Below are 53,699 nucleotides of genomic sequence, written 5' to 3'. Positions count from 1 at the left end.
GGAGAAGGATTCGAACCTTCGAAGGCAGAGCCGTCAGATTTACAGTCTGATCCCTTTGGCCGCTCGGGAACCCCTCCCCAAGTGCGAGGCGCATACTATCAGATCTTCGCTCTTTGTGAACCCCTGGTGGCCCTATCTGGCGATAAAAAAGTGCTATTCGGTCATTTTTTGATATTTGTCGCTCATTTTTCACGCTTATCAACGACTTCCCTGTCGCTGTCAGACCGGATCCAGGGCTCATCGCGGGTGTGAAGCGTCACCAGACAAGATGTACCGAGTAGCGTTTTGTACTGAAAAAATCACCTTCTCTTCTAAGTGTGATGGCTGACCGCTTCCTTGATGGACATTGCTGCTGCCGCATTTTACTCTCGCCATGTTATTCAACTGTTAACATGGATTGTGGACTCTCCCTATGCAGGCTCTCGATATCGCCGTGTTGCGCGGCCAGTTTCCCGCTCTCAATCAGCTGGTTGAGGGCAAAGCCCCCATCTTCTTCGACGGCCCCGGTGGCGCTCAGGTGCCACATGCCGTACTCACCGCCATGACCGATTACCTCGGTCACTTCAACGCCAATCTGGGGGGCCCCTTTTTCTCGGCCAGGGTGACCGAGCAGCAGGCGCTGCGGGCCAGGCAGGCGGTGGCTGCGTTGCTGGGGGCTGAGCGGGCAGAGGAGATAGTGTTCGGCGCCAACTTCACCACCCTGACCTTTGCGCTCAGCCGAGCGCTGGCGCGGGAGTGGCAGGCCGGTGACGAGATCATCGTCAGCGCGCTCGATCACTACTCCAACGTTTCCAGCTGGCAGCAAGCGGCGGCGGATCGTGGCGTGGTGGTGCATCAGGCAAGAGTGGATGTGGTCACCGGCGGGTTGGACTATGAGCATCTGTTCAGTCTGCTGGGGCCCAAGACCCGGCTGGTGGCGGTGACCGCGGCCTCCAATACCACCGGCACCCTGGTCGATATCCCTCGCATCGCCGATGCGGTGCACGGGGTCGGGGCCTTGCTCTATGTGGATGCGGTTCACTTTGCGCCCCACGAGCGTATCGATGTGCAAGCCTGGGATTGCGATTTTCTGGGGTGTTCCGCCTACAAGTTCTTCGGCCCGCATCTCGGCATTCTCTACGGCAAGCATCGTCACCTGGCGCATTTCACTCCCTACAAGGTCGAACCGGCCAAGAACGTGGCGCCCTACAAGTGGGAGACAGGTACCCAGAGCTGGGAAGCGCTGGCCGGGGTGGAGGCCACCGTCGCATACCTGGCCTCCTTGTCCGGGTTGGACGGCACCGAGCATGAGCTGGAAGCACGCCTCGATCTGGCGTTTGCCCGTAGCCAGGCCCATGAACGCGAGCTCAGCGAGCACCTGCTGGCCAAACTGGCCGAGCGGCCCTGGTTCACCCTGCACGGCATTCACGGCAGTCAGGGGCGCACCCCGACCTTCGCCCTGACGTCAAACCGTCATACCCCGGCCGAGATAGCCGAGTTTTTGGGGCAGCATCAGGTATGCAGCTGGGCTGGCCACTTCTATGCCTTGGCACTGGTTGAGCAACTGGGTGTGAGTGATGGGGTGCTGCGCATAGGCTGCATGCACTACAATACCTCGGCCGAGATTGACCGCCTGTTTGCCCTGCTCGACGATATGCCGCATTGAGATAAAACAGCCCGGTCATGCCGGGCTGTGTCGTTTCATATCTCTGCCGCCTGCTAGCGGCCCACGATGGCGTGATGGATATCCTGCAGCGGCAAGACATGGCGGGCGGCGCCAAGCTTGATGGCCTCCTTGGGCATGCCGAAGACCACGCAGGAGGCCTCATCCTGAGCGAAGGTATTGGCGCCCGCCTCCAGCATTTCCCGCAAGCCGCGGGCGCCGTCATCCCCCATCCCGGTCATGATGATGCCGGTGGCATTGCCGCCGGCAAACTTGGCCACCGAGCGAAACAGCACGTCCACCGAAGGGCGGTGGCGGTTGATGAGGGGGCCGTCCATCACGTCGACGTGATAGTAGGCGCCGCTGCGTTTGAGCAGCATGTGCTTGCCGCCGGGGGCGATCAGCGCCAGCCCGGGGATCACCCTGTCATTGCTCTTGGCCTCCCGCACTTCTATCTGACACAGGCTGTTGAGCCGCTCGGCAAACGAAGCTGTGAACTTCTCCGGCATGTGCTGCACGATGACAATGCCGGGGCAGACCCGGGGCAGGGTGGTCAACACGGCCTCCAGCGCCTGGGTGCCGCCGGTGGAGGTACCGATCGCCACGATCCGCTCGGTGGTCTGGGCCATGGCATGCTGGCTGGCGGCGGGCATGATGGCGTCGGCGTTGAGCTTGGGGGCGACGCTGGGGGTGGGCACTTTGGCCAGTCGTCTGACATTGGCCTGGGCGGCGGCGCGTACCGCCATGGCCAGCTCTTGCGCCGACTCCTGCAGAAAGCTTTTCAGGCCGACGGTGGGCTTGGTGATGATGTCCACGGCGCCGGCGGCCATGGCTTGCAGTGTGGTCTCTGCTCCCTTCTCGGTCAGGGAGGAGCAGATGACCACGGGAGTTGGATGCTCGGCCATGATCTTGGTGAGGAAGGTAATGCCGTCCATGCGCGGCATCTCCACGTCCAGCACGATCACGTCCGGCCACTCCTTCTTCAGCTTCTCCAGCGCAAACAGCGGATCAGACGCGGTGGCGATGACCTTGATATCCGGCTCCTGCTCGAGAATGGCCTGCAATACCTGCCTGACCACGGCGGAATCATCCACCAGCATGACCTTGATCTGTTTCATTCCCGTCCCCTTAGCGATGTGGCAAGCGGTGATGACGCACCCAGACATTGCCGTTGGCCAGCTCAAAAATCAGGCTTCTGTGTCCCGCATGGCCAAGATGGTGGGCCTTGATGGTGAGGCCCAGGTGCTGGGTCAGTTGCCAGGCAGCCTTGATGTTCCTGATGGCCACATTCATGGTGTTGAGCGTTTGTTGTTCGATAAACATGTTGCCGCCGCCAAACAGCTTGACCTCGTATTCGTGGATGGGAGCGGGATATTTGCTTATCTCATTGATAAATAGCTGAATTGCCTCATCGGCATAGCGGCCGTCCAGACTCATGGTGCTGTGACCGCGGCTGGGCAGCATGTAGTGGCACATGCCGCCTCGCTTCTGTTCTGGGTGCCACATGGTAATGGCCACACAGGAACCAAGATGGGTGCGGATGATGGTGTCATCCTGCCCAAAATAGAATTCTCCGGGTTGCAGCGAGACCTCTCTCATATTGAAACCCTTATGGTTTCAGATAGATGGAAGGCGATACCAGTTGCAGGCCATGGGGCAGACCGTTCAGGCTCTCGGCATGACTGACGATGAGATAGCCCCCTTTGCGCAGGCGCGGCACCAACCGTTGCAGTACCTGGGCCTTGGTCTCCCGGTTGAAATAGATCATCACGTTGCGGATCAGGATGACGTCGAACAGCCCGATGTCGGGCAGCTCCTGATTCAGATTGATGTGATGAAACTGCACCTTCTCGCGCAGCTTGCGATCGATGATGAAGGTGCCTTCCTGAAAACCGACCCCTTTCAGGCAGTACTTCATCAAAAATGGCAGTGGGATGTTGTGGGCCCGCTCGATGGGATATTGCCCCGCTCTGGCCTGCTCCAGCACCCGGGTCGAGATATCCGAGGCGATCACCTCCCAACTGCCATGGTTCAGATTGTCGGCCAGGGTCATGGCCAGGCTGTAGGGCTCTTCACCGGAAGAGCTGGCCGCGCTCCAGATCCGCACCGCCCGTTCTTTTGGCAGTTGTGCCAATACCTTGTTGCCGAGAAATTCAAAGTGTTTGGGTTCGCGGAAAAAATAGGTCTCGTTGGTGGTGAGCAGATCGAGTGCGACCTGCAGCTCTGCCCCCCGGTTATTCATGATCAGGCTGAAATAGTCGCCATAGCTCTCCAGCTCGTAGTGGCAGAGCCGCTTTGACAGGCGACTGGCGACCAGGGCCTTCTTGGCCGGTGACAAGTCGATACCCGCCGTTTGGTGGATCCAGCGTTGAAACTGCGCAAATTCATCATCATGCAACTGGGTCTGATACACGCGCGAACTCCCTGCGGTGAGCGGGATGCGGGTGAGCTTGGCCCACCCGCATCAGGCTAGAAGCGGATAAAGTCGGCGTCATTGTGAGGGCGGGGCGTGGTGCCTACACCTTCCTGGCCGTTGCCCTCGTGCATGAAACGCCCCCGTGGGCCACCGCGGGCGGGTGCCTTCTGGTTGGCGCCGTGCTTGTGCTGTTCCAGCGTGAAGAACTCCATCGCCAGTTGCAGTTGCTCTGCCTGGCTGCTCATCTCCTCGGCGGTGGCGGCCAGCTCCTCACTGCAGGAGGCATTTTGTTGAGTGACCTGGCTCAGCTGATTCATGGCGATGTTGATCTGGCTGACGCCGGTGGACTGTTCGGCGGAGGCGGCGCTGATCTCCTGCACCAGATCCGAGGTCTTGTTGATGGAGGGCACCATCTGATCGAGCAGACGGCCCGCCTTCTCCGCCATGTCGACACTGCTAGAGGCCAGCTCGCCGATCTCCTGGGCCGCGACCTGGCTGCGCTCCGCCAGTTTGCGCACTTCGGCGGCCACCACGGCAAAGCCCTTGCCGTGATCCCCGGCCCGGGCGGCCTCGATGGCGGCATTGAGGGCCAGCAGATTGGTCTGGTAGGCGATGTCGTCGATGATGCCGATCCGCTTGGCGATCTGCTTCATGGCATCGACCGTGAGCTTGACGGCCTCACCGCCTTCTACGGCCTCCTTGGCGGCCTTGCTGGCCATGCCATCGGTGACCTGGGCATTGTCGGTGTTCTGGTTGATGCTGGCGCTCATCTGCTCGATGGAGGCGCTGGTCTCTTCCATGCTGGAAGCCTGCTCGCTGCTGGACTGGCTGATGGACTGGGCGGTGGCGCTGACCTGCTCGGCCGCGCTGGAGAGATTGTCAGATGCGCCTCGTACTTCGGTGACGATATTGGTCAGCGAGACGATGGTCTGGTTGAGGGAGTCCTTGGTGGTGCCGAATACACCGGGGTAGTCGGCCTCGACCTGTTGGGTCAAGTCGCCTCTGGCCAGGGATTGTACCACCCGGATCACGTCGTTGAGGCTGGTGTCGATCACCTCAGCGATGCGATTGATCCCCTCTCCCAGGGTCTGGAAGAAGCCATTCTTGCCGGTCAGATCCATGCGGCGGTGCAGTTCGCCGTTGATCACCGCCTGCACGATCTCCGACATCTCCCGCTCGATGGCGACTTCCTTGGTGCGATCCGACCACTCGACCACGGAGCCGAGCCGTTCGCCATCGTCGCCAAACACCGGGTTGGCGATGAGCGAGAAGGTGCGCCCGCCGAGCAGGATCTGGGTGCGATAGGTGTTGTTCAGCTTGGCCAGCATGCTGCGCTGATGGCCCGGATTTTTGTGGAAGCTGTCGATGTTGGCCCCCATCAGGGTGGCTGAATTGAAGTTGTAGAGTTCTTTGCGAATATCCGCTTCAGCCAGGCTCAGCATCTCTTTGACGGATTCATTCATGTAGATGATGTTGAGATCGGTGTCGGCGATCATCACGTTGGTGCTGGCGCCATCGAGCGCCTTCTTGACGCGCAAACTCTCTGCTGCGGCGATCTTGGCCGCGGCGCTGGCAGCCTTCATCTCGTTCTCGATGGCGATCTCCTTGGTCCGGTCTGCCCACTCGACAACGGAGCCAAGCCGTTCGCCGCCATCGTTGAAGACCGGATTGGCGATCAGCGAGAAGATACGCCCCCCGACGGTTATCTGGGCGCGATAGGTGCTGTTCAGTTTGGCCAGCATGTTGCGCTGATGGGAAGGGTCTTTGTGGAAGGTATCAATGTTCTTGCCCATCAGCTGTCTGACATCAAAATTGGGCAGATCCTTGCGAATGTCCGATTCGGCCTGGCCCAGCATGGCGAGCACGGCTTCATTCATATAGACGATGTCGAGATTGGTGTCGGCGATCATCACATTGGTCGAGGCCCCATCCAGCGCCTTGCGCACTCGCAGGTTTTCGTCATACAGGGTCTGGTTGGCACTGATGGTGGCGAGGGTGTTGCTAAGGCGCTCCCCCAGCAGCGCCAGCACGGTATTGAACTCCTGACAGAGTTCCCGCAGCGGGCCGCTGAGCGAACCCAGCTCAAGCTGGGCTGACTGGTCGCCTTGTCTGATCCCCTGCTGGAGCGATCGGGTTGCGCCAATGAGCTGGAGCAGTTGTTCCTGCAGCAAGGCATGAGCGCTGCCGTTGCCGAACAGATTGCCAAAAAATGATTGAGTCATGAGCCTTATCCTTGTGCGACATGTCATTGCTGTGTGGTGTGGTGAGCGACACTCTTGTTGCTTGCTACGCCTGAATCACGGTGTCTGTGGCTTCTGTTCCAGCAACCGTTCCTGCTGCTGGGTCAGTTCGCTGAGTTGTGCCATTTCGTCGATGGAGAGCACCTTCTCGGTATTGATGAGGATGACGAATTTGCCATTTACCTTGCCCATGCCGCTGATAAAGTCGGCCCGGATGCGCGCCCCGAAGCTCGGTGGCGGCTCTATCTCATTGCAGGGAATGGTCAGCACTTCGGAGACGGAATCCACCACCACGCCGATGTCCTGATTGCCGTGTTCCGGGTCGTCCGGATGCACTCCCTCGATAATGACGATGCAGCTGCGGCGGGTGATGCTGGAAGGGGCATTGCCAAAGCGGGCATTGAGATCCACCACCGAGACCACGGCTCCCCTGAGGTTGATCACGCCGCGGATGAAGCTCGGCATCATGGGGATGGGGGTGATGTTGCCGTATTCGATGATCTCCTTGACCCCGAGAATGTTGATGGCAAACATCTCGCCGTTGATGAGAAAGGTCAGGTACTGGGCATCGCCCTGGTTATCAGGGGCCAGCGTGCCAGGCTGGACGGCCACTTCGGTAGACATGCTCATGGGGCTCTCCGGTTAAAAACGGACAAAATCGGCCTCGTCAACCTGAGGTTGCGCTGCCGTATTGCCGTGCAGTGGGTGCTGGGTCGGCATGACAAATTTGCCTCTGGGGGGCAATCCTTTATGTCCGCTCTCGTGAGTCCTTGCCGGTTTGCTCAGGTTCTCCAGCGAGAAAAAATCCATGGTTTGCTGCAGCTCGTTGGCCTGAGAGCTCATCTCTTCGGCCGTGGCCGCCAGCTCCTCGCTGCTGGCGGCGTTTTGCTGGGTCACCTGATTGAGCTGGCTCATGGCGAGGCTTATCTGGTTGGCGGCGCTGGCCTGCTCACCGGAGGCGGCATTGATCTCCTGCACCAGATCGGAAGTCTTGCGAATGGAGGGCACTATCTTGTCGAGCAGGCTGCCGGCCTTCTCGGCAGTATCGACGCTGCTCGATGAGAGCTCGCCTATCTCCTGCGCCGCTATCTGGCTGCGTTCGGCCAGCTTGCGGACCTCGGCGGCTACCACCGCGAAGCCCTTGCCGTGTTCACCGGCCCGGGCCGCCTCGATGGCGGCGTTGAGTGCCAGCAGATTGGTCTGGTAGGCAATGTCGTCGATGATGCTGACCTTGCGGGCGATCTGCTGCATTGCGGCCACCGTCTGCTGGACCGAGCGGCCACCTTCGGTGGCTTCAAGCACGGCACTGCTGGCCATGTTGTCGGTGACCTTGGCGTTGTCGGTGTTCTGGTTGATGCTGGCGCTCATCTGCTCGATGGAGGCGCTGGTCTCTTCCACGCTGGCGGCCTGTTCGCTGGTGGCCTGGCTCAGGGACTGGGCCGTGGTGCTGACCTGGTTGGAGGCATTGGTCAGGTTGTCGGCGGCGTTGCGCACTTCTTCGATGATGGCGGTCAGCGCCTCTATGGTGCTGTTGAGGCCATCCTTGGTCTGGCCAAAAATACCCGGATAGGGTTGTTCTATCTTCTGGGTCAGATCACCCCGCGACAGGGCGGTGGCGATACGCATCACATCGTTGAGGCTGGTGTCGGTGACGTTGGATAGACGGTTAAGCAGCTCGGACAACCGCTTGATGTAGCCCTGGCGTCCATCCAGTTCGATCTTGTAACTGAAGTTTCCCTGCTCGACGGCGGCAGTCACCAGGGTCTCGATGTCGTTGATGAGTGCGGTCAGCTTGTTGACCATGTTCTGCATGGCCAGCAGCAGTTGTCCAGCTTCGTCGTGGGCTCCGATGTCGATGGTCACGTCGAGGTTGCCTTCGGCAAGGTGGTTGGCTACCTGCAGTGCCTGGTTGATGGGGGAGATGATGTTGCGGATAAGGACGATGCCAAACCAGGCGGCAGCCACCATGCCTGCGGCAACGACCGCCAGCATGGTGAGCAGCATGACGTCGTACCAAGCCTGCGCCTGCTCGTACTCGGATTTGGCGACGTCGAGCTGCAGGCTGACCAGCTCGGTTATCTTGCCGCCGATGGGATCGATGGAGCTGTACAGCTTGCCATCAAATTCGTTGAGCATGCCGGTGACGACACCACGCTGGGTCGAGAGAAACGCTTCCAGTCGGGTAATATCCCGATCCGCTGCGCTGAACAGGCTGTTGGCCTCGGCTGACAGCTTCTGCTCGGCTTCGGTCAGCTTGGTGGCCTGGTAATGCTGCCACTCCAGTTTGATCTGCTGCTGAGCATGCTGGATCTGCTGCCGCGCCTCTTCGGCACTGATGAGGCCCGCATTGGCCTTGTTGACGTTGTCGATGATGGCGACGGCATAATTGTCTGAGATGGTCTTGAGCTGTTTGAGCGGCACCACCCGATCGTTGTAGACCCGCTGCAGACCCTTGTTGCTGCTCTGCATGTTGTAGAGCCCCAAGGCACCCACTCCCAGCAGCAGTGCGCAGAGCAGGCAGAGTAAAATGGTGAGTCGCAGCTTGATGGTGGAGTTTTTGAACATGACAGGCTCCTGGCGTTAATTGACTCTAGGTTGGGTTTGCAGACGTGGAATGGCGTACTGGCTCAGCTGGCCCAGCTCCTGCTCGATGGCGTGCTGAATGAGAGAGGGGATATCCAGAATGAGGGCAACTTCACCGCCTCCCAGAATGGTGGAGCCGCTGATCCCCTGCAGGCGCTGGAACAGCTTGCCGAGCGGCTTGATGACGGTCTGGAATTCACCCAGCAGCTCGTCGACCACCAGGCCGGATTTCTTGCCGCCGTGGCTGACGACCACGATGTTTTCCCGGCGCCCTCTGGCGCCCTCTACGTCGAAATAGTGCTGCAGCCGGACAAAAGGCAGCACTTCACCGCGCAGATTGATGTAGTTGCGCCCCTGGGTATCGGCCAGCGCGCTCTGGGTCAGCTCCACGCATTCGATCACCATGTCGAGAGGGATGACGTAGTGGGTCGTGCTGACGCGCACCAGAAAACCATCGATGATGGCCAGAGTGAGCGGCAGCCGGATCTGGACCCGGGTGCCGAGGCCGGGTTTGCTGTCGAGTTCGACACTGCCGCGCAGGGCCTGGATGTTGCGTTTGACCACATCCATGCCCACCCCGCGGCCGGAGAGATTGGTGATGGCCTCCGCCGTGGAGAAGCCGGGTTCGAAGATGAGCTGGTAGATCTCCTGATCCGTCAGGGTGGCATTGGTGGTTAGCAGGCCGCGTTCTTGCGCCTTTTGCAGGATCCTGGCCTTGTTGAGGCCGGCGCCATCGTCCTGGATTTCGATGACGATGCTGCCTGAGTCGTGATAGGCGTTGAGAGTCAGGGTGCCCCGTGCCGGCTTGCCGGCGGCCACTCTTCTGTCAGCCGATTCGATGCCGTGATCCATGGCGTTGCGTACCAGGTGCATCAAGGGATCGCCGATCTTCTCCACCACCGATTTGTCCAGTTCGGTATCGCCGCCGGTGATGACCAGCGCGATGTCTTTGTCCAGTTCATGGCTGACATCCCGCACTACCCGCTGGAAGCGGTTGAAGGTATCGCCGATGGGCACCATGCGCAGGCGCAGCGCACCATCCCGGATCTCTTCGACCAGCATGTCAATGGTGGAGTTGGCCTCCTGCAGCTGGCTGTCCCGTGAACGCTGGGCCAGCAGGTTGGCTCCCGAGCTGGCGACCACCAGTTCGCCCACCAGATTGATCAGGTCATCCAGCTTGTCAGCATGGACCCGGACATAGCGTCCCTCCTTGTTTTTGCTCTCCTTGTTCTGGCTCTGCTTCTTGAGCGCGGCATCCACCACCACCTCGCTGACGGCACCCTGGGCAATCAGGATCTCTCCTAGTTTGCCGGCGTCGGTCTGCGGCTGTTCATGCTGGGCTTGCAGTCCGAGTACCAGCTCGCTGGCCGTCAGGGCGCCGGTCTTGACCAGCAACTGCCCCAGCATCTCGTTGTCTTCCGGCAGGGCATTGATGAGGTCGATGTACTCGGCCAGCTTGCTGTGGGGCGGGATAATGGTGATGCGGCAGTCATCGCGGACAAATTCGAACACATCGCTCAGGGCATTCTTGTCGGCCTGGGTATCCAGATCGAGTTCGTAGCCCAAGTAGCAGCTCTCCGGATCGAAATGTTCCCAGTCGGGCAGAGCATGGTGAATGGTCTCGATGGCGCAGAGGGTACCCAAGGTGCCGAGGTAGCGCAGAAAAGAGGTGGGATCCATGCCGTTGCGCAGCACATCCGGGCCAAAGCGCAGGGAGATGTGCCACAGAGACGTGGCGCTGACATGACCCTCCTCCTTACTGACCGGGCTGGTCTCGGCTGGTGGGTTGTGTTCCGGCAGGCCAGCTTGGCTGGTGGTTTGATGGCGTGCCAGGTTGCTTCTCAGTTGTTCATCCTGAGCCTGTTCATCCGCACCGAGCACTTCCCCTTGTTCGGCCACCAGGCTGACCAGACGTTCGATGTGATCCCGGCTCTCCAGCAGATCCTTGATGAGTGCTTCACTGATCGCCAGCTGCTGGTTGCGCACCTGATCGAGCAGATCTTCGACGATGTGGGTGAAGCTGACGATGGGTTGCAGGCCAAACAGGCCGGCGGAGCCCTTGATGGTGTGGGCCGCCCGGAAGATGGCGCCGATGAGCTCGCTATTGTCCGGCTCGTTTTCCAGCGTCAGCAGTGCGGACTCCATCTCCTCGAGCAGCTCACGCGCCTCGGCGATGTAGGTTTGCAGGGCCTGATCAAGATTGATGCTCACGAATGACTCCTTGTCCGCGGAACCGGCTAGGCGTGATCGGGGTGGGGGATGAGGGTGGGATCGCCGAAGAAGGTTGCCAGCTGGCACAGCTCAAGGGCATCGAGTACCGCATGGCTGTGCATGACCAGATGCAGCGGATAGCCGCCCTGCAGCGCCGTCTTCTTGGCGGCCAGCAGCAGTTGCAGGCCGGCACTGTCCATTTCGCTGACCAAGGAGAGATCCAGCTCCAGCTCTTGCTGGCGATAGAGCAGGGGAGTGAGCGCCTGTTTGAGCTCGGTTGCGGTATAGATGGTCATCTCTCCCGCAATGGCCACAACTGTCTTCTCTTCGCCCGTTTCGATATGCAGCGGCATGAATGCTCCCGACTCAGGGCATGATGAGCTTGGCGACGGCAGCCAGCATCTGGTCCGGCTGGAACGGCTTGACCACCCAGGCCTTGGCTCCCGCAGCCTGCCCTTCCTGCTTCTTGCTGTCCTGGGACTCGGTGGTCAGCATGATCACCGGGGTGAACTTGTAGCTGGCCAGCTTCTTGGCCTCCTTGACGAAGCTGATGCCGTCCATGTTCGGCATGTTGACGTCGCTGATGATGAGGTTGATCTTCTTGCCGTCGAGTTTCTTGAGGGCGTCCTTGCCGTCACAAGCCTCCATCACCTCGTAACCGGCTCCCTTGAGCGTCATGCCGACGACCTGGCGTATGGTTGCCGAGTCATCCACGATCAGGACTGTTTTAGCCATATCTCTCTCCTAGAAAAAAGTGACATCAGCGTTGCTGGATGGGGTTGCCGTCGGGGTTTTGCGACCGTGATGGATATTGCGCTGCTCATCGGTGGCATATGAGAGTTCCATGTCTGCCAGCCAGCTTTCCGCATCGATCTGGATGGGGCCGGACTGATGCGTTCTGGTGCGCGACGAGATCAGGTGATCGTTGAGGCTGTCCATGTTCTGACGAACATGGCCAAGGATTTGACTGACTCTATCCTGGAACTGTAACGAAACGATGACATCGGAAATCTCACGGTGGATCCCGGTACTCTCGCTCTGCAGCAGGGCTGCCGATTCGGCCAGGCTGGTGGTGGCCATCCGAAAGCGCTCCAGTACCTGTTCGATGGCGTGTTCGGCGTCGCTGACGGCGGCCTGATCCCGCCCCGCCGCACTCTCGGCAATCTGGAAGGCCCGACCGATGCCGGTATTGATGGTATCGACCTTGTCAGTCATCTTCTGGGCGGTCTCGCTGGAGAGGCGCGACAGGGTGCGCACCTCGTCCGCTACCACCGCGAAGCCACGACCCGCTTCACCGGCTCTGGCCGCCTCGATGGCGGCATTGAGGGCCAGCAGGTTGGTCTGGGAGGCTATCTTGGCCACGTCGAGCGCCATGGTATTGAGTTCGATGGTGTAGGCGGTGAGGGTTTTTATCTCTGCCAGCATGGCGTCACGGTTGGCCTGGGTGGAGTGCATGATGGCGACGACCTGATTGAGCTGGGCCTGACTTTCGGCCAGCACGGCGGCCATGCCGGCGGATTTCTCGCCGCCCAGGTCACCGGCGGCGTTGTGGGAGGCGGCGACCGCCTCTTCCAGCTTGGTGGTCAGCCCGGCAAAGCGCTGAGTGAGGTCAATCATGGCCCCTTCGGTTTGCTGGCGAGAGTTTTCAATCTGTTGCGACCAGATGGGCACGGCCTTTTCGCACACCTGCTCGAGCCCGATGATGGAGTGGTTGAGCCCGGCAGCGGACCATGACGGAGTCTGTTCTTGTTCATCGGGCTGGCCGGCAGGTTTGGCGTGGTAGTGGCGGGCACCCCACAGGGCGGCAGCCACGGCCAGCACCAGGTTGGCCAGCAGATACGGCAAGGGGCTGCCCGCAAGTACCAGCAGCAGGGTGCTGAACAGGCCCAGGCCAAGGCCGCAGGCCCAGCTGACAGGCTCCCAGAAAGGGGAGGAGTGTGCCCTTGTGTTGTCTGTCATACGCGAACTTGCCCCTGCATATGGATGGAAGAAGGTGAACCGCCGTCCCCTCAGGTAGGGACCCAAGCGCCAACTTGCTAGTTATCAATAGCTCAGTAAGGTTAGCGCAAAAAAATGGGCTGGTTACAAATTGGTCCTATTCGGAGGGCGCTACTGAGAAAACTGGAATATGGCGACTGTCACAGGGCCATCGTCGGGAGTCACAGCGGTGAGAGGGCCGGAACCTGGGAGGAGGAGAGAAGTGCTGGGCGAGGCAATAAAAAGAGCCTGCATTGGCAGGCTCTTGGTGCTGTATGTGTCGATTTACGCTTCGTCGGCGTGGGCCTTCTGGCACCCTTCCACGGCATGGGCGATAAGCTCGAGCGCGCTCTTGTCGCACGGCGGCAGTTCAGCCTCGCACGTCTTGATGGGAGTCACGCGATCGCCCCACTTGATGATGGCGGCGCCCCAGGTCAGGCCGGCACCGAAGGCGGCGGTCAGCAGATAGCTGTTCGGCTGGACGCGGCCCTGTTCCAGTGCCTCGCACAGGGCGATGGGTACGGTGGCGGCGGAGGTGTTGCCGTAGTGCTCGATGTTGACCATCACCTTCTCCATCGGCGCGTTCATGCGCTTGGCGAGGGTCTCGATGATGCGGATGTTGGCCTGGTGCGGCACGATAAGATCGATCTGCTCCGGAGCGATGCCGGCCTGTGCCAGTACCGTGTTGGTGGCTTCGCCCATGCCGCGTACGGCCCGCTTGAAGATCTCCTGGCCTTCAAAGTTGAAGGTAAAGAGGCCGTCAATGTCGGCAAAGCGCACCCGGTCGGTACCGAAGTTCGGCACGTGCAGGATCTCGCGCGCCTCGCTGTCACAGCCCAGCTTGTTGGCGATCAGGCCGCTCTCCTGCTCGCTCGCCTCGATCACCACGGCGCCAGCACCGTCACCAAACAGCACGGCGGTGTCGCGACGGGCCCAGTCCAGCAGATAGGTGAGGCGCTCGGCGCCGATCACCAGCACCTTTTTCATCATGCCGGTCTGTACCAGCGAGGTGGCGACCGAGAGGGAGTAGACGAAACCGGTGCAGGCGGCGTTGAGGTCGAACACGGCGGCATTGACGGCGCCCAGTTTCTTCTGCACCGCGGAGGCGGCGCTCGGCAGCAGGTTGTCCGGCGTGGCGGTGGCCAGGATGATGCCGTCGAGGTCACTGGCTTCCAGCCCGGCGCAGGCCAGTGCACGACGCCCGGCCAGGGTGGCCAGATCGGAGGTGCTGACGTGGGAGATGCGGCGAGCCTTGATGCCGGTGCGCGGGTAGATCCACTCATCCGACGTATCCATGATGGTGCTGAGGTCGTCGTTGGTCAGCACGGAGGGAGGCAGGCATTTGCCCCAGCCTGTGATATTGGCGTATTTCATCTTGTTACCGCTTCTCAAGTGGATCGCCCGCGGGCGGAAAATCGCGCAATTATGCCGCACGGGGCAACCACTGTCATCTTGTGGTCATGGTTATCTGGCAGCAGGGGCACGCCAGGTGGCGGGAGCCGCCGGGAAATTTCGCTTAAACCACAGGGCTTGCCTGCCCTAAGATAGGGCTTTCGCCACTGGATGGAATCACCCCTTGCACAAAGCCAATCTCAACCTGCTGCCCACCCTCAAGGTGTTGCTGGAGACCCGCAACATCAGCCGGGCGGCGGAGCTGCTGCACCTGAGCCAGCCCTCCATCAGCAAGCAGCTCGGCCAGCTGCGCAGCGAGTTTGGCGACGAGTTGCTGGTGCGGGAGGGGCAGCGCTGGCTGCTGACACCACGGGCCGAGGCGCTGGCTGCCCAGTTGGCGGACTCCCTCGGTGCGCTGGAGCGGCTCTACGAGGCCCCCGGTTTTGACCCGAGCCGCTGCGAGCGGGTGTTCCGGCTCGCCTCCTCCGATTACGTGGCCCAGCACATCCTGCCGGACATCTGCGCGGCGCTGGCCAGGGAGGCGCCGCTGGCGGCGCTGGAGTACAGCCTGTGGGACAAGCGCCTGCTGCCGCAGCTGTGGCAATCCGAGCTGGACATGGTCTCCACCATCACCGAACTGGTGCCGGATCAGATCCGCGGCCTGCATCAGGGGGAAGATCGGCTGGTGGTGTTGATGGGGAGCCACCACCCGTTGGCAGGGCGTTCGCTCAGTCTCGATGACTACCTCGCCTGGCCTCACCTGCAGGTGAGCGGCGGTGGCGACAAGGACAGCCCGGTGGAACAGGTACTGGCACCGCAGGGGTTGTCCCGGCGCTGGTTTGCCCGGGTGCCCTTCTTTCAGGCGGCGGTGGAGGTGTTGCTGCGCACCGACTGCCTGCTGACCACCCCGGCCCATATCGCCTGGCAGCTCTCCTGCGAGCACGCCCTGCATTTTTGCGATCTGCCGTTTGTCAGCCGTACCCAGCAGTATCATCTGCTGTGGCACCAGCGCCATCACCAGGATCCGGCCCACAAGTGGTTTCGCGAACTGGCCTATCCCTTCCTGCGCGAGCACCTGCAACGCACGGTGGCGGCGAGCCGCAAGGTGTTGAACCCGCCCCGCTAGCAACAGACGCTTGTGTTGGTCTATAGCCGTTGGCTATGGGTTCTATTCCCAACTTTCACTTCTGGCATAACCAGAGGCCCTTTACCCTGAGCGCAGACATTCATATTCCGCTTGAGACAAGGAACACCATGGAACTGACGAGTTGGCTGGCACTGGCCGCAATCTGCGTGATGGGCGCCATCAGCCCGGGGCCGAGCCTGGCACTGATCATCCGCAACACGGTGCAGGGAGGGCAGGGGCACGGCGTGGCCACCGCGCTTGGCCACGGCTTCGGGGTTGGCATCTATGCGCTGATCACGGCTTTGGGTCTGGCCATCCTGATCACCCAGACCCCGCTGCTGTTTGATGTTATCCGCTACGGCGGCGCCGCGTTTCTCGCCTGGCTCGGGGTCAAGGCGCTGCTGGCCAAACCCGCCAAGGGGGAGGTGAGCGAAGAGGTGCACCAGCTGCTCGGTCGGCAAGGCGCCTTTGAGGGCTTTATGGTGGCCTTTCTCAACCCCCAGCTCGCGGTTTTCTTCATCGCTCTGTTCAGCCAGTTTGTGCATGCCGATACCGGCTGGCGCGAAGGTGGCATCATGATGCTGACCGCCGGCGGGATCGATGCTGTCTGGTACGTGCTGGTGGCGCTGGTACTCTCTCGCGGCCCCGTGCTTGCCTGGCTCAAGGCCAAGTCCTTTGTCATCGACAAGGTAAGCGGTCTGGTGCTGCTGGGGCTGGCCCTGAAGGTGGTGCTCTGATCCAATCCTGTATTTTGCGGTGATCTTAAGCGGGATCAAGGCGGGGAGGGTGGCAATGCCCTAGAGTGGCGCCCATTTGCTGTCCGCCCTGATCCCGAAACCATGCACCAGAACAAGCACCCGTTAAGCCACAACAACCGGTTGGAGCTGCTGGCTCCGGCCAAGAACCTCGCCTACGGCATCGAAGCCATCAACCACGGCGCCGATGCCGTCTACATGGGCGGCCCCGCCTTTGGCGCCCGCAGCGCGGCGGGCAACTCCATCGAGGATATCGAAGCGCTGGCGCGCCATGCTCATCGCTTCGGTGCCCAGGTCTTTGTCGCCTTCAACACCCTGCTGCACGATCACGAACTGGAGCAGGCCCGGCGGCTGACTCACCAGATCTACGAAGCCGGTGCCGATGCGCTGATCGTGCAGGACATGGGGCTGTTGGCGCTCGATTTGCCCCCCATTGCGCTCCATGCCAGTACCCAGACCGACAACCGCACCCCGGAGAAGGTGAAATTCCTGCAGGATGTGGGCTTCTCCCAGGTAGTGCTGGCGCGGGAGCTGTCCCTTGCGCAGATCCGCGAGATAAGCGCCGCGACCAATGTGCAGCTGGAGTTCTTTATCCACGGCGCGCTCTGCGTCTCCTACAGCGGTCAGTGCAACATCAGCCATGCCCGCACCGGCCGCAGCGCCAACCGTGGCGAATGTGCTCAGCTCTGTCGCCTGCCCTGCTCGCTGCAAAAGCCGGATGGCGAGGTGCTGGTGGCCGACAGCCACCTGCTCTCCCTCAAGGACATGGATCAGACCGACAACCTGGAGGCGCTGATCGAGGTGGGGATCCGCTCCTTCAAGATTGAAGGGCGTCTCAAGGGGCTCGATTACGTCAAGAACGTCACCGCCTGGTATCGGCAGAAGCTCGATGCCATTCTGGATAGCCGCAGCGATCTGGTGGCCTCTTCGGCTGGCTGTTGCAGCTACAGCTTCACGCCTGATCCCAAAAAGAGCTTCAACCGCGGCAGCACCGACTATTTCCTCCATGGCCGCCAGCCCGGAATCGACTCCACCAAGAGCCCGAAATACGTGGGCGAGCCGCTGGGCCGGGTCACCAGAGTCACCAAGGATGGCATCGAGATAGATGGCAAGCCCGTGAGCCTCAACAACGGCGATGGCCTTGGCTTCTTCAAGCCGAACAACGAGCTGGTGGGGATGCGCCTCAACAAAGTTGAAGGTAAGCAGTTACTCTTGTCAGAGCGCATGCCGGGCTTGAAGGTAGGCACCGAAATCTACCGCAACCACGATCAGGCATTCAGCAAGGTGCTGGAAAAGGCCAGCGCAGATCGCCGCATCCGGGTCGATATGGTGCTGGCAGAGTGCGATGAGGGCTTGCGCCTCACGCTTACCGACGAGCAGGGCATCAGTGCCGCCGTCGCGCTCCCCTGCGACAAACAGCCGGCCGACAACCCGGAGCGGGCGCTGCAACAGGCGCGCGACCAGCTTGGCAAACTCGGCAATACCCTGTTTGTGGCGCGCAAGGTTGAGTTGGCGTTTACTCACCCGCTATTCATTGCCGCATCCATGCTCAACGGCTTGCGCCGGGAGGGTATCACCGCGCTGGAGGCTGCCCGTCTGGCCAGCTACCAGCGCCCCGAGCGACGCATCGCGCTGCGGGATATCCACTATCCCCAGCACCGTCTCTCCTACCTTGGCAACGTGCTGAACAGCGCGGCCGAACAGTTCTTCCGCGAGCACGGGGTGGAGCGCATCGCGCCCGCTTATGAGGCGAACAAGGAGGAGCGGGAAGTAGTGCTGATGATCACCAAACACTGTATCCGCTACAGCCAGAACCTCTGCCCGAACGAGGTGCCTGGCCTCAAGGCCGAGCCGCTGGAGCTCAAGATGGGCAAGGACACCTTCCGCCTGCGTTTTGACTGCCACCGCTGTGAAATGCATGTGATGGGGAGTTTGAAGCGTTGAAAGCTATGGACTCCTCCCACCCTTGCTTGCGCTGAAGAGAGGGGGATACGAAATAACAGAAATGGGGTGTTTTACGCATGTTTTCGTGAGCGGTTGCTGATGTTCTTTCTTGATTTCAATGTGTTAATCGGGAGAAATACAGCTTAATGGCATCAAGAGGCTGTAGAGAGATTGCCATCCTCGAATCGATGATCATCAAGGCGTAAAAATACAAGGATGTGTTGATGCTTGCACTTTCGATCGTGACTCCGCACGGAACCAATATCGCATCAGGTAAAAAGACATTGGAGGTTCGCTCCTGGTGTCCCCCCACTCTCCCTGTTCGCAATCTTCTGATTGTTGAAAATACAGTGTTTTTATCTCGTGATATGCCATGCGACCCCGACGGTAGAGTCGTTGCGATCGTCGATATTGAGGAGGTCCATGAATGGCGATCTGATGAGGTCACTGCTGCTTGCTCAAGTGGCTGGGAACCGGGTTACTGGGCATGGAGTTTGTCAAATGTCCGCCTGATAAAAAACGATCTGGTTGTGCCCGCCAAAAGGAAGATCTACGACGTGGATGTGGAGTCTGCAGGCATACGATTGGATGCTTATCAGGCTTCTCCAGAGTGCATGGCCAATTCATCCCCTGAGTAAGCTTCGATGTGATCTGATGCTTTACCTTCTCCCGGCGGCAGGCTCTATCAAGGAGTTTTACGGGGAGGAGAGGATGACGCGATTCAATGGGGAGGGGGCGCTGGATTATGACCAGCGCATTACCCGATTGGTGCCCGGTTATGAGCTGCTGCACCAGCTCAGCGCGTCCCAATTGATGGGACGGCTTGGGCCGGAGGCGCGCGTTCTGCTGGTGGGGGTCGGCACGGGCAGCGAACTGCTGTTGCTGGGTAGCCTGTGTCCCCGCTGGCAGTTCGTTGCCCAGGACATATCGGCCGACATGCTGGCGCAGGCCAGAAGGCAAGCCGAGCAGGCGGGGATGGCGGCGCGGATCACATGGTGGGAGGGGCCGTTGCCGGCCGACAGCATGGCGTGTGACGGTGCACTCTGTCTGCTGGTGCTGCACTTTCTGCCGCAGGAACAAAAGGCGGCACTGCTCGCCGACATTGCCCGCCAGCTCAGGCGCGGTGCCCCTCTGTTGCTGGCCGACCTGATGGCTGCGCAAGACGATGACGAGCGCACCGTGATGGGGCTGCACGCACACCGTGCCGGTCTGCCTCGGAGCGCCAGCGAACAGATGGTGCTGCGCCTGGCCCAGGACTTCTTTCCTCTCGATGAGAAACAGACCCGGCACCTGCTGCAGGCGGCGGGCTTTGGCGTTGGTCGGCGCTATTTTCAGGCGCTCGGGTTCCACGGCTGGCTGGCTGAGCGCCTGTGAGTGGGCGCCGTGTCGTCAACAGGAGATCCCTTCCAGCGTGAGCAGCGCCTGCTTGATGGGCAGACCCCCCGCATAGCCGGTCAGGCTGCCGTTCTGGCCGATCACCCGGTGGCAGGGGATGATGATCGAGAGCGGGTTGCGGCCGTTGGCGGCGCCCACCGCCCGCACCGCATTGGGCTTGCCGATGGCACGGGCGATGTCGCTGTAGCTGCGGGTCTCGCCGTAGGGGATGTCGCACAGCGCCTGCCAGACCGCTTGCTGAAACGCCGTGCCTCTTGGTGCGAGCGGCAGGGTGAAGTGTTGCAGGCAGCCTGCAAAATAGGCCTCAAATTGCGCTAGAAAAGGGGCCAGCGCCACCTTGTCCTGTCGCCAGCCACTCATGTCGGGCAGCGCGCGCAGCCCCGCCACGAAGTCCACGTGCAGCAGACCGCGCTCGTCGATGGCCACCAGCAGATCGCCGCAGCGGCTGGGCAAGATATCGTAGCGGATCATGGGGTTATCTCCTCTGATGGATTGTCGCTTGCTGCGCGGCCTGGTACCGACTCGGTCAGCAGTGCCGGCTCCTCGCTCATGGTATGCCACAGCCAGCTCGCCGCGTAGCCGCGCCAGGGCCGCCACCTTTCGCTGTGGGCCAATACCGCTTTTACCGGCAACTTGGTGCCGCCCCCCAGCGCCTTCAGTAGCACCAGATCCGAGGCGGGGAAGGCATCCGGGTCCAGTCCGCAGCGCAGCCGCCAGTAGGCGACCGTCCAGGGGCCGATGCCGGGCAGTGCCAGCAGCTGTTCATCGCTGGCGCTGATCAGGCTCAACTCGCCGCTGGCCAGCGCCTGTGCCAGCCCCTGCAGCGTTCTGATCCGGCTGCCGGGCATGCCGATACCGTCCAGGTTGAGCTCGCACAGCTGGGCAGGGGTGGGCAATTGCGCTACCCCGAATTGCGCCTCGGTGCGTGCCACCAGCCGCCCGAGTATGGTGATGGCCCCCTTGACCGACACCTGCTGGCCGACGATGGCGCGCAGCATCACCTCGTACTCATCCCAGCCGGCGGGCAGCCTAACCCCCGGCCAGCGCGCCTGCAGGCGCGCCAGCAGCGGATCCTGCCCGAGCCGCGCACCGATGCGCAGCATGTCGGCATCGAGATCCCACATCCGGCGCACCCGATACAGCAGATCCGGCAGCGCGGCGGGCGGCAGATCATGGACGCTGAGCTGCAGGCTGTGCCCCTTGCCCTGGCTGATGCGCACCCGCGCGACCTGATCGCCGACCCGGTGCCAGCGTTCATACCCCTCGTCATCCACCCGCTCCAGCCCCGGAATGGCGCGCAGCCGGTAGAACGCCAGCATGGCCGCTACGTCGTACGGGGGACGGTAGGGTAGTTGCAGCGTGAGCATCGCCCCCTCCTCGGTCTGCGGTTCAGCTTGCGTCAGGGCGGCGCCGGCTGGCTCGCTCTGACGGCGCAGCGCCCGCGGCGCCAGCCCGTATGCTTGCTGCCAGGCATCGTTGAAGCGGCGAATGCTGGCAAAGCCGGCCGCAAACGCGATGTCGGTGATGGGCAGCCGGGTTTCGGTCAACAGCCGCTTGGCGAGCAGCAGCCGGCGCGTCTGCTCCACCTGTTTCGGCGAGGCGCCGAGGTGCTGCTCGAACTGGCGGCGCAGCGTGCGCTCACTGATGCCGGCCTGTTCCGCCAGCGTGGTGAGCGAGCCTTCCGCCAGCTCGCCGCGATCGATCCGGGCCAGCAGGCGTGCCAGCGTCGGCGGCAGATCGCCGGGGGCGGCGGGCGCGAGCTCAGGCCGGCAGCGCAGGCAGGGGCGCAGGCCGTGCTGCTCGGCTGCGGCGGCGCTTTGGAAGTAGCGCACGTTGTGCTCGTGCGGTGGCCGCGCCGGACAAACAGGCCGGCAGTAGATGCCGGTGGAGAGCACGCCGGTAAAGAAGCGGCCGTCGAAGCGCGCATCGCGGGCCAGGCGGGCGGCATGGCACTGCTCGGCGCTGAGCGGCAGGTCTGGCTCATACTCTGTGGCCGGCGGCATCGTCATGGCGTGATCTATTGGCATCGGTGGCTCCTTGCGCCGAAAACGGGGTGGGCGCGGCGGCCCGGATGAGTGAGAGACTAAGCAGGAACGAAGGCGATGACTAGCCAGAAACGGACAGCAATTGAAATAAAACCGACACCGCGCCCGCGATCGCGCGGCATGAAAAACAGATCGGTTTGGCGGGGCAAGTATGCGAATCTGGGGTGACAACATCCAAGGAGGAGAGAGCCATGCCAGGACCCGCACGTGCCGGCGCCCTGATCTATGCCAGGGATCCCGGCCTGCTGAGCCACTTTTATCGCACCCTGCTGCAGATGGAGATCCGCAGCCAGAGCGACGAGCTGATCGTGCAGGAAAACGCTGACATCCAGCTGTTGCTGCACGCAATCCCCGCTCCCTATGCCGAGCAGGTGGTCATCACCACGCCGCCGCAGCTGCGCGAGCAGGGGGCCATCAAGCTGTTCTTTACCGTGCCGAGCCTCGCCTGGGCGGAGGCGAAAGCGGCCGATCTCGGTGGCGGCTTGCTGCCGCAGCAATGGTCCGGCCCCGGTTTCGTGGTGCGCAATGCGTTCGACCCCGAGGGCAACATCCTGCAGTTGCGCGAGTTTGTCGGTGTGCCGGACGGGCGCTGACGCGCCGCGTTGCCATGAAAAACGGGGCCGCGAGGCCCCGTTTGTTATCTGCTGGCGGGCGCGCTGGCCCTACTTCAGATAGCGCTGCTCCAGATGGCGGCGCAGCCAGTACGGATTCAGCGCCTCGCCGGTGGCACGGCTGACCAGTTCGTCGGTGCCGTAGCGGCTGCCCTGGGACCAGATGTGGCGGCCCAGCCAGGTGAAGATCTCCGGCAGGCGGCCCGCCACGATCAGCTCGCCCATGTTGCCGAGCTCCCGCTCTAGCGCGAAGCGCAGCTGCGCCGCGTACATGGCGCCGAGCGTGTAGCTCGGGAAGTAGCCGAACGAGCCGTCGGTCCAGTGAATGTCCTGCATGCAGCCATTCTGGTAGTTGCCCTGGGTGGAGAGCCCCAGCCACTGCTGCATCTTGGCGTCCCACAGCGCGGGGATGTCTGCCACCTCGATGCGCCCCTCGATAAGGTCGCGCTCCAGCTCGTAGCGCAGGATGACGTGGGCCGGGTAGGTCACCTCGTCCGCATCGACCCGGATAAAGCCGGGCTCGACCCGATTGTAGAGCTTGACCAGGTTCGCCGGCGCCAACGCCGCCTGCTCGCCGAAGTGGGCGCGAATGTGCGGCGCCAGCAGCGTGAGGAAGGCGGGATCATGGCCGAGCTGCATCTCGCAGAACAGGCTCTGGCTCTCGTGAATGCCCATGGAGCGCGCCTCGGCCACCGGCTGGCCCAGCAACTGGCGCGGCAGGCCCTGCTCGTAACGGGCGTGACCGGTTTCGTGGACTATGCCCATCAGGCTGGAGACGAACTCCTGCTCGTTGTAGCGGGTGGTGATGCGCACGTCGGTCGGCACCCCGCCGCAGAACGGGTGGCTGCTCACATCGAGCCGGCCGTGGGCAAAATCAAAGCCGAGCAGCCCCATCACCTGCTGGCCGAGCGCCTGCTGGGCGGCGATGGGGAAGGGGCCTTGCGGGATCTGCACCGACTCGCGCTTTTGCTGCTCGCTCACGGTCTGGATCAGGTTTGGCAGCCAGCCGGTCAGATCGCCGAAGATCTCGTCGAGCCGGGCGCTGGTCATGCCCGGCTCATAGAGCGCCAGCATGGCGTCGTAGGGGCGGACCCCCAGCGCGTCGGCACGCAGGCGAGCCACCTCGCGCGCGAGCTTCACCACCTCGGTGAGGTTGGGGGCAAAGCCTGCCCAGTCGTTCTCCTTGCGCTGGCGGCGCCAGGCGTGCTCGCACTTGCTGCCGGCAAGCGACAGCGCCTCCACGAGATCCCCGGGCAGCAGGCTCGCATCCTGCCAGTGGCGCTTGATCTCGCGCAGGTTGGCGCGCTGGAGTTCGTCCAGCGGCTCGCTCTCGGCCTTGGCGATCCAGTCGCCCAGTTCGGGGGCGGTGCGCTTGTGGTGGATCAGCAGCCCCAGTTCGGCCATGGCCTCGGCGCGGGCTTCGTTGCCCCCCTCCGGCATCATGGCGGCCTGATCCCAGCCACAGATGGCCGAGAGGTGGGAGAGCCGGTGCAGCTGTTGCTGATGTTGTTCAAGTTTCTGATATGACATGGGATTGTCCTTGTTATCGTCCCTGATGGCGTACACCCCGTACCTGGCATGCTCGGGGCCGTTCGATGCTACCACCGCTCACCGGTCGGTGCGAGTCGCTGCTCAGCCGAGCCGTTTCTGATGGCGTTCGCGGTTCTCTGCCTTCTTGCGCTCGCTTTTGCGCAGCAGCACGTAGAGAGCCCCGCCGCCGCCGTGACGACGCTCGGCGCTGTGCATGGCCATCACCGCCGGCAGTTGCGGCAGCCAGGCGCTGACATAGCTTTTGAGCAGGGCGCGCGGCGTGCTGCGCTCTCCCTTCCCGTGCAGGATCAGCAGGCAGCGGATGTCGCGTAGTTCGCAATCCGCAATGAACTGCACCAGGCTCTGGCGCGCTTCGTTCAGGGTCTTCTGGTGCAGGTCCAGGCTCGCCTGCAGCTCGTATTTGCCGAGTCGCAGCTTCTTGTAGACCCCCTCCTGCACCCCGTCGCGCTTGAAGCCGACGATGGCGTGGGGGTCGAGCATCTCGACCGCTTCCATGCTGAGGTGATCCAGGGCGAGTTGTTCGGCGGTGGCGGCCTGGCGCCGCGCGAGCTGGGCGTCGGTCGGGCTGCTGCCCGCCGTCTGGAGGCGGATATGGTCGTTGCGAATGGGGCGCACGTCGGCCACTTCATTGCGAAACAGTGAGAGTTCGTCGTTATGAGACACGGCAGGCTCCCCGCAGGTGGAATGAGCGGCCATTATAGCGGGCGGGGGCGGATCTGAAAGTGGCGGGCGCGCTGGTGGCGCCGGGTTGCTCAGCCCGTGAGCAAAGGGGAGGCGAGAGCGGGATCAGGCGACCAGGGATCGCCTGACGCAGGCTTATTGGCCCTCTTTCGGCGGCTTGGCGTTCATCACCTTGTAGATGAAATAGGCCGCGTAGGAACTGATCAGCAGGAAGGTACCGATAATCACCAACATGGACATCAGTCCCACGCCGTTGCCGAACATCAGGTTCATCCAAAATTCCATCTCATGCACTCCAGTCATCCCATTGATGACAGGCATGATAGATACCTCTTTGGGAGCAAAGAGATGATCTCGATCAAGTCCTTCTGTGGTTATTAAATCGGCAGCCGGATCTGTGAGCGCCCTCCCATATAAAGACCCTGACGGGGCCTATGTGGCCCCGTCTGCGCCTTATTGGCGGGCCTGCTTGCGCGGACCCGGCTCGGTGAGCGGGGTGATGCGCCAGCCCTGCTGCTCCAGCAACGCGAGCAAGCCCTGGTCGCCGTAAAGATGCAGCGCCCCTACCACGATGAAGCTCTCGTTCGGCAGGGTGGACCATTTCTTCAGCCAGTTGTGGTTGCGCTCCGCCAGCAGGGTCTGCTCCAGCCAGGTCTGCAGTTTGGGCGGTGCCATCTCCGATTTGAGCAGGTTGATGAGGGTCGCCTCGTCCCCCTCTTCCCACGCCTTCATCACCTCGCGAAAGCCGCGCTCGAGTTCGGGCAGCTCGTCCAGGGTGCTCTCCAGCATCAGGGTCTGGTTGTCACCGACGCTGGCGAGGTAGCCGAGCTGCTCGAGCAGGGTCTCGAAGCCGATGATGGGCTTGCCGCTGTCGCCGGCCTGCTTGGCGAAGTGCTGATCCACCCCGAGCGCGCTGCTGAAGTCGGTGCGCTCCAGCGCCGCCTGGGTGAGGGTGATGGCGGCGAACCAGGGGCGCAGCGGGGCCAGCATGTTCTCGGTCAGGCCGTTCTGGCCGGCGGCGATAATGGTGCGCCGGTAGAGATCGAGCGGCACGTGCTCCTTGAGGGTCTTGCCGTCCACCAGCCGGGTGATTGCCCCCATCTCCTGCCACTGCTGCTGGCTGATGTGGGTCAGGTCGACCTCCAGCACCAGGGCGCGGCTCTGCAGCCAGGCTCGCTCGATGGGATCGGGCAGCGGATAGAGCGAGGGCTTGCCCGCGTGGATGGAGCCCAGCAGCCAGTGCTGCTGATCGCCCTTGCTGACCTTATAGAAGGCGGGGTCGGCAAAGGCGCTCAGCGGCAGCAGCAGGCAGAGCAGGAAGGGGAGCAGCAGGCGATGAAGTCTCATGGGGCACCTTATGTCAGCGGATGGCTTCTCTTCGTCACAATAACCCCTATGATAAGTCCTCATTTGTCACAGCCAAGAGGTTTTCCCATGCCCCACCTTCGTTTTCGGGCCGTCTCCGTCGACACCCTCAAGCAGATAAGCTCCCCCCTGCTGGCGGATCTCTGTGCCCTCACCGGGGGCAAACCGGAGTTCGTCACCCTGGAGAGCATCGACAGCCACTGGGTACGCGAGGGGGAGGTCGAGGCCGGCTTTCCGTTCGTCGAGCTGGTCTGGTTCGAACGCCCGCAGGAGCTGCAGGACGCGGCTGCGGCGCTGATCACCCGCCACCTGAAAGCGGTGCTGGGGGAGCAGACCTATGTGGTGGTGCAGGTGCTGCCCATCGTCAAGAGCTGCTATTACAGCAACGGCCAGCACTACTGAGCGGGGACTGCCAGGGATGGCGGCTTGGCTGATTCAAGCCACTCTGGCGCCGGTTGGTGGGGATGAGACGAGAGGCGACGACGCTCGTCGTCGCCCCTGGCTGCAGGCTGCTTGCGGGTGTGTCGGGTGACGAAGCTGTCGCCGTCAGGCCGACTTGGCGAGGATCCGGTCGAGCAGGCGGCTTGGCAACAGGCGGCGCAGCACCCCGAACAGCCGGGTCGGGAAGGTGATCGGGTAGCGGTGTTTGGGGCGCGGGCTGCCGAGTGCGTGCAGCAGCGGTGCAATGCAGGCCTCGCTTGGCAGGGTAAAGCCACGGGCACCCCCTTCACGCTCCAGCCGGCTCAGGGTCTGCTGGTAGGCGGCCTGATGGCGGCTGGCGGCGGGCTCTATGTGGCGCAGGAAGGCGGCGCGGGCATTGGCCCGAAAGCGGGTGTCGATGGGGCCTGGTTCGATCAGGCTGATCTGCACGCCGCTGCCGGCCAGCTCCTGGCGCAGGGTATCGGTATACCCTTCCAGCGCGAACTTGCTGGCGTTGTAGGCGCCGCGATACTTCATGGCCACCAGCCCCAGCACCGAGCTGTTCTGCACGATGCGCCCCTCGCCGGCCGCCAGCATGGCCGGCAGCAGCTGGCGAATGAGGTGGTGCCAGCCGAACAGGTTGGTGTCGAACTGCTCGCGCAGCGCCTGGGTGGGCAAATCCTCCAGCGCGCCGGGCTGGCCGTAGGCGCCGTTGTTGAACAGGCCATAGAGGCGGCCGCCAGCCAGTGCCTGCGCCTCGGCCGCGCCCCGCTCTATGCTGGCCTCGTTGGCCAGATCCAGCTCGACCGCCAGCAAACCCAGCTGGCGCAGCTGCGCCACGTCCTCGGCCTTGCGGGCGGAGGCGATGACGGTGTAGCCGTGCTGGCCGAGCGCCTTGGCGGCAGCCAGGCCGATGCCGCTGGAGCAGCCGGTGATCAGAACGAAGCGGGACATGGGCGCATCCTTGTGTGACGAGGCAGGCAGAAGCGCCTGCGGCTTTGCATGTTAACCCGCTGATCAGAAAAAAGAAAACCGGGCCAATCGGCCCGGTTTGCTAACTTCAACCACCTGCTTACAGGATGGTGAACGGCATGATGATGTGGAACTTGACGTCTTTCTCGGAGGCGAAGATGTTGGGGTATTCGGTCCAACCGCCGCTCTGGCTGATGTCGTTGTTGTAATCGGTGTAGTGCAGCTTGAACAGGGTGCCCTTCAGCTTGCCATCCTGCACTGTGTACATGACGTCGAAGTTGGCTGCCCATTCGGTATCTTCACCGTTGGTGGCCTTGGTGCCGTCGCCTTTCTGGATATCCCAGCCGTAGGCACCGGAGACACCGACGGACCAGCCAGGTGCACCCACCAGGTCATCCAGGGAACGGGTCACGCCGAAGTACAGCGCTTTCTCGTTGTTGGCGTTCCAGTCGGAGCGGGAGTCCCACCAGATTTCGTTCGCGCCCTGGGAGTTGCCGTAGCCACGGGTCAGACGGGGCAGGTAGTTGCCTTCGTTACCCTCGGCCTTGGTCCACAGACCTTCCAGACGGAAGCCGTACGGGCCCATGCCCCAGGCGGCGGTCAGCGCTTGCTGCCATGCCAGGCCATCGTAAGTCTCGATGTCGGCACCACCCTTCTGATAGGTCTTGGTGTCGGAACCGTAGAACTGGTAGCTGGTGGAGAGGCCGTTCAGCACGTCGAATTTATGGGCCAGCTTGAAGTGGTAGCTGTCCATGTAGTTTTCGGAGTTACCGTAGGAACCGGTGATGGCGGTACCGTTCTCGAAGGTGTAACGGGCGGCGACACCCTGGATGTAGTCGATGACGTTTTCATCGGCGAACGGATCCATCCATGCTTTGGCACGGGAGAACTTCTGGGTCTCTTTGTACCAGGGAGATTTGTACTCGTCGGCGATGGCGTAGGTCAGGTAGAGGCCACCGAAGTTACCCTCGATCTGGCCACCACGGTAGGTACCCGGCTGATAGGACCAGTTCACACCGATCACGCCCGGTACGTAGAGCTGGGTCAGACCACCCTTGGCGGTGAGGGCACCGTCCAGCGCCTTGAATTTCAGCGAGGCGTTGGCCAGGCTGAAGCCACCTTCCGGGGAGCCGTCCTTGTAGTTTTCGCCCCATTTGTTGCCGGCGAAGGAGAATTCATTCTCCTGGTTGACCGGGTGGTTTTCGGTCACGGCCAGGTCATAGGCACCGAAACCGCCCACATCGATACCCACCACGTCCCAGGCGTAGCCGGAGTTGAAGTTCAGGGAGGCCTGGGTGGTGGCGTGGCTCAGGTTGGACTGGTACTTGCCTTCTTTGTTCTTGGCAGTGGGGTCGCCATCGATACGCTGACGGTCACGCTGGAAGTAGAAGAGGCCACCGTTGAGTTTGCCTTCTTCATAGAATTTGCTGGCGGCGGCTGCATAGGTGGGGCCGGCTTCGTCGGCAGCCAACACCATACCGGGGGCGAGCATGGCAGCAACGATGGCTGCGCTCAATGCGGCACGTTTGAAGATCACTTTATCCATTTTGTATTGCTCCTGATTTTATGGACTTAGCTTTTTTTGTCCGGCAGTCAGGCAAGCGCCCGCCGCTCGGTATTGGCATTGCAATCAAGACCCCGAAGGGCAAAAAGTTTGAGTATGTCGGCTGCGGCCGCGACGTCTTGGCACATCTGCGGTGGTGCAGTTCTGTTCATCACATATTTTGTTTTTTTGTGTTCCGATCCTTGGCTATCGGACAATCCAAGAGTACGTTCGCGGTGCGAAATATCAATGGAAAGTTCCCACCAAGTTTCAAAAATATGACCGAGTGCAAATAATCATGACGCTCGCTGTGGACACTCCCAGCCCGCTGATATCGGTGATGACAACGTTTTCAGATGAAATTGCCGGCCGATCCGGACGGATCGCACTGTGCAGAGGGATCTTTCTTCGTTAACCAGCGGATAACAGATAATTTTGTGCCACAAAAAAAGATAAACCCCTGCGCGATGGCAGGGGCCGGGTAGGGGACGCCGGCTAAACCGGCACGGCTCAGGCCTGATGACCGAGGATGCGCGGGATCTGGCTGGCCTGGTGGTGGATGTGCTCCGACACCTGCACCGAGAGGCGGCTGCCCTGGCGGGCGTGCTGGCTGATGCGGCCGATGAGATCGGCAAAACTGGCCAGCTTGTGCTCCTGGCTCTTGGCATTGTCGGCCCCCTGCAGGGCGATGACCGCCGTGCTGCGCGCCATCTCCCGCACCGCCTGGGTGGTCTGGCGCAGCTGCTCCGCCTGCTGGCGCTGGGCGGCGGCTTCTGCGGTGATGCGCGCCAGCACGGTACCGAGCTGCTCCCCCGCCTGGGTCAGCCTGGTCAGGATTTCGGTGATCTGGCCGAGGGAGCGCTGGGTATCGGCGGAGAGGTGGCGCACCTCGTCGGCCACCACCGCAAAGCCGCGCCCCTGCTCGCCCGCCCGGGCCGCCTCGATGGCCGCATTGAGCGCCAGCAGGTTGGTCTGCTGGGAGATATGGCCGATCACGTCGACGATGGCGGTCACATCTTCCACCGAGCGCTTGAGCTGGGCCAGGGCGCCGCCACTCTCGTCGATGGCGAGCCCGGTCTGGGCGGTGGCCTGCAACATGCCGCCCACCAGCTGCTCGCTCTGGCTCATGGAGTGCTCGTTGTGCTGGGCGTGCTGCGCTATCTCGGCGGCCACCTGATGCACCTCGCCGGCCAGCTGGTTCAGCTCGTTCATCATCAGATCGCTCTCGTCCACCGCCTGCTCCGTGGTGCGGGTGCTGTGATGGATCTCCTGCACCTGGTTGACCATCCCCTGCAGACTTTGCGACACCGCCGACAGCTGGCCCTCTTTCTGCTGCTGATCCTGCTGCAGCCGCAGGATGAGGCGGTTGTAGCTGGCGACGATGTCGGCCAGCTCGTTGCGCTCGCGTCCCTCTGGCAGGGTCTCGGCCTGCCCAGTCTCGTCGAGCTGCAGGAAGGCCGTGCGCAGGCGCAGCAGCGGCCTGACCAGCCAGCTGCGCTGCACCAGCGCAAACAGCAGGGCGACCAGCACCAGACAGAGCGCCAGACTGCCGAGGATGGCGGCCAGCCGCTGGTTGACCGCCTGGCGGGCGGCGGCCAGTTCGCTGCCCATCTGGCCGGTGGCCTGCAGCATCTGGCCTATGTCTTGTTGCACCGCGAGACGGCCCGCCTGCTGCTGTTGCAGCGCCTTGCGGCTGTTCTCCAGCTCCTGCGGGTAGCGCTTGAGCAGCGAGAGCAGCTCGGCTTTGGGCAGATCCCCGAGCTCCTTGCGCTCCGGTTCCCCCAGGGTGAATTCGTCGGCGGGGTGCGCCTCGAACAGACCGAGCGGCGGCAGGGCTGCCAGCTGCTCAGCCTGTTTTTGCAGTGCTGCCAGCTCGAACTGCAACCCTTCCAGCAGCTTGGGGCTGGCCTGCTCCATGTAGTTCTGGCGCAGGTGAGCGAGCCCCGGCAGGGCCGCCAGCAGGTCGCCGGCCAGCTGACGATAGCGCTCGGCGCTGGCCGGGTCGCTCCCCGTCGCCCCTTGCTGGCCGTAACGCAGCAGCGCCCTGGCCTGATCGGTCAGCTCGTTCTCGGCATTTTGCAGCAGCCACTGGCTGTTGCCGGAGAGCTTGCCGGCCGCCAGATAGTCGCTGTCGATGCGCGCTCCCATCTGCTCAAGCAGGGTGCGCAGCGGGGCCGTGAGCGCCACACCCTGCTGGGTGAGCTGGGCAAGCGCCTGCTTGCGCACCGCTTCGGCCTCGGTCAGCCGCAGCGGATCGCCGCTGGCGAGGTAGTCGCGCAAGGTGCCCTGCAGGGTGCCGGTGAGCTGCTGCTGCAGCCGTTCGTGCTGGTGCTGGGCCTGCTCGGCCTGGTTCAGCTGTTGCCAGCCGTGCCAGAGGGCACCGGCCTGCACGGCGGCGACCAGCAGCAGAGCGAGGGAAGAGAGGGAAGCATAATGGGCAATTTTCACGGCAGCATTCCTGCTTGTTGAACCACGGCGATGGGCGTCGGCGTGAGCTTAAGCAGCAGAGATGGCGCTTTTATGACAGTCAGCCCGGCGGCCGGGCTGACTGTCGAGGGGGACTGGCTTACGACTGCGGTGCGGGGGCTTCCTGCTGCTGGCGGGCAGGGGGCTTGCCCAGCATGCCGAGCAGGGCGCCCCCCATGATGAGAGCGCCGGCCAGCAGGTGACGGGGGGTCAGCTGCTCGCCATTGAGCAGCACCAGCAGCAGCGTGCTCAGCAGCGGCGTCAGATAGGCCAGTGCCCCGATCCGGCGTGGATCCCCGTCTCGCAGCGCCAGATACCAGGTGACGAAAGCCGCCCCCATGGGGCCGAGCGCCAGCCCGATGATGAGGCCCCAGTCACCGGCCGGGATGCGGGCCACCGGCAGCGGTCCCTCCAGCAGCCAGGCCAGCAGCAGCGCCAGCAGCCCGGCGGGCAGGCAGGCCGCCGCCGTCATTACCGCCGGGGCCGGCGGCAGCCGGCGCGAGAGCACCGAGTAGGCGCCCCAGACGATGGCGGCCCCCAGCGCCAGCAGATAGCCCGGCAGATAGGCCTGTTGCAGCTGCAGCTCGCCGTTCACCATCACCAGCACCGAGCCGGCTAGACCCAGGGCGCCGGCCAGCAGATGACGGCCGTGCAGCGGGTGACCGGGCAGCAGCAATGGGGTGAACAAGATGATGCACAATGGCCACAGGTAGTTGATGAGGTTCGCCTCCAGCACGGGGGCGTGGCGAAAGCTCATGAACAGCAGCAGGTGGTAGAGCAGCAGGGCGCTGATGGTCACCAGCCAGTTGACCGGACGAGCCCGCCACTGACGCCAGAACGGCAGGGCACCCGCCCCGCAGAAAAACAGCACCAGCCCCACCAGCACCAGCGGCGACACGCTGGTCACCCGGGAGGTGAGCGCCGCCAGCGAGGCCCACAGCACTATGGTCAGCAGCGCCAGCCCGGTGGACTTGTCCCACCACGAAGCAGCAGACATCCAACACTCCTTTGCAGATGAATGAACAAAAAGAGGGCCAGTCTAGCAGACCGGCCCTCCCTGGGCATAAAGTGTTGCCCTTCATTTACCGGTGGCGGGGATGCCTGTTCTCACGCCACGGAGTATTGCAAGATTGCGGACCGCCATGGTCATCAGGGACTCAGTTTGAGCAGGCGTCTCTGACCTGAGTCCGTCAGCAGATAAAGCGCGCCGTCGGGTCCTTCCTTGATGGTGCGGATCCGCTCTCCCAGCTCGGTGAGCAGCCGCTCTTCACCGATGATCTTGTCCCCCGCCAGCTGCAGTCGTACCAGAGCCTGGCCACGCAGGGCGCCGATCAGCAGATTGCCCTGCCAGCCTCGAAACAGCTCGCCCTGATAGAAGATCATGCCTGATGGGGCGATGGAGGGCACCCAGACCCACTTGGGGGGCGTCATCCCGGGGGCCTCGCTGCCAGAACCGATCTTGCCGCCGCCATACTCCTCGCCGAAGGTCACCTTAGGCCAGCCATAGTTGTCACCGGGCAGGATGAGATTGACCTCGTCCCCGCCCTGGGGGCCGTGCTCGTGGGCCCAGAACTGCTGGCTGCCGGGGCGCAGGGCGGCCCCCTGCATGTTGCGATGACCCAGGCTCCAGATCTCCGGTAGGGCGCCGGGTGTCTTGACGAAGGGGTTGTCGGCGGGGATCCGGCCATCCTTGTGCAGGCGTACCGTCTTGCCGAGGTGGTTGTCGAGGGACTGGGCCTGCTCCCGCTCGCTGAAGCGATCACCCAGGGTGATGAAGAGGTAGCCATCCTCCGTCAGCAGCAGCCTCGATCCGAAGTGAGCGCCCCCGGCGACCTTGGGCTGCTGACTAAACAGCCGTTGCCAGTCGACGAGCACATCCTTTTGCAGCCGGGCCCGGCCCACGGCGGTTCCGGCCCCGCCGTTGCCTGGCTCGCTGTAGCTGAGATAAACCCAGCCATCGTCATCCAGGGCGAGATCGAGCAGGCCACCCTGACCTGTAGCGGCAATTGCCGGCAGTCCCCGGATGGAGTGGTGTTCGCCAGTTGCGTCTATGCGCAGCAGCCGGCCGGGCCGCTCGCCGACTAGCCATTCGCCATCGGGCAGGATAACCAGCCCCCAGGGGTGGCTCAGCCCCTCTGCCAGCGGGGTCAGGGTCAGAGCCCGCAGCGGAGTTACCAGACAGATCAGCAGCAGGGTGAGCAGTCGCAACATGGTGTCCCTCTCTCAAATCGGGCCTGTGTCCAAATCGGGTCGGTGCGTCGCCAAAACGCCGCTGAAGTATAGGGGCAAGAAAAACCTGAGGCACAACAAGCTGCTGCGTCATCGGTGTGCATACACTTCATGCTGTCTGCGCAGCATTGGCAGGGTTGGCAAACCACAGTCCAGGTCGGCGCACCGCGGCAATTCGCTCTCCCAGGGAGCATGGAGGAGTCACATGTCATCATTCGCATCGGCGCCCAGGCGCCTTCTTCCCGATTTGCTGGCCGGCATCACCGCGGCGGCGGTGGTGCTGCCCAAGGCCATGGCCTACGCCACAGTGGCCGGGCTGCCGGTGGCGATCGGTCTTTACACTGCGTTCGTGCCCATGCTGATCTACGCGCTGCTGGGCTCCTCCCGGGTGCTCAGCGTCAGCTCCACCAGCACCCTGGCGATCCTGACCGCTACCCAGCTCGGGCTGGTGGTGCCGGATGGCGATCCCGGCAGGTTGATCACGGTGACGGCCACCCTGACCCTGCTGGTCGGCGCCATGCTGCTGCTGGCGGCTGTGCTGCGGCTAGGTTTTGTGGCCAACTTCATCTCGCTACCGGTGCTGGTGGGGTTCAAGAGCGGCATAGGGCTGGTCATCATCCTCGATCAGTTGCCCAAGTTGTTCGGGGTACATATCCAGAAGGAGAACTTCTTTCTGGATCTCTACCATCTGGGACAGGCTCTGCCCCATACCTCCTGGCTGACGCTGGGTGTCGCCCTCGTTACCCTGGTGGTGCTGGTGGTCATGGAGTGGCGTTTTCCCCATTCGCCCGCACCCCTGCTGGGGGTGAGTCTCGGCATAGCGCTGGTATGGGGCTGGGGTCTGAACGAGGCTGGGGTTGCCATTGTCGGCGCCATTCCCACCGGCCTGCCCAGTGTGACCATGCCGGACTTGACCCTGGTACTGCAGCTGTTGCCGGGGGCGGCGGGCATTGCGCTGATGAGTTTCACCGAGACCATCGCCGCCGGCCGGGCCTTCGTCGGGAAGGAAGAGCCCGAGATCAACCCGAACCGCGAGCTGGTGGCCACCGGGTTGGCCAACCTGGGAGGCTCCCTGTGTGGCAGCATGCCGGCAGGGGGCGGCACCTCCCAGACGGCAGTGGTACGTTCCGTCGGCGGCATGAGCCAGCGGGCTTCCGTGGTCACCGCCGTGATGGCGCTGGCGACCATGATTTTTCTCGCTCCGCTGCTCTCCTGGCTGCCGAGCGCCACTTTGGCGGTGGTGGTCATCGTCTATTCGGTGGGGCTCATTCAGCCGGGAGAGTTTCGCAAGATAGGGCAGATCCGGATGATGGAGTTTCGCTGGGCCGTCATTGCCTGCCTGGGGGTGCTGCTGTTCGGTACCCTGGAAGGCATAGTGGTGGCGATCCTGGCCTCCTTGCTGGGGCTGGCCAGCCAGACGGCGCAGCCGCCGCTCCATGTGATTGGCCGCAAGCCCGGTGAGGATGTGCTGCGCCCGCTGGCGGCCCGCCACCCGGATGACGAGACCATTCCGGGCCTGCTGATCCTGCGACCGGAGGGGCGCCTCTTCTTCATCAATGTGCAGCATGTGGCGGCCGGGATGCGCGAATTGATCGCGCGCCATCAACCCCGGGTGGTGGTGCTCGATATGAGCCGGGTACAGGATGTGGAGTATTCGGCTTTGATGATGCTGATGGAAGGGGAGCAGCTGGCCAGATCCAAGGGGGTTACGCTCTGGCTGGCCGGACTCAATCCCGGGGTGCTCGAGAATGTGCGCCGCAGTGGCTTGGCTGCCCAGCTGGGGGAGAGCCGCATGCTGTTCAATGCCAGGGCCGCCATCCGTCAATACCAGCAGAATCAGGGGTGAGCACAGACTCACCCCTGCCGCTGTCTAGAAGGGTTCCGGGATAAAGCGGAACGGGTGCTCAGAGGGTTTGACCTTGCCTATCTTGCGTTTGGGCAGCTTGATGGGCTCGGCCGGGAGATCCTGATAGGGAACGTGGGCCAGCAGGTGGGAGATGATGTTGAGCCGCACCTTCTTCTTGTCCTCGGAGCGGGCCACGAACCAGGGGGCCCAGGCGGTGTCGGTGGCGGTGAACATGGCGTCCCGTGCCCGGGTGTAGTCATCCCAGCGATCGAATGATTTGATGTCCATGGGGGAGAGCTTCCAGATCTTGCGGCCATCGTCGATGCGATCCCGCAGTCGCCGCTCCTGCTCGTCGGGGGTTACCTCCAGCCAGTACTTCAGCAAAATGATGCCGGAGTCGACCATGGCCTGCTCCACCATGGGAACCCCGGCCAGAAACTTGTCGCTCGCCTCCTCACTGCAAAAGCCCATGACGCGCTCCACGCCGGCCCGGTTGTACCAGCTGCGATCGAAGATGACGATTTCGCCTGCTGCGGGCAGATGCGGGATATAGCGTGGGAAGTAGAGCTGGCTCTTCTCCCGCTCGGTGATCGCCTTGATGGTGCCCCCCTTGCCAGCGCCGTCGCGCCCCTCGAACACGATGCAGACCTTGAGCCCCTTGTGCACCACCCACTGTTGCAGTTTCACCAGCTCCACGTGCAGGCGACGCAACTCCTTCTCGTATGCCTTGTTGCCAAGGGGCTGCTGTGCGTCGGCCACGGCCGGCTGTTCTATTTTGCTTTTTTTGTTGTTACCCATGATGCCCTTCTTTTTGTCCCAAACGGATTAGAGTGCGACCGTCATCCCGGACGGCGCATTTCAAGCGTAGATGAGGGTTTTTCGGGCATGGGGATAGAGAAGACAAAGGGAGGCCATCATCTGACGCAGGGCGTAGGGGAAAGGCGGCCTTGGCCTGAAACGAGCAAGGGGTTGGTATCATGATGATACCAACCCCTTGTTTTATATGGCGCTCCCGACTGGAGTCGAACCAGTGGCCTGTCCCTTAGGAGCCAAGGTAGGTAGTGTTTCAGAAGGTTTTATAAAGTTGAATTTATGATGGCAACCTATTGTTTTTAATGTTTATTTTTCTTGTTGTGGGTTTCAGCTAGTTTCATGAAGTCTCACCCTATATCATGTTTGCTGTGGTACCCCAAGTGGTACCCCAAACAGGGGGGAGAGAATGCTATGGCAAGAAAACCGGTAACGCAGGATCGAGAGATCCCCTCATTGATTTTGCAAGGGGAGGCTTCGATTACCCGCTATGCGGTGAAATCTCCCCATGGCGGTGGATTAGCTATTGAGGTTAGGGCAGGGAAAAGCAAGCGGTTTGTCTATCGTTATCGGATTGCTGGTACTCAGGCGACAGTTGTTCTGGGTAATTACCCGGCGTTGTCGTTGGCGCGAGCCAGGCTTGAGCATGCAGAGCTGGCTGCCTTAGTAAAGAAAGGGATAGATCCACGCAAGCATGTTGCTAGTGAAAAGGCTAAAAATGAAACCGCCCTGACGATGGATGAGTTACTTGGGCGATGGCTCGATGCACAACGTATTGCTCAGGTCGTCAAACCCAAGACCCTCCAATGTCATCAGGATCGTTGGAATCGTCATCTCAAGAAGACCCTCGGCAATATTCGTTTAATCGATCTGACTCGTGCACACCTGGCACAAGCGTTAGAGATAACTCGGCGTGCAACAAAAGACGAAACCCGTAAGGGGTTGGGAACGCTGAACCAGATGTTGGATTATGCGGTGGTTCACTGCCTTATCGAGGCCAACCCTGCGAGACTGTTGCGGCCCAAGGATTTTGGTGCCAGTGCTGGTTCGCCAAGAGAGAGATGGCTGACAGTCCCCGAATTGCGCAGGCTATGGAAAGCGATTGATGAGGATCTTGGCAGTGGTGGTAGCTTGGCGGCTGGAGGGCGTGGCGTTTCTCGCCATGCCACTATTTCTCTACCAGCAGCGAATGCGATCAAGCTATTGATACTGACCGGATGTCGTAGAGGTGAAGTCGCTAATATGCGTTTTTCACATATTAGAGATGATATCTGGACGATCCCTGATACTAAGAATGGAAAGCCACATTCGGTATTCTTATCTCGACAGGCGAAAGCACTGATTGATGAACAGGCACTATATGTAAACGGTGACTTCGTTTTTGAATCAGATAGACCTAAAAGTGACGTAATCGAACCAATTTTAGTTGACTCGATAACCAGAGCTTTAAGGCGATTTATTTCTCGCTCTTTATCTGACATGGAACCATTTACCGTACATGATTTACGGCGTAGTGCTGCAACAAATTGGGCTGAGAGATTAGATGCAGAAGAGAGAGTGATTGAATTATGTCTTAATCATATCCCACTCAATAAGTTGGTTAGAACCTATCATCGGTCGCGACATGACGATAAGAAAAAAATGCTATGGCAACGCTGGGGCGAATTGGTTGAACTTGAGGTAGCAAATGAGCCGCAAAAAAATAATAATCATGGGAATGTTATTGAATTCATCAAAAAAGTAAAATAAAAAGGCGGACTAGTGTCCGCCTTTTTTTATTTGTTCATATTCTGTTTGTATCAATCTAATTATTACTTCATTTTTTCTTCTGTCAGTTTTAATGCAAATTTCATCTAACATGCTAATTATTTTTTCTGGCAAGACAACGCTAACTGATTTTTTTCCATTGTTTTTGTCTCGAAAATATTTCTGTGACCAAGCCGATTTCATTTTCCTAAGCATCAGTTCTCTGGCTGGAGGTATTTCATTTAGTAGATCAAAAAGTGTGATAATGCAGTCTTGAATTGTCGAAGAATTATCCCTATTGATGAACCATACTGGAGGTCTATTACTTCCTGTTTTTATATTTTCAAACAAATAACTCCATGCCCATTCATTATCACATTTATCTACCCACAATTTCACATCAATTTTTTGACTTGCGATTTGCCATTTGTTTTTTAAAATAGCAATATCTATTATTTTTTGTTCATTAGTCGTGTTGATTATGTCAAAAAAAGAGATGATACAATTTTTTTTGCTGGCATTGTTGGTTGGTGAGAGGTCAAGATTAAAAATATTATACATATGCAGTGTGTTGGGTAAATCAAATGCACCATCTATTCTGACGCCTATATCCATAGTCGAAGGCGACAGAACGGGGTATGTAGTTAAAGAGCGTATGTATGCCCACACGTAATTACACAAACGATCGTTTTTTGTATCTATCCAACTGAAAATTGTTTCGTTTATACACTCATGTTTAATGCTGTTTATTATTAATTCTAGAGGGAGAGGGGCAACTTTTCCTTCATAACTTCTAAGGGGAGAATTAATTTCACAATTAGCTCTCTCTATAAGGATGCTGCTGTTATTGGATAGGTGGCTAATTATATCCGCATCACTTACTGATAAGAAAATGTCTTTATTTAATAATCTGAGAGCGAACTCCCTTTCTCTTTTAGATAAAGAAATGGGGGGCGATATTTCTAAATCAGTGTTTTCACATATTGTTGGCATAACCTTATCAGCTCCAAACAAACTCATTACTAAGTAATTTTGTTTTTGTTTTCAGATGTTTTATGGTTGTTTTTTAACCCTTCCTTGAGTGATTTGCAATGTCTTTGTGTCATTTTATTTATCTTTTTAAAGGTATTGTTTATGTACTTTTGTCCACCATAAGCCTACTTTCTTGGGCTTTTCTGAAGGTAGTGAAGGCCTACGGTGTTGGGGGGGAATGGCAGAAATCTCTATCAACGGACAAGTTGATGGGCGCTCTCGGGTTATCACTGAGGTCTGATAGAGGGGGCGACACGATTTTAATCGGATGCTAATGATAGGCGCACTAGGCTTGCCAAAATACAACCACTAGGCACTCGAGTGTCTATGCCACTAATTGGGTCACTTGATCCTCTGTGAGGAGATCACAAAGAGATGCCTATAGCTGGTGAATGTTGGGTAATGATATCTGGAGCGCTAAGGTTGAATACATGGCATAAGTTACATGAAGCCATCACCCGTAATAACCAATGTAGAGGAATGGCTAATCTGTTGGTTCGAGTGAAACTCTTCATGTATACCGTGTCGTCTCTCCCTAGGAATAGCTATGAAACAGTTTAGCTTAGCTCATCAAGTTGGTGCCTCAGATCTGCTAATGAGATGTAGACCCGTGCCTTTTAAATTCTCTCTTGGGTAACAGAATGTGATCAATTTACGTTTTCTGTTTCGCTATGTTTTTACGCGAGCACCACGTCTTATGGACGACAAAGGAGCTCATCATGAAACTACTAAAATTGAAAGCTGTCATCGCAATGACATCACTGTCTAAGGCATCAGTTTATCGTCAGATGAAGGCCGGGAAATTCCCAGCGTCAGTTAATGTCGGCCCAAGATCTGTGGCTTGGGTTAGCTCTGAAATAGAGTCATGGATTGAAGGAAAAATAAATCTTCGTTAGGGCTAATTTCTGACGAGTAATTGAAATGAATTAGCTCGTTGCTCAGGCTAGAAGTCTTGTCCTATCAGGGGGCAGAGTTATTTGGTTGGTTTGACATTCAATGCTTTAGTGTCGGCAATAGTAATATATAAATAAATGGTTCAAATCAACAAATAGTAAAGCTGCGTACTCAAGTATGCAGAACGACAGTACAAACATGTGGATGTTATTACCATCAACATACCGAAATCCATAACGCCTCATATCGCTAAGTTGATAGCACCGTTTCAAACCTTCAATGAAAGTGTGCTAGTGCACACTTGCAAACTGCTACCTTAATTTTAATGCAGGCATACATTCTCAGCATGTGGCCATGCTTTTATTTATGGAGTTTAATATGTTCGACACTCTTAATGAATATCGAGTGGCGGCTGAACGCCACTATCAGAAAAATGGATATACTTTCGATAAGGATAACCTGAGTAAAATTGTTGCTGTGATGAATGATGCTTTTACTCAATACTCTAGGGTGTTTGCTTTTCGAGTTGATTTTCATTTTGAACAACACACTGGCGTTGGAATGTATTTAGTCTTAAAGCCTGAATCGGGCTCAAGGATACTTAAGGCGTTCTTTTCAAGGCTTAAATGGCTCATTGATCGCGATGAGTCAGAACGACGTTATGAAGGCAAGAGGGTTCATTCGACTGAGATTAGATACGTTTGGGCTAGGGAGCAAACAGCCGATGCTCCCTGTCCTCACTATCACATGATGATTTTTTTGAATAGGGATGCTTACTACAAATTAGGGAATTATGAATCTGAAAGAATGAACCTTGCTAATAAAATAAGAGTGGCGTGGCACAGCGCTGTGTATGATGAAAATATCAATCTGCAAGATTGTAAAAGAATGGGACTGGTGCATTTCCCCGAGAATGCTGAGTATCTCATTGAGCGGAATGATACCGAGTCACTCAAGAAGATGCTTGTGCGGGCAGCCTATCTTGCTAAAAGCGAGACTAAGAGGCGCGGAGAACGTTACCGCTGTTTCGGGGGGAGTAACATTTGAAGGCTTATTGGTGTTGATAAGAGACTTTTACTGCAGCTTTAGATGGCATCTGATCCGGGAGTTTCTGCTCCCGGATCTGTTAAGCTAACCCTCATTTGTTATCGCATCAGTTGGAGTAACCCATGGCAGCCTATTCCCCACCCTTCACCCTGACCCACGCCATGTTGAGTCGGGTGGCGGAGATCGCCGAGTTGGTGGGGCAGTGGCGGTTTGCTCAGAGCTCCCAGGTGCCGATGCTGCGTCGAGAGAACCGGATCCGCACTATCCAAGCCTCCTTGGCGATTGAGCACAACACACTGAGTGTTGAACAGGTGACGGCAGTGATTGAGGGAAAGACGGTGCTTGGGCTTCCACGGGAAATCCAAGAAGTCCGTAATGCGTTCGCGGCCTATGAAGCAATGCCTGATTGGGATCCGGCTTCCGCTGATGATCTACTCGGTGCTCACAGACTCCTGATGCGTGGACTCTGTGATGATGCGGGTCACTGGCGTAGCGGTGGTGTAGGTATCTATCGAGGCGAGCAGTTAGTACATATGGCTCCCCCTGCGAACCAGGTCCCTCGTCTGATGGGACAGCTATTGACTTGGCTGGCTGAGACCGAGGCTCATCCGCTGATCGCTTCCTGTGCCTTGCATTATGAGTTGGAGTTTATTCATCCCTTTGCGGATGGAAATGGTCGGATGGGACGTTTATGGCAGACGGTGATCTTGAACCGCTGGCAGCCTGTCATGGCATTCTTACCCGTGGAGACGGTCATTAAGGTACGGCAAGATCACTACTATCAGCAGCTAAGTCAGGCTGATAGTCGCAGTGATTGTACCGAGTTCATCCTCTTTTTACTGGAAGCACTGCGCGATGCGCTGGCCCAAGCGATTGCGATTCAACCTGCAGCAGTATCACCTCATCAGGAGAAAACGCGGGTAGAAATGAAGGTTGAAACGCAGGTAGAAAAGCGGGTCAAAACCCCCCATGCCATCTTGGCGGAACTGACGGCTGAGCCGACCATAACGCTCAAGCAAGTCGCAGAGCGGATTGGCAAATCGACCAGTACAGTGGAGAGAGCTGTTGCCATGCTGGTCAAAGACGGGAGATTACGTTTTGTTGGGCCGCGTAAGAACGGACGTTGGGAGATATTGGATCCTGAGGCGTAAACCATCTAGCTCCGGAGCTCACTGACTCAGGACTACCTCGCGACCGGCAGGTCCTCCCAGCGGGTGGTGTAACAGGGGCTCAAGTGTTCTTGCCGCATCATCCACTCGGCTGACCCCGTGCCTTGACTGGCAAAGCCTACGCGCCCCAATCCCTTGGCTTTTATCTGGTCCATCACTGCCACCAGCGCGTCCGATTGAGCGGAGGACGGGGCAAACAGATCGGCCTGTTGCTGCCCCTTGGGGAGTGCCAGACTCAGCCAAGCGACTGAGCCATCTGCAAACGTCCTGGTTACAGCAGGTGGCGAGTTGGCCAGAGCTGGATGCTGCCTGCGCACGAATGAACCCGCGTAGATGTGAACTTTGGTCACTGACCATGTTGAATGACATCTTGCGTGGACGACAGGCGCTATTTCGGCTCTGCTCGCCCCGTCGGAAGAAAACGCTTTGTTGGGTACGAATGTCGCTTGCGCCATCCGCACCCGATCAACCAGCATTCACCGCATTGATTGAGGTCACAGGCTCCAAGGTGGGGCGGGTGTCACGCTACTGGGTGCGTCGTCTCTATCGCCATCTTTCGGCTCACCCCATAAAGCCTGGAAACCGGCCCTGATAGTTACCCGCTTCCCTGAATAGGTCAATGCACCGATTGCCGATGCAAACGAGGGTGCTGCCTGTTTTTGCTACATGTTTATACATTCAGTATCGTTCATTGCCCTGGGGCGCGATTTAATGGGCAACCGAACGGTCATCTGGCTGCGTCGGTTGGTGAGAGAGGCATTTCATGACAGCAATCAAAAAAAGTTCGGCCCTCAATGGGGTGGCATGTGGTTACCTGTGGCAACTGTTGCGCACCATTCCCTCCGTGTATTTGCAGATGCGCGAGATGGAGCCCCACCAACTGGGCGAGTTTGAGCTGAGCCCTCAGGAGCTTGCCAGCCGGCAGGCACTGTTGAAGTTGCTCAAGACCCGTGCCGCCGCTCCCAAACCCGCCTGTCTCTGGCACAACTGCGAGTTGCTCGATCGGCAGGTCGGTGAAAATTCGCCCCTCAGCCTGGCCCTCTTGCGCTTTATCGCTATCTACACCTTGCATTCTGGTCTGCAGCAGATGATTGAAGAGGCTGGTGATGCCGACAGGCAGGGTAGCCGCTTGCCGCTGCTGGCGGCGATGATCGGCTTTTCGCCAGAGGCACTGCGTCACTACCTCAGCGGTGCCAACTGGATGGGGGAAGTCGCCTTTCTCTATCGTGAGGCGGACTCTTTGTTGGGGGTGAATATCAACATGGATCTGCTGTTGGCTGAAAAGCTGCTGACCCAGACGCTGCAAAAACCGGTTGAGTTGATCTCCGATGTGCTCGAGGAGATGCCCCCCAGCCAGCTAACGCTGGACGATTACGGCCATATGCAGCTTGGCGCTCTTGTCGAGCATGCGGGCATGCTCGATCAGCAGATGCCGTCAGGCTGGAACGCCCTGCTATGGGGAAAACCGGGCACCGGCAAGACGCAGCTTGCCTGTCTGCTGGCAGGACTGGCCAACCTGACACTCTATACCTTGCGCAGTGAAGAGGGTGCCAACACCTTTCGCCGAAACGGTATGCAGAGCCGGGTGAGTGAACTGTTGCTGGCCCAGCGCCTGCTTGGGCGCAATGGTTCCTGCATGTTGCTGGTCGATGAGGGGGACGATCTCCTGATGAGCGGCACCATCGCCAAAAACAGACGCCACCAATTGCTGGAAGATAACCCGGTCCCGGTCATCTGGACCACCAATGATGTGGCGAGTATTGATGCCGCCTGTCTGCGCCGCTTCAACTGGTTGCAGCAATTCGAATTTCCCAATCCAGACACCCGCATCCGTCTGTTTACCAAGGCAGTGCGGGGTCTGGGGATCACCCGGCAGCAGATCGCACAGTGGGCTGAGCGTACCTGGTTGTCACAGGCCGATATCCAGAGAGTGGCCAGTCTGATGCACAGTCTCGGGCTCAAGCGCAAGGATGCAGCAGATGCCATTGAGCACTGGCTGGATCAGCGTGAGCGTGCATTTAACATCGAGCCGGATGAGTGCTCCGGCAATCCGATTGGCAAAAGGGCAGGGGGGAAATCAGAGACAAAAGCGGCGGCTTGCGCTTACCGAATGGAGGGCGAGTTTGACGCAGGTTTGCTCAACCTGCGAGGACGTGACGGCCAGCTCCAGCAGGATATCGATATCGCCGAGCTGATGGCATCACTCAGCCAGGCAAGAGAGGGCAGTATCTTGCTGCATGGCCTGCCGGGCACCGGCAAAACGGCGCTGGTTCACCACCTGGGCAAGCAGCTTGGCTGCGAGGTGGTACAGAGGCTGGGCTCGGAACTGCTACACAAATATGTGGGGGAATCCGAACAGGCGATGGCGCTGGCGTTTGCCGAGGCCAGGGATCGTAACGCCATCTTGTTCCTAGATGAGGTAGATAGCCTGTTGACGGACCGCCGCAGCCATCACCAGGCCTGGGAAACGAGCCAGGTCAACGAGCTGTTGCAGCAGATAGAGCGCTTCGATGGCATGCTGGTGGTGGCGACCAACTTCCTCGACCGTCTCGATACGGCGGTTGCCCGGCGTTTTGACTACCAGCTTGAACTCTGCCCGTTGCTGCCGGCACAACTCTATGGCGCCCTTAAGGGTTGTGTCGATAAGGCAACCTTGCGCGAGCTTGGCTCATCCCTGCTCGGTCTGGGGGCCGTGACTCTCGGTGATATAGCTGTTCTCAAGCGCCGCCAGCGCCTGCAAAGGCGCAAGCTGGGAGCTGCCGAAATTCTGGGGATCCTGAAGAAACTGATCGCAGGCCGAGAGCGTGGTAATGCCAGGCCGATAGGCTTTTTGCAGGACAGCCCGATGGTTTGCCAAGGCTAAATCAACCCTGACATGGGGCAAGTGGGCACGCCCTGCTTGCCTCTCAATTAGAAAAAATGTCAACCAAAGCGTTCATCTTTAGATATTTAAATGTTTTTTCACTGTTATTGAAAAACGAGACCACGAGCAGTAGTGTGTGTCAATCTGGCTGGATAGATATGCATAAATCTCGATTTTTATGTAATCACATTCACAAATAAGGAAGGTATATGGTTCCTGTCGATATATTAGAGCAACTCTATAAATCTGACTTGCAATTTATTCTTAGGGCGAATGGCTTCACCGGCACCGGAAACAAGCATGAATTAATTGAGCGAGTGCTCGCTTCGTTGTCTCTCTCGCAAGCCTTAAATAGGCTAACCTTTACTGATATTAAAGCGTTGTGTTCTTTTTTTGATGTTAAATATCAGGGCAAGCAGACATCTATATCATCGCTCTGTGATCTTTGTGGCGAATCATCTAATGGAAATAAAACCACCAATGACATGCATGATGAAATATCATCCATTCATAAAGAACTAAATAATATCGTCGGTTTAGTTGGTGTTAAAGGGAAAATAAAAGAGCTCATTGCATTTAGTACTGTTCAACAGAAAAGAAAAAAGTTGGGCCTAGAGTCTGTTTCAGTTGGTAGGCATATCGTGTTCACTGGTAACCCAGGAACAGGTAAAACAACAGTAGCTAGGATTATTGGCAGATTATTCAAAGCTTATGGATTGGTGAGTCAGGGAGGATTCAGAGAAGTCAAGCGTTCAGATCTTGTTGGGGAATATATTGGAAAGTCAGAAAAAATTACCAGCAAAATTCTTGAGGAGGCTAAGGGAGGGGTTCTCTTCATTGATGAGGCATATGCTTTAGCGGGCGAAAAAAATGACTTCGGCAAGGTTGTAATTGAAACTCTCATGGTTGCTATGGAAAATTACCGTGATGATATTGTGATTATTGTTGCAGGTTATAAAGAAGAAATGGAGCAGTTTTTGAATATGAACCCTGGCCTTAAATCTCGGTTCAATTTTTTCATTGAGTTCGATGATTATAATGATGAAGAATTAGTCAATATAGTCAAGGTGATGGCCGAAGAAAATGACTACTCATTAGAGAAAGAACTGGAAATGGCATTGCTGGATAAATTTTCAAACTGCAGAAATTCCACTGACAAGTTCGCGAATGGCCGTCTTGCCAGAAATTTATTTGAGTCTATGTTATTGAAGCAGGCGATTCGCCTGTCTGAAACTGAAAGCTATGATGACGCCATGTTGCAGCTGTTGACAATAGCTGATTTATAATGGTTTATTTAGTGTCATCTAAATAAGCTAATTCTTCTATTTTTAGGTTCATTGCAGCTTTCCTCGGAAAGCCGCGATGAAGCTAAATTTAGGCCACAGGTAGTGAAAATAGGCGTGGGATAGTTAGTTACCTCTAAATTGCAGCCTTTATTCTTCTAACTCTTGAGCAGATCCGCACCCCTGAGCTTGAAGATGCAACCCTTAGTCACCAACTCGTCCCGGTTTGCCAGCACCAGCGGGTAGAGCCGCGGATGCTGTTCGTGGTCGCCGTTATAGCTCACTTGCATGCGCTCCAGCGCGTAATGCATCAAAGGGATGCGCTGGTTGAGCAGCAGCTTGCCATCTGGCATGGCATAGTCACTGGCAATGATGGCCTGTTGTCCTGCGCTGAGGGTTGGATTGGGGATGACTACCGCAGTGACTTGGGTGTTCCACTCAAGATCCTGATCCCGGCCGTGAGGAGAGGTATCAAGTAGCTCAGTTTCCCCACGAAACCGGCTCATCACAAAATCCAGATATACCCCTTTCTTCTCGCAGTAAGCGCGCACGTGCCAGCGGATCCCGTCATAGACCAGGGTATGGGGCACGATATTGCGGCCGCTTTGCTCCTCTGAGCTGAGGGATACGTAATCGACATCGACCCGCAACTGACCGCGAGCCGCTTGCACCAGACCCCGCACAATCTTGGGGTCGATATGGCGGTTGGGTACATCCAAGATCTCGATATGGCCGTAGCGCAAATCCATCAGCGGCAGGGTCAACAGCCCCGCTTCATGTTGGCGTTGGTGCTGTTTTTCACGATGTAACAGCATCAGGTACTCATCTACTTTTCCTTCACTAAATCGCGGTACGAATTGCTCGGTGGGCTTGTATCCCTTCAGGCTTCGGTCATAGATCAACCCTTCTGGTGAGTAGTGGCTCAGGTAGTGATTGATATCCCGTGATGCTTGCTGGCGGCCGATATTGAAGGCTGTTGTCAGGTGATTGGTGGTCAGCCGTCCTTCCCATTGCAACACGATCTCTAGCAGGCGAAAGCGCAGCGTCTGATCCCAAGTGAGCTCTTTGGGGGGCATATGTGCCCCAAAATGCGACATGTGTATGTAACCAGTATCGGCATGAGTATACAGGCGACATATACTGAGTTAATCACAGTGTGATGAAAAAGATTGTGCTGTCTGTACCACGTTCTACCAGCATATTGCCGAAGTGCAGCTCAACTTCGGTTGCTCTCACAATCACAAGGTCATGCCAGGCTTTGTTGCCAGGCCCTATACCTCAGGGTTTTCGGGATGGTGTAGTACGATTAGGTGTATTTATTTAGTACAAGGGTACCAAGCAGATGAACGTGGTGGAGATTCAAAGGGAGCAGGTAAAGGGATAAGGCAGAGGACGTTGCCACTCTATTCTGCGGCTTACCAGAAATGAAGGTTGAGCTTATTCAGGTGACCGATTGATGGACTTTCAGAATAAAATACCCTTCGCAATTAAGACCGAAACCGGTGCAATTGTCTCGGTCGATGATGTTGAAAGAGGACTTGCAGCCGGTTGTCATTGTCCCAGTTGTAAAGGATTGCTCGTTGCCAGAAAAGGTGAGCAAAACCGCCACTGCTTCGCGCATTACCGTGACAGCAAGGAAAAATGCTTCTACGCCTTTGAAACCAGTGTGCGGTTGATGCTGCGCTCTAAGCTGGAAAGTGTAGTGAAGCTCAATACCCCTGCCCATTACACCTCGTTTGATGGGGTCAAGGAACTGGTTGCTAAGGCCCATGCTGACATTGGCGTTCAATTTGTTCCGCAAGCAGAGACCCATGGTGTTCCGGCAGGGCTATTTCAGTTGATGTCCCGACCAGACTTCCACCTTGCCTTACACTTTCCTGCCGCGCACGAGCCTGTAGGATTGTACCCGCTGTGGCTGGGGCGATTCATTGCCAAACACCCTAAAACAGGCGTTTTGGCTGTTCGTTATAACCAATTTGGCGACTGGATGTTCGATAAGTCTCGCCCGGCAGGGATGGACACGACGACTTTGATGCTGACGATTCTCAGCGAAAATCCCAACTGTCTACATTGGCTCTATCACCCACGCGAGGAGACTGCCCTGCTCGATCTGGAGCAGCTTGCCGAACAGCGACGGCAAGAAGCAGAGGAGAAAGCCAGACAGCAGCAACTAAAACAAGAGCAACTGGAGGAAGCGCGGCGTCAGTATGAGGCAAAGCAAAGGATGCAACGCGAGCACCAAGCGGCGATTACGGCTCAGATGAGATTGGCTGAACAGGAGCGCGCCGCTCAGAGAGCGCGGGACTATGCCGCACAGGCTGCGCAAGACAGCGACAAGACCAGCAATGGGGGGCAGTATCCACGATCTACGCCGACCGCGTGTCGAAATTGCCAACTACAGCACCAACGTCTTGATGCTGACGGCTACTGCTATCGCGAAATTTGCATCAGATCTCGTGCGAAACGAATAGCAAGAGCAGAAAAGGCAGAAGTGTCTACACGGTATTCCTACGCCAGCATGCGAGGTGGCGCAAATGTAAACCGCACTCCCCAGAAACAGACCAACCCCGTTGCCAGTCCGCAACCCGTGAGCGACACGCAACGCCAGTGGTATTCCTCTATCAAACCGGGTTCCTGCCCTCACTGTGGGGGAGATAGAGGCAACGGCCCTAATGGTTGGTGGTGTGAGAAATGTAAATAACCCTTTAAAATTCAATGCTCTTGTGTGTATTGACTGGTGCAGTGCAGGCCAATACCAGACAGATTACGTTCTGTTGGACCGCGTAAGAGCGGACGTTAGGAGGTACTGAATCCTAATGCGTAACCATCTAGCCCGCAACTAACCGACCCAGAACTACCTTACAAACGATGGGTATAACCGGGGCTCTTGGGGCCTACTGTCTCAGGCATGATTGCCGTACAATGCATGCCTGTTATCGCATTTTTGAAGGTCTTTTTTGCCTTGGAATGGATAAGAATGATCCGGATTATGGTGTCTGGAGATGTAGGTAGCTTTCTTAACAACAGAATAGCTTTCCATCTCACTCCCACTTTCAACTGAACCACGAATTCTCTAGCGGAACGGTTTCGCGCCTAAGGTGTTGCCGTTTGAGAGTGCTGGTGGAACAATATCCTCAATTTCAATATCTTGGTAACCAAAGGACAAGGAGTACAGATTGTGTACTCCTTGCTCTATGTAGGAAAATTATCATGGCGGACCTCAGTCGAGAGTCAAAAATCACTGCTGATGTGCTCGAAGAAGGAAAAATTTTCGATTACATCACCGGCGCTCAAGTAAAGAACACTGACAAAGAAAAGGTTAGGCAGCGGGTCGCACGAGCCATCATCCATGAATATGGTATCGCAGCTGAGGACATGGAGCCTGACTTCAAGGTCAAGGTGCTGGGTAAAAACCGTAAGCTTGATATCGCCATCTTCAAGCCTGGTCAGCCGCACATAATTGACAACCTCTACCGTGCAGTCACGGTTGATAAAGAGCCAAAGGTAGGAACCAAAGGTGCTTACCGAATGCGTGATCCCGAGGAGGCTCGTAAAGAATTTGAGCTGTTAGAAGCTGTAATGACCGAAGCCGAAAGCTGTCACTATGGCCTCTGGACCAACGGCCTTGAATTCTTCTTCTTCCAGAAAGAGGTCTCCCGATTCGACACTTGGCTTAATCCGATCGGTGACTGGCCCATGGGAGATGACACCTTCAGCGTTGAAGGCCGCTCCATGGGCCGCTTGCGCCGCGCTGACCCGGAAATGTTGCGCATCGCTTTTCGGCGGTGCCACAACTACATACACGGCAATGAAGGTATGCCGAAAGACGCCGCCTTCTGGCAGTTCCTCTTCCTCATTTTCTGCAAAATGTATGACGAGCAACAGCCGAATGAAGCTCGTGGCTTCTATGTCGGCCCCTTCGAACCCTTTGAACCTGTAGGCCAGAAGGCTATTCGTCAACGCATCAAGCCACTCTTTGAAAAGGTCAAGAAAGAGTACAGCGCTCTCTTTAAGGGTAATGAAGAAATCACCCTGTCAGACAGGGCGCTAGCTTTCATCGTTTCTGAATTGGCTCGCTATGACTTCGGTCGTACTGATGTGGATGCCAAGGGTGCAGCCTACCAAGAAATCGTAGGTACTAACCTGCGTGGTGATCGCGGCCAGTATTTCACTCCACGTGGCGCTATTAGCCTGGTTGTCAAGATGCTGGCCCCTAAGGAACACGAGCGTGTGCTGGATTCATCCTGCGGCACGGGCGGTTTCTTGGTAGAAACCCTGAACTACCTGAATAAGGTCTTCCACGAAGAGAAGCGCATCAAAACTGGTGACGAAAACACCGAGGAGTTTGTATCCATACGAGAGCGTCTGGCCAATTTTGCAGCTAATAACTTGTTTGGTGCGGATTTTGACCCCTTCCTAGTTCGCGCTGCACAGATGAACGTGATGATGGCGGGTAATTCATTGGGCCACCTCTATCACATGAACTCGCTAGAGTTTCCGCGTGGAGACTTGCCGGGAGTTACTCCGGCTAAGGTCAACATGCCGCTAGGGTCAATCGATGTTCTGATGACCAACCCCCCGTTTGGCTCTGACATTCCGATCACTGAAAAGACTATTTTGGAGCAGTACGAGCTGGCTCGACGCTGGGAACGCCAAGGCGATGGCTTCGTAATGACCAACGCCATAAAGCCTGCTGTATCACCTGAGGTGCTTTTCATCGAGCGCTGCGTTAAGTGGCTAAAGCCGGGCGGCCGGGCGGGCATAGTCTTACCCGATGGCATCTTGGGTAACCCTGGTGACGAATACATTCGCTATTGGATTCTTCGTCACTGCTGGGTGCTGGCCAGCATCGACCTGCCGGTGGAGTCTTTCATCGTCGAGGCTAATGTCAATATTTTGACCAGCTTGCTCTTCCTGAAGCGCAAGCCTGAAGAAGTGATCAAGGCAGAAGATCTGGGCCAGAAGAAGGATTACCCCGTCTTTATGGCAGTCGCCGAGAAGGTGGGCTTCGACCGCCGTGGCAACACGCTATACAAGCGCCATCCTGACGGCGAAGAAATCCTGGTGGATGTCAGCCATGAGGAGAAGGTCCGCATCGGCGGCGGTTTGCAAGTGCGCACGCTGCACCGCAAGGAGCGTATCCTCGACGACGATTTGCCCGAAATCGCCAAGGCGTATGCCGAGTTCCGCGCCCAACATCCGGAGCCCAGCAAATGATCACTCGACTGGGATCTGGTGAATGGGTGGAGCGAACGGCTCGGCAACCTTGTTCTTTAGCGATCAACCAGAAGCTGGCTGAGCACATCTCTATCAAGGGGTGCACTGACGCTGCTTTTGCGGAGATGCACGCAGCGCTTATGGCTTGGTTCCCGTTGGAGGTCGAAGCATGAAGTTCGCGAGTTTCAAGAACGCGCGCATTGTTCGATCAGGGTGGCTTGAAGAAGGTGGGCGACGACTGGATTGCAACCCTTACATGTCTGGCGCTCAAGAAGCCAGGGATGCGCTACGCCGCTTGAACGTTCGTAAAGACGCGCTGCTGACTGTGACCTCAGGGTATTCGGGCGGCATCTACAACGGACCAGTATTCTCGCGCATTTGGGTAGATCGCCCGGAGTACGGCGTTCCGTTCCTTGGCAGCAGCGATATTTCGAATGCGGACCTGGCTACGCTGCCTCTCTTAAAGAAGACTTATGCTCAATCGAAGAAGCTCTCGCATCTTGAGTTGACGGAGGGAACGACACTGATCACGTGTTCCGGGACGATCGGCCGTATGGCCTACGTCCGCCCTGATATGGCGGGAATTTGGTCATCACAACACGTAATGAAGGTGGTGCCTGACCCTGACAAGATTCCTGCTGGGTACCTCTACGCATTTCTTTCGAGTCGCTATGGAGTACCTCTGATTGTTTCAGGAACTTACGGCGCGATCATTCAGCACATTGAACCCGAGCACATTGCTGGTTTGCCTGTCCCCCGGTTTGATCCTTCGACTGAAGTAGCAATCGCTGCGAAAGCTGATGCTGCTGCACGTGCTCGCGCTCAAGCAGTCGAATTGCTGCGAGAAGCTACGAGTCGCTTACAAGAGATATTTGAATTAAAGCCGCCAACGCCGATTCCTGAGTTGCCCAAACCAGATTTCGCAACTGTATCCAGTGAAGCTTTTCGGGATCGGGGGGACGCGTACTACTACAGCGCCAGAAACGCGGAGTCCCGCAAAGCGTTTGACTCAGTTGGTGCAAACCGCACGCTGGGAGATGTGGCTGAGGTATTCATACCAGGAATCTTCAAGCGACTCTACGCCTCTGATCCTCAGTATGGGAGCCCTTACATCACGGGTGGGGATGTTTTCGAACTTGCTCCAACCTCTGAAAAGTACCTGATGAAGCGCGTGGCTGCCGCGTATCGACTGCTGCTCAAAAAGGGAATGATCGTTGTGCAGGAGGCCGGTCAACTGGGGGGGCTCATTGGGCGCTCGGTGATGGTCGGTAGCTATCTCGATGGATTTTCCTGCAGCAACAACATGATTCGGATTGTCCCAGAAGACGACATCGACGGTGGCTATCTATTCACGCTGCTATCCAGCGAACATGGAGTTCGGTTGCTGTCGCGAGAGGCTGCCGGGTCAAGCATTCCTCACACTGATGAGCAACGCGTCAAGCGAATTCAGGTACCCTGGCCATCACGGGAAGATCGGGAATATATTGGTGCGCCAGCCATTAGGGCTCGTGAGTTGAGGGATCAAGCTTGTGTCTGGGAGCGTGAAGCCCGAGACATACTGGAAGCAAGAATTCAGGGAGATAAGTGAGATGGCTAAAGTGATCCCAGTAGGTCAGCCGGTCAATGATGCAGAGCGTAGCGCCATTGCTTACTTGCGGGATCGCTTGCCAGATAGTTTCGTCCTGCTCCACAACTTCGAGATCGAGCGGCAGGGTGAGCGCTTCGAGATCGACATCGCGTTGCTGACCTCGCACGCTCTGTACCTGATCGACGTGAAGGGGACGCGTGGCACCATCGATGTGTACGGCAACAAGTGGTACCCCGAGGGGCGTGCGCCGTATCCGTCGCCGCTGGGCAAGCTGCGCGGCCATGCGCGCACGGTGAAGGGCTTGGTGACTCAGGCCAATCCCGGTCGGAATGAACTGGACGGGATCTATGTCGATGCCGCCATCCTGCTCACCGCACCGGATGCACACCTGAGCGACCGCGAGCAGCTTGACGCAGATCGGGTGGTGAAGCTGAAGGACGCTGAGCGCTACTTCAAAGACGCCACGCGTATCCCTTCACGCTTCTCGAAGAATATCATCCAGCAACAGGGGTTGATTCTGCATGCCTTGAAGGTGGTGAAGCCAGCATCTAGCATGCAGAGTTTTGGGCACTGGCAGGTGAAAGAAAAGCTCGGGGCTGCGGAGGCTTACACTGAGTTCCGTGCTGAGAATGCGTTCGCG

Annotated in this window: 45 protein-coding genes and 1 pseudogene (1 of these 46 running past the window's edge); 20 read left to right on the top strand and 26 right to left on the bottom strand. The window is 58.4% G+C overall.

What is annotated here, in order from left to right; translation table 11 throughout:
- Positions 1-412 precede the first annotated feature (412 nt).
- Entirely contained in the window at positions 413-1,645 is a 1,233-nt protein-coding gene (locus PG900_RS09115) for a cysteine desulfurase-like protein (RefSeq protein WP_270802727.1), read from the top strand.
- Between the two features lie 53 nt (positions 1,646-1,698).
- Here PG900_RS09115 and PG900_RS09110 read toward each other — a convergent pair whose 3' ends face one another.
- The 11 genes from PG900_RS09110 to PG900_RS09060 form a co-directional block, all read right to left on the bottom strand.
- Positions 1,699-2,760, bottom strand: a complete 1,062-nt coding sequence (locus PG900_RS09110) for a protein-glutamate methylesterase/protein-glutamine glutaminase (protein WP_039215468.1) — start codon at positions 2,758-2,760, stop codon at positions 1,699-1,701.
- Positions 2,761-2,770: 10 nt separating this feature from the next.
- Positions 2,771-3,241, bottom strand: a complete 471-nt coding sequence (cheD, locus tag PG900_RS09105) for a chemoreceptor glutamine deamidase CheD (RefSeq protein WP_011704960.1) — start codon at positions 3,239-3,241, stop codon at positions 2,771-2,773.
- Between the two features lie 10 nt (positions 3,242-3,251).
- Entirely contained in the window at positions 3,252-4,055 is an 804-nt protein-coding gene (locus PG900_RS09100; protein ID WP_029301656.1) for a CheR family methyltransferase, read from the bottom strand.
- A gap of 56 nt (positions 4,056-4,111) precedes the next feature.
- Positions 4,112-6,280: a methyl-accepting chemotaxis protein gene (locus PG900_RS09095; protein WP_270831313.1), complete on the bottom strand. Its 2,169-nt coding sequence runs from the start codon at positions 6,278-6,280 to the stop codon at positions 4,112-4,114.
- A gap of 75 nt (positions 6,281-6,355) precedes the next feature.
- Positions 6,356-6,928, bottom strand: coding sequence for a chemotaxis protein CheW (locus PG900_RS09090; RefSeq protein ID WP_016349735.1), 573 nt, complete (start codon positions 6,926-6,928; stop codon positions 6,356-6,358).
- Positions 6,929-6,940: 12 nt separating this feature from the next.
- Entirely contained in the window at positions 6,941-8,863 is a 1,923-nt protein-coding gene (locus PG900_RS09085) for a methyl-accepting chemotaxis protein (RefSeq protein WP_135320455.1), read from the bottom strand.
- 15 nt (positions 8,864-8,878) lie between these two features.
- Positions 8,879-11,092, bottom strand: coding sequence for a chemotaxis protein CheA (locus tag PG900_RS09080; RefSeq protein WP_270831312.1), 2,214 nt, complete (start codon positions 11,090-11,092; stop codon positions 8,879-8,881).
- A gap of 26 nt (positions 11,093-11,118) precedes the next feature.
- Positions 11,119-11,445 (bottom strand): STAS domain-containing protein, encoded by a 327-nt coding sequence (locus PG900_RS09075; protein ID WP_201903773.1) that lies wholly within the window; start codon positions 11,443-11,445, stop codon positions 11,119-11,121.
- Positions 11,446-11,458: 13 nt separating this feature from the next.
- Entirely contained in the window at positions 11,459-11,827 is a 369-nt protein-coding gene (locus PG900_RS09070) for a response regulator (protein WP_011704967.1), read from the bottom strand.
- Positions 11,828-11,836: 9 nt separating this feature from the next.
- Positions 11,837-13,051, bottom strand: coding sequence for a methyl-accepting chemotaxis protein (locus tag PG900_RS09065; protein ID WP_045790488.1), 1,215 nt, complete (start codon positions 13,049-13,051; stop codon positions 11,837-11,839).
- A gap of 303 nt (positions 13,052-13,354) precedes the next feature.
- On the bottom strand, positions 13,355-14,443 hold the full coding sequence (locus PG900_RS09060) for a ketoacyl-ACP synthase III (RefSeq protein WP_118881777.1): 1,089 nt from the start codon (positions 14,441-14,443) through the stop codon (positions 13,355-13,357).
- A 202-nt stretch (positions 14,444-14,645) separates the two neighbouring features.
- Here PG900_RS09060 and PG900_RS09055 point away from each other — a divergent pair, with 202 nt between their 5' ends.
- The 5 genes from PG900_RS09055 to PG900_RS09035 all read left to right on the top strand — a co-directional run bounded on the left by PG900_RS09055 (position 14,646) and on the right by PG900_RS09035 (position 19,660).
- A complete protein-coding gene (locus PG900_RS09055) occupies positions 14,646-15,587 on the top strand; it encodes a LysR family transcriptional regulator (protein WP_017782062.1) in 942 nt (313 codons plus the stop codon).
- Positions 15,588-15,715: 128 nt separating this feature from the next.
- The gene (locus PG900_RS09050; protein ID WP_270802740.1) at positions 15,716-16,324 is read left to right on the top strand and encodes a LysE family translocator; all 609 of its coding nucleotides are present in this window, start codon (positions 15,716-15,718) and stop codon (positions 16,322-16,324) included.
- A 102-nt stretch (positions 16,325-16,426) separates the two neighbouring features.
- Positions 16,427-18,286 carry a peptidase U32 family protein gene (locus PG900_RS09045; protein ID WP_270802742.1) on the top strand — a complete coding sequence of 620 codons (1,860 nt, stop codon included), beginning with the start codon at positions 16,427-16,429 and terminating at the stop codon, positions 18,284-18,286.
- A gap of 224 nt (positions 18,287-18,510) precedes the next feature.
- Positions 18,511-18,924, top strand: a complete 414-nt coding sequence (locus PG900_RS09040; RefSeq protein ID WP_270831311.1) for an ASCH domain-containing protein — start codon at positions 18,511-18,513, stop codon at positions 18,922-18,924.
- A 73-nt stretch (positions 18,925-18,997) separates the two neighbouring features.
- Entirely contained in the window at positions 18,998-19,660 is a 663-nt protein-coding gene (locus PG900_RS09035; protein ID WP_270802746.1) for a class I SAM-dependent methyltransferase, read from the top strand.
- 15 nt (positions 19,661-19,675) lie between these two features.
- Here PG900_RS09035 and PG900_RS09030 read toward each other — a convergent pair whose 3' ends face one another.
- Positions 19,676-20,152 carry a methylated-DNA--[protein]-cysteine S-methyltransferase gene (locus tag PG900_RS09030; protein WP_270802748.1) on the bottom strand — a complete coding sequence of 159 codons (477 nt, stop codon included), beginning with the start codon at positions 20,150-20,152 and terminating at the stop codon, positions 19,676-19,678.
- Positions 20,149-21,708: an AlkA N-terminal domain-containing protein gene (locus tag PG900_RS09025; RefSeq protein ID WP_270802750.1), complete on the bottom strand. Its 1,560-nt coding sequence runs from the start codon at positions 21,706-21,708 to the stop codon at positions 20,149-20,151. Before PG900_RS09025 ends, PG900_RS09030 begins: the two co-directional genes overlap by 4 nt.
- A gap of 209 nt (positions 21,709-21,917) precedes the next feature.
- Here PG900_RS09025 and PG900_RS09020 point away from each other — a divergent pair, with 209 nt between their 5' ends.
- Complete coding sequence (locus PG900_RS09020; protein ID WP_024944412.1) at positions 21,918-22,319, top strand: VOC family protein; 402 nt, start codon at positions 21,918-21,920, stop codon at positions 22,317-22,319.
- Between the two features lie 69 nt (positions 22,320-22,388).
- On the opposite strand, the gene PG900_RS09015 is transcribed toward PG900_RS09020, so the two are convergent.
- From PG900_RS09015 to PG900_RS09000, 4 genes are all read right to left on the bottom strand, one after another.
- The gene (locus PG900_RS09015) at positions 22,389-23,867 is read right to left on the bottom strand and encodes a carboxypeptidase M32 (protein WP_270831310.1); all 1,479 of its coding nucleotides are present in this window, start codon (positions 23,865-23,867) and stop codon (positions 22,389-22,391) included.
- 102 nt (positions 23,868-23,969) lie between these two features.
- A complete protein-coding gene (gene smrA, locus PG900_RS09010; RefSeq protein ID WP_029301641.1) occupies positions 23,970-24,551 on the bottom strand; it encodes a DNA endonuclease SmrA in 582 nt (193 codons plus the stop codon).
- Between the two features lie 153 nt (positions 24,552-24,704).
- Positions 24,705-24,890 (bottom strand): DUF3149 domain-containing protein, encoded by a 186-nt coding sequence (locus PG900_RS09005; RefSeq protein WP_442866154.1) that lies wholly within the window; start codon positions 24,888-24,890, stop codon positions 24,705-24,707.
- A 132-nt stretch (positions 24,891-25,022) separates the two neighbouring features.
- On the bottom strand, positions 25,023-25,916 hold the full coding sequence (locus PG900_RS09000) for a TraB/GumN family protein (protein ID WP_270831308.1): 894 nt from the start codon (positions 25,914-25,916) through the stop codon (positions 25,023-25,025).
- Positions 25,917-26,003: 87 nt separating this feature from the next.
- Between PG900_RS09000 and PG900_RS08995 the strand changes: the two genes are divergently transcribed.
- Complete coding sequence (locus PG900_RS08995; protein WP_042065275.1) at positions 26,004-26,336, top strand: DUF1904 family protein; 333 nt, start codon at positions 26,004-26,006, stop codon at positions 26,334-26,336.
- A 144-nt stretch (positions 26,337-26,480) separates the two neighbouring features.
- Here the strand turns inward: PG900_RS08995 and PG900_RS08990 are convergent, their stop codons facing one another.
- From PG900_RS08990 to PG900_RS08970, 5 genes are all read right to left on the bottom strand, one after another.
- Positions 26,481-27,308, bottom strand: coding sequence for an SDR family oxidoreductase (locus PG900_RS08990; protein WP_270831307.1), 828 nt, complete (start codon positions 27,306-27,308; stop codon positions 26,481-26,483).
- A 118-nt stretch (positions 27,309-27,426) separates the two neighbouring features.
- Positions 27,427-28,872: an OprD family outer membrane porin gene (locus PG900_RS08985; protein ID WP_270831306.1), complete on the bottom strand. Its 1,446-nt coding sequence runs from the start codon at positions 28,870-28,872 to the stop codon at positions 27,427-27,429.
- A 507-nt stretch (positions 28,873-29,379) separates the two neighbouring features.
- On the bottom strand, positions 29,380-31,317 hold the full coding sequence (locus tag PG900_RS08980) for a methyl-accepting chemotaxis protein (RefSeq protein ID WP_270802757.1): 1,938 nt from the start codon (positions 31,315-31,317) through the stop codon (positions 29,380-29,382).
- Positions 31,318-31,435: 118 nt separating this feature from the next.
- Positions 31,436-32,332: a DMT family transporter gene (locus PG900_RS08975; RefSeq protein WP_270802759.1), complete on the bottom strand. Its 897-nt coding sequence runs from the start codon at positions 32,330-32,332 to the stop codon at positions 31,436-31,438.
- A 152-nt stretch (positions 32,333-32,484) separates the two neighbouring features.
- On the bottom strand, positions 32,485-33,546 hold the full coding sequence (locus tag PG900_RS08970; RefSeq protein WP_270831305.1) for a PQQ-dependent sugar dehydrogenase: 1,062 nt from the start codon (positions 33,544-33,546) through the stop codon (positions 32,485-32,487).
- 223 nt (positions 33,547-33,769) lie between these two features.
- Between PG900_RS08970 and PG900_RS08965 the strand changes: the two genes are divergently transcribed.
- Entirely contained in the window at positions 33,770-35,410 is a 1,641-nt protein-coding gene (locus PG900_RS08965) for a SulP family inorganic anion transporter (RefSeq protein ID WP_077095312.1), read from the top strand.
- Between the two features lie 24 nt (positions 35,411-35,434).
- On the opposite strand, the gene PG900_RS08960 is transcribed toward PG900_RS08965, so the two are convergent.
- Positions 35,435-36,208 (bottom strand): polyphosphate kinase 2, encoded by a 774-nt coding sequence (locus PG900_RS08960; protein WP_270831304.1) that lies wholly within the window; start codon positions 36,206-36,208, stop codon positions 35,435-35,437.
- A 426-nt stretch (positions 36,209-36,634) separates the two neighbouring features.
- On the opposite strand from PG900_RS08960, the gene PG900_RS08955 reads away from it, so the two are divergent.
- Positions 36,635-37,969 (top strand): tyrosine-type recombinase/integrase, encoded by a 1,335-nt coding sequence (locus PG900_RS08955; RefSeq protein ID WP_270831303.1) that lies wholly within the window; start codon positions 36,635-36,637, stop codon positions 37,967-37,969.
- A gap of 9 nt (positions 37,970-37,978) precedes the next feature.
- On the opposite strand, the gene PG900_RS08950 is transcribed toward PG900_RS08955, so the two are convergent.
- Complete coding sequence (locus PG900_RS08950) at positions 37,979-38,986, bottom strand: hypothetical protein (RefSeq protein WP_270831302.1); 1,008 nt, start codon at positions 38,984-38,986, stop codon at positions 37,979-37,981.
- A 444-nt stretch (positions 38,987-39,430) separates the two neighbouring features.
- Between PG900_RS08950 and PG900_RS23060 the strand changes: the two are divergent.
- The 4 genes and pseudogenes from PG900_RS23060 to PG900_RS08935 all read left to right on the top strand — a co-directional run.
- Positions 39,431-39,559: pseudogene (locus PG900_RS23060) on the top strand (IS630 family transposase); the annotation flags it as partial.
- A gap of 158 nt (positions 39,560-39,717) precedes the next feature.
- Positions 39,718-39,894, top strand: coding sequence for a helix-turn-helix transcriptional regulator (locus tag PG900_RS08945; RefSeq protein ID WP_082970001.1), 177 nt, complete (start codon positions 39,718-39,720; stop codon positions 39,892-39,894).
- 376 nt (positions 39,895-40,270) lie between these two features.
- The gene (locus PG900_RS08940; RefSeq protein ID WP_270831301.1) at positions 40,271-40,939 is read left to right on the top strand and encodes an inovirus Gp2 family protein; all 669 of its coding nucleotides are present in this window, start codon (positions 40,271-40,273) and stop codon (positions 40,937-40,939) included.
- A gap of 122 nt (positions 40,940-41,061) precedes the next feature.
- Positions 41,062-42,090: a Fic family protein gene (locus PG900_RS08935; RefSeq protein WP_270831300.1), complete on the top strand. Its 1,029-nt coding sequence runs from the start codon at positions 41,062-41,064 to the stop codon at positions 42,088-42,090.
- Positions 42,091-42,122: 32 nt separating this feature from the next.
- On the opposite strand, the gene PG900_RS08930 is transcribed toward PG900_RS08935, so the two are convergent.
- Positions 42,123-42,563 (bottom strand): DUF4113 domain-containing protein, encoded by a 441-nt coding sequence (locus PG900_RS08930; protein ID WP_270831299.1) that lies wholly within the window; start codon positions 42,561-42,563, stop codon positions 42,123-42,125.
- Positions 42,564-42,871: 308 nt separating this feature from the next.
- Between PG900_RS08930 and PG900_RS08925 the strand changes: the two genes are divergently transcribed.
- Positions 42,872-44,971, top strand: coding sequence for an AAA family ATPase (locus tag PG900_RS08925; RefSeq protein ID WP_065017487.1), 2,100 nt, complete (start codon positions 42,872-42,874; stop codon positions 44,969-44,971).
- 209 nt (positions 44,972-45,180) lie between these two features.
- Complete coding sequence (locus PG900_RS08920; RefSeq protein ID WP_270831298.1) at positions 45,181-46,257, top strand: AAA family ATPase; 1,077 nt, start codon at positions 45,181-45,183, stop codon at positions 46,255-46,257.
- Between the two features lie 155 nt (positions 46,258-46,412).
- On the opposite strand, the gene PG900_RS08915 is transcribed toward PG900_RS08920, so the two are convergent.
- On the bottom strand, positions 46,413-47,330 hold the full coding sequence (locus PG900_RS08915; RefSeq protein WP_270831297.1) for a WYL domain-containing protein: 918 nt from the start codon (positions 47,328-47,330) through the stop codon (positions 46,413-46,415).
- Positions 47,331-47,710: 380 nt separating this feature from the next.
- Here PG900_RS08915 and PG900_RS08910 point away from each other — a divergent pair, with 380 nt between their 5' ends.
- The 4 genes from PG900_RS08910 to mads6 all read left to right on the top strand — a co-directional run.
- On the top strand, positions 47,711-48,955 hold the full coding sequence (locus PG900_RS08910) for a hypothetical protein (protein ID WP_270831296.1): 1,245 nt from the start codon (positions 47,711-47,713) through the stop codon (positions 48,953-48,955).
- A 509-nt stretch (positions 48,956-49,464) separates the two neighbouring features.
- The gene (mads2, locus tag PG900_RS08905) at positions 49,465-51,471 is read left to right on the top strand and encodes a methylation-associated defense system DNA methyltransferase MAD2 (protein WP_270831295.1); all 2,007 of its coding nucleotides are present in this window, start codon (positions 49,465-49,467) and stop codon (positions 51,469-51,471) included.
- A gap of 169 nt (positions 51,472-51,640) precedes the next feature.
- Positions 51,641-53,059 (top strand): methylation-associated defense system restriction endonuclease subunit S MAD5, encoded by a 1,419-nt coding sequence (gene mads5 / locus PG900_RS08900; protein WP_270831294.1) that lies wholly within the window; start codon positions 51,641-51,643, stop codon positions 53,057-53,059.
- A 1-nt stretch (position 53,060) separates the two neighbouring features.
- Positions 53,061-53,699, top strand: the start of a protein-coding gene (gene mads6 / locus PG900_RS08895) for a methylation-associated defense system protein kinase MAD6 (protein ID WP_270831293.1). It continues 3,525 nt past the right edge of the window; only the first 639 of its 4,164 coding nucleotides appear in the window; the start codon lies at positions 53,061-53,063; its stop codon lies off the right edge, out of view.

The organism is Aeromonas sp. QDB03 (assembly GCF_027707985.1).
In the GTDB taxonomy this organism is placed as follows: Bacteria; Pseudomonadota; Gammaproteobacteria; order Enterobacterales; family Aeromonadaceae; genus Aeromonas; species Aeromonas hydrophila.
Note: the sequence above shows the minus strand (reverse complement) of the source record. Positions and strands in the feature narration are given on the sequence as shown.

Excerpts from the sequence above, each read along its gene's own strand:
- PG900_RS09115 (WP_270802727.1), top strand. The coding sequence starts at position 413 with ATGCAGGCTCTCGATATCGCCGTGTTGCGCGGCCAGTTTCCCGCTCTC.
- PG900_RS09110 (WP_039215468.1), bottom strand. The coding sequence starts at position 2,760 with ATGAAACAGATCAAGGTCATGCTGGTGGATGATTCCGCCGTGGTCAGG.
- cheD (WP_011704960.1), bottom strand. The coding sequence starts at position 3,241 with ATGAGAGAGGTCTCGCTGCAACCCGGAGAATTCTATTTTGGGCAGGAT.
- PG900_RS09095 (WP_270831313.1), bottom strand. The coding sequence starts at position 6,280 with ATGACTCAATCATTTTTTGGCAATCTGTTCGGCAACGGCAGCGCTCAT.
- PG900_RS09090 (WP_016349735.1), bottom strand. The coding sequence starts at position 6,928 with ATGAGCATGTCTACCGAAGTGGCCGTCCAGCCTGGCACGCTGGCCCCT.
- PG900_RS09085 (WP_135320455.1), bottom strand. The coding sequence starts at position 8,863 with ATGTTCAAAAACTCCACCATCAAGCTGCGACTCACCATTTTACTCTGC.
- PG900_RS09075 (WP_201903773.1), bottom strand. The coding sequence starts at position 11,445 with ATGCCGCTGCATATCGAAACGGGCGAAGAGAAGACAGTTGTGGCCATT.
- PG900_RS09070 (WP_011704967.1), bottom strand. The coding sequence starts at position 11,827 with ATGGCTAAAACAGTCCTGATCGTGGATGACTCGGCAACCATACGCCAG.
- PG900_RS09065 (WP_045790488.1), bottom strand. The coding sequence starts at position 13,051 with ATGACAGACAACACAAGGGCACACTCCTCCCCTTTCTGGGAGCCTGTC.
- PG900_RS09060 (WP_118881777.1), bottom strand. The coding sequence starts at position 14,443 with ATGAAATACGCCAATATCACAGGCTGGGGCAAATGCCTGCCTCCCTCC.
- PG900_RS09050 (WP_270802740.1), top strand. The coding sequence starts at position 15,716 with ATGGAACTGACGAGTTGGCTGGCACTGGCCGCAATCTGCGTGATGGGC.
- PG900_RS09045 (WP_270802742.1), top strand. The coding sequence starts at position 16,427 with ATGCACCAGAACAAGCACCCGTTAAGCCACAACAACCGGTTGGAGCTG.
- PG900_RS09040 (WP_270831311.1), top strand. The coding sequence starts at position 18,511 with ATGCTTGCACTTTCGATCGTGACTCCGCACGGAACCAATATCGCATCA.
- PG900_RS09035 (WP_270802746.1), top strand. The coding sequence starts at position 18,998 with ATGACGCGATTCAATGGGGAGGGGGCGCTGGATTATGACCAGCGCATT.
- PG900_RS09030 (WP_270802748.1), bottom strand. The coding sequence starts at position 20,152 with ATGATCCGCTACGATATCTTGCCCAGCCGCTGCGGCGATCTGCTGGTG.
- PG900_RS09025 (WP_270802750.1), bottom strand. The coding sequence starts at position 21,708 with ATGCCAATAGATCACGCCATGACGATGCCGCCGGCCACAGAGTATGAG.
- PG900_RS09020 (WP_024944412.1), top strand. The coding sequence starts at position 21,918 with ATGCCAGGACCCGCACGTGCCGGCGCCCTGATCTATGCCAGGGATCCC.
- PG900_RS09015 (WP_270831310.1), bottom strand. The coding sequence starts at position 23,867 with ATGTCATATCAGAAACTTGAACAACATCAGCAACAGCTGCACCGGCTC.
- PG900_RS09005 (WP_442866154.1), bottom strand. The coding sequence starts at position 24,890 with ATGCCTGTCATCAATGGGATGACTGGAGTGCATGAGATGGAATTTTGG.
- PG900_RS09000 (WP_270831308.1), bottom strand. The coding sequence starts at position 25,916 with ATGAGACTTCATCGCCTGCTGCTCCCCTTCCTGCTCTGCCTGCTGCTG.
- PG900_RS08995 (WP_042065275.1), top strand. The coding sequence starts at position 26,004 with ATGCCCCACCTTCGTTTTCGGGCCGTCTCCGTCGACACCCTCAAGCAG.
- PG900_RS08990 (WP_270831307.1), bottom strand. The coding sequence starts at position 27,308 with ATGTCCCGCTTCGTTCTGATCACCGGCTGCTCCAGCGGCATCGGCCTG.
- PG900_RS08985 (WP_270831306.1), bottom strand. The coding sequence starts at position 28,872 with ATGGATAAAGTGATCTTCAAACGTGCCGCATTGAGCGCAGCCATCGTT.
- PG900_RS08975 (WP_270802759.1), bottom strand. The coding sequence starts at position 32,332 with ATGTCTGCTGCTTCGTGGTGGGACAAGTCCACCGGGCTGGCGCTGCTG.
- PG900_RS08970 (WP_270831305.1), bottom strand. The coding sequence starts at position 33,546 with ATGTTGCGACTGCTCACCCTGCTGCTGATCTGTCTGGTAACTCCGCTG.
- PG900_RS08965 (WP_077095312.1), top strand. The coding sequence starts at position 33,770 with ATGTCATCATTCGCATCGGCGCCCAGGCGCCTTCTTCCCGATTTGCTG.
- PG900_RS08960 (WP_270831304.1), bottom strand. The coding sequence starts at position 36,208 with ATGGGTAACAACAAAAAAAGCAAAATAGAACAGCCGGCCGTGGCCGAC.
- PG900_RS08955 (WP_270831303.1), top strand. The coding sequence starts at position 36,635 with ATGGCAAGAAAACCGGTAACGCAGGATCGAGAGATCCCCTCATTGATT.
- PG900_RS08950 (WP_270831302.1), bottom strand. The coding sequence starts at position 38,986 with ATGAGTTTGTTTGGAGCTGATAAGGTTATGCCAACAATATGTGAAAAC.
- PG900_RS08945 (WP_082970001.1), top strand. The coding sequence starts at position 39,718 with ATGAAACTACTAAAATTGAAAGCTGTCATCGCAATGACATCACTGTCT.
- PG900_RS08940 (WP_270831301.1), top strand. The coding sequence starts at position 40,271 with ATGTTCGACACTCTTAATGAATATCGAGTGGCGGCTGAACGCCACTAT.
- PG900_RS08935 (WP_270831300.1), top strand. The coding sequence starts at position 41,062 with ATGGCAGCCTATTCCCCACCCTTCACCCTGACCCACGCCATGTTGAGT.
- PG900_RS08930 (WP_270831299.1), bottom strand. The coding sequence starts at position 42,563 with ATGGCGCAAGCGACATTCGTACCCAACAAAGCGTTTTCTTCCGACGGG.
- PG900_RS08925 (WP_065017487.1), top strand. The coding sequence starts at position 42,872 with ATGACAGCAATCAAAAAAAGTTCGGCCCTCAATGGGGTGGCATGTGGT.
- PG900_RS08920 (WP_270831298.1), top strand. The coding sequence starts at position 45,181 with ATGGTTCCTGTCGATATATTAGAGCAACTCTATAAATCTGACTTGCAA.
- PG900_RS08915 (WP_270831297.1), bottom strand. The coding sequence starts at position 47,330 with ATGCCCCCCAAAGAGCTCACTTGGGATCAGACGCTGCGCTTTCGCCTG.
- PG900_RS08910 (WP_270831296.1), top strand. The coding sequence starts at position 47,711 with ATGGACTTTCAGAATAAAATACCCTTCGCAATTAAGACCGAAACCGGT.
- mads2 (WP_270831295.1), top strand. The coding sequence starts at position 49,465 with ATGGCGGACCTCAGTCGAGAGTCAAAAATCACTGCTGATGTGCTCGAA.
- mads5 (WP_270831294.1), top strand. The coding sequence starts at position 51,641 with ATGAAGTTCGCGAGTTTCAAGAACGCGCGCATTGTTCGATCAGGGTGG.